Source organism: Geomonas limicola (assembly GCF_014193675.1).
Lineage (GTDB): Bacteria > Desulfobacterota > Desulfuromonadia > Geobacterales > Geobacteraceae > Geomonas > Geomonas limicola.
Genome location: NZ_BLXZ01000009.1, coordinates 1 through 57,671 on the forward strand (window position 1 = coordinate 1; position 57,671 = coordinate 57,671).

The following is a 57,671-nucleotide window of genomic DNA, read 5'->3' on the forward strand; positions in this document are numbered from 1 at the left end:
GGGCGGTCACGCCGCTGGCATCCACGGTCACCGTGGTGGCTGCGTCGATGGTGTTGAGATCCCCCGCGTCGGCCGAACCGGTCACCGTCACGGTGTAAGCGTTGCCGGTGCCGTTGAGCCCCGCGAGGGTTCCCGCAGCGTGGTCGCTCAGGGTCGCGGTGATGACACCGTCGGTGGCAGCCTGGATCCCGTTCGCCTGGGCCACGGTCACTGCGTCGGAGACAGTGACCGCCTCGTGGGTCGACAGGGTAATCCCGCCGGCGGCGATTGCCGTGGCGATGTCTGNCACCGTCACGGTGTAAGCGTTGCCGGTGCCGTTGAGCCCCGCGAGGGTAGCTGCGGAGGTGTCGCTCAGGGTCGCGGTGATGACACCGTCGGTGGCAGCCTGGATCCCGTTCGCCTGGGCCACGGTCACTGCGTCGGAGACAGTGACCGCCTCGTGGGTCGACAGGGTAATTCCGCCGGCGGCGATTGCCGTGGCGATGTCTGACTCGAGGCCGGTAAGCGTGGTGACGCCGCTGGCGTCCACGGTTACCGTGGTGGCGCCGTCGATGGTGTTCAGGTCGGCGGCGTTGGCAGAGCCGGTCACCGTCACGGTGTAGGCATTGCCGGTGCCGGTAAGGCCGGCTAGGGTGCCCGCCGAGTGGTCGCTCAGGGTGGCGGTGATCAGCCCGTCCGTGGCAGCCTGGAAGCTGTTCGCCTGTGCCACGGTCACCGCGTCGGATACGGTGATCGCCTCATGAGTCGAAAGGGTGATGCCGCTTGCGGCGATGGCCGTGGCAATCTCGACCTCGAGACCGGTAAGGGTCGTGACGGCCGAGGCCCCCACGGTCACCGTGGTGGCAGCATCGATGGCGTTCAGGTCGGCGGCGGCTGCGGAGCCCGCTGCCACGGTAACGGTGTAGGCATTGCCGGTGCCGGTGAGCCCGGCCAGGGTGGCGGCCGAGGTGTCGCTCAGGGTGGCGGTGACGACGCCGTCGGTCACGGCATCGATGGCATTCGCCTGGGCCACAGTTACCGCGTCAGAAACCGTCACGGTTTCGTGACCCCACAGGGTGATGCCGCCAGCGCCAATGGCGGTGGCGATGTCCGACTCTAGGCCGGTCAGCGCCGTTACACCGCTGGCATTGACGGTTACCGTGGTAGCGCCGTCGATAGTGTTCAGGTCCGCCGCGGCGGCCGAGCCGGTAACAGAGATGGTGTAGGCGTTTCCGGTGCCGGTAAGGCCGGCCAGGGTGGCCGCCGAGTGGTCGCTCAGGGTGGCGGTAATGATACCGTCGGTGACCGCCTGAATACCGTTGGCCTGGGCGACCGTGATGGCATCGGTAACGGTGACGGCTTCGTGGGTCGACAGGGTGATGCCGCCAGCAGCCAGGGCTTGGGCGATGTCGGCTTCCAGGCCGGTTAGGGTGCCGACGGCCGAGGCGTTGACGGTGACGGTGGTGGCGTTATCGATGGTGTTGAGATCGGCCGCGTTGACCGAGGCGTCGGTGACCGTAACGGTGTAGGCATTCGTCGTGCCGGTCAAGCCGATGAGATGCGCCGCATCGTGCTCGGTGATGGTAGCGGTCACCAAGCCGGCAGTTTCACTGCTGATCTGGTTAGCCTCCGCAACGGAAGCCGTACCGCTGTTCACGGTGGCGTCGACACTCGGGTCGAGCAGGATGCCGGCAGAGGTCAGGGCAGTGATGATGGCCGCGGAAGTCCCGGTGACCTGGGTTACGGTGGTGCCGTCCACGCCAAGCGTGGTAGCAGCATCAATCGTGTTCAGGTCGGCGGCGCTCACCACGAAGTCCGTGACGGTTACGGTGTAGGAGTTGTTGCCGGCGGTGAGCCCGGCCAGGGTGGCCGCGGCGCCGGTCACCGTGGCGGTGATCACCCCGGTGGTGTCGGCGTTGATGGTATTCAGGTTGCCCACGCTGGCAGCGCCGGTCACGGTGGCGTTGTAGCTCGTCGAGGTAGTGATCCCGGCGGAGTTGATGGCGGTGACTATGTTGGCCGCGGTGCCGGAAATCGCCGTGATGGCGGTGGCATCGATCACTGCCGTAGTGTTGGTGTCGATGGTGTTCAGGTTGATGGCGGTGGCGGTGCCGGCATCCAGGGTGACCCCGACGTTGGCGGCCGTGTCGATGGTCGCCGCGCTGATCACGGTGGCGACCTGGGTGGCACTGCCGGTCAGGGTGGTTACCGCGTTGGCGTTCACCACGGCAGTGGTGTTGGCGTCGATGGTGCCCAGGGTAGCGGCGGTCGCACTGCCGGCATCCACGGTGACCCCGACGTTGCCGGCGGTATCGATGGTGGCGGCGCTGATGGCGGTGGCGATAGCGGCTGCGCTGCCGGTCAGGGTGGTGACGCCGGTGGCACCGACGTTGACGGTGGTGGCTGCATCGATGGTGTTGAGCAGCGCAGCGTCGGCGGTCACATCGGTCACGGTCACGGTGTAGGCGTGGCTGCCGGTCAGGGTGGCAAGGGTTGCCGCCGAACCGTCCGAGATGGTGGCGGTGATGGCACCGGTGCCGTTGTGGGCGTCGATGTTGTTCGCCTGGGCGACGCTGGTGGACCCGGTGGGCGCCGCATCGAAGCTGCCGGCTGTGATGGTGCCGGCGCCGATGGCGCTGGCCACGGCGTCGATCTCAGCGGCCGTGCCGGTGATGGCGGTCACCGCGGTGGCTGTTACGGCAACCGTGGTGGCAGTATCGATCAGGGTAAGGTCGCTGGCTGCGGCCGTGGTGTCGGTCACGGTGACGGTGTAGGCGTGGCTGCCGGTCAGGGTGGCGAGTGTTGCCGCCGAACCATTCGAGATGGTAGCGGTGATGGCGCCGCTGCCGTTGTGGGCGTCGATGTTGTTCGCTTGGGCCACGCTGGTGGTGCCGGTCGGTGCGGCGTCGAAGTTGTTGGCCGTGATGGTGCCGGCCCCGATGGCGCTCGCGATGGCGTCGATCTGGGCTGCCGTGCCGGTTACGGTGGTGACGGCGCTCGCGTTCACGGCCACCGTGGTGGCGGCGTCGATGAGCGTCAGGTCGCTGGCGGCGACGGTGGTGTCGGTCACGCTAATCGTGTAGGCGTGGCTGCCGGTCAGGGTGGTGAGTGCGGCGGCGGTGCCGTCCGAGATGGTGGCGGTGATGGTACCGGTGCCGTTATGGGCGTCGATGTTGTTGGCCTGGAGGACGCTGGTGGACCCGGTGGGCGCCGCATCGAAGCTGCCGGCCGTGACGGTGCCGGCACCGATGGCGCTGGCCACGGCATCGATCTCGGCGGCGCTGCCGGTGACGGCGGTCACCGCAGTGGCTGTCACGGCAACCGTGGTGGCCGCATCGATCAGGGTCAGGTCGCTGGCGGCTGCCGTGGTGTCGGTCACGGTGACGGTGTAGGCGTGGCTGCCGGTCAGGGTGGCAAGGGTTGCCGCCGAGCCGTCCGAGATGGTGGCGGTGATGGCACCGCTGCCGTTATGGGCGTCGATGTTGTTCGCCTGGGCCACGCTGGTGGTGCCGGTCGGGGCGGCGTCGAAGTTGCCTGCCGTGATGGTGCCGGCACCGATGGCGCTCGCGATGGCGTCGATCTCGGCTGCAGTGCCGGTGACAGTGGTGACGGCGCTGGCGTTAACTGCCAACGTGGTGGCGGCATCGATGAGCGTCAGGTCGCTGGCGGCCACGGTGGTGTCGGTCACGGCAATCGTGTAGGCGTGGTTGCCGGTCAGGGTGGTGAGTGCGGCGGCGGTGCCGTCCGAAATGGTGGCGGTGATGGTTCCGGTGCCGTTATGGGTGTCGATGTTGTTCGCCTGGAGGACGCTGGTAGCCCCGGTGGGCGCCGCATCGAAACTGCCGGCCGTGATGGTACCGGCGCCGATGGCACTGGCGATGGCGTCGATCTGGGCGGCGCTGCCGGTGACGGTGGTCACGGCAGTGGCGTCCACAGTCACGGTGGTTGCCGCGTCGATGAGGGCGAGGTTCGCGGCCGATGCGGTGCTGTCGCTGACGATGATGCTGTAGGCGTGGCTGCCGGTAAGGGTGGCAAGCGTTGCGGCCGAGCCGTCCGAGATGGTGGCGGTGATGGCGCCGGTGCCGTTATGGGCGTCGATGTTGTTCGCCTGTGCGACCGTGGTGCTACCGGTCGGGGCCGCATCGAAGTTGCCGGCCGTAATGGTACCGGCCCCGATGGCGGTCGCCACCGCGTCGATCTCGGCGGCGCTGCCGGTGATGCTGGTGGCTGCGCTGGCATTGACCGTTCCGGTGGTGAGCGCATCGATGGCGGTCAGGTCGCTGGCGGCAGGTGCATTGTCGGTAACGGTGACGGGGTGGCTGCCGGTAAGGTAGCCGCCGGCGTTGGCAGCAAGTTCGGCGGCCAGGCCGGTGATGGTGCCGTAGGTCAGCGTGCCGGTGGTGAAGGCGTCGATGGTGGCGAGCTCGGTAAGCGTCGCGGCATCGGTTACGGTGACGGCATGTGCGCCGGTGATATAGCCGTCCGCGTTGGCCGCCAGTTCCGCTGCCAGGCCGGTGATGCCGGCGTAACTCAGCGTGCCGGTGGTAAGGGCATCGATACTGGCCAACTGGGTAAGCGTCGCGGTGTCGGTCACGGTGACGTCGTGCGCGCCGGTGAGGTAACCGCCCGCGTTGGCTACCAGTTCTGCGGCCAATCCAGTGATGCCGGCGTAGCTCAGCGTACCGGTGGTAAGGGCATCGATGCTGGCCAACTGGGTCAGGGTCGCGGTGTCGGTAACGGTAACGTCGTGCGCACCGGTGATATAGCCGCCGGCGTTGGCGGTGAGCTCCGCGGCCAGACCGGTAATCGCCCCGTAGGTCAGCGTGCCGGTGGTGAAGCCGTCGATGGTGGCCAACTGGGTCAGGGTCGCGGTATCGGTTACGGTCACCGGGTGGCTACCGGAAATGTAGCCGCCAGCGTTGGCGGTGAGTTCCGCGGCAAGCCCGGTAATCCCGGCGTAGCTCAGGGTGCCGGTGGTAAGGGCGTCGATGCTGGCCAACTGGGTAAGCGTCGCGGTGTCGGTAACGGTAACCGGGTGGCTGCCGGTAATGTAGCCGCCGACGTTGGCAGTGAGTTCTGCGGCAAGGCCGGTAATCCCCGCGTAGCTCAGGGTGCCGGTGGTGAGCGCATCGATGCTGGCCAACTGGGTCAGCGTGGCTGCGTCGGTCACGGTAACGTCGTGCGCGCCGGTGAGGTAACCGCCCGCGTTGGCCGCCAGTTCCGCAGCCAGGCCGGTGATGCCGGCGTAGCTCAGCGTGCCGGTAGTGAGGGCATCGATGCTGGCCAACTGGGTCAGAGTCGCGGTGTCGGTCACGGTGACGTCGTGTGCACCGGTGATATAGCCGCCAGCGTTGGCGGCCAGTTCAGCGGCCAGGCCGGTAATACCGGCGTAGCTCAGGGAACCGGTAGTGAACCCGTCGATGGTGGCAAGTTGGGTCAGCGTCGCGGTATCGGTCACCGTCACCGGATGGCTGCCGGTAAGGTAGCCGCCAGCGTTGGCGGTGAGTTCCGCCGCAAGGCCGGTAATTCCCGCGTAGCTCAGGGTACCGGTGGTAAGGGCGTCGATGCTGGCCAACTGGGTAAGCGTTGCAGTGTCGGTCACGGTAACCGGGTGGCTGCCGGTAAGGTAGCCGCCGGCGTTGGCAACCAGTTCCGCGGCAAGGCCGGTGATCCCCGCGTAGCTCAGGGTGCCGGTGGTGAGCGCGTCGATGCTGGCCAGTTGGGTAAGCGTGGCTGCGTCGGTCACGGTAACCGGGTGGCTCCCCGAGATGTAGCCGCCGGCGTTGGCCGCCAGTTCCGAGGCCAGCCCGGTAATCGCGCCGTAGGTCAGCGTGCCGGTAGTGAGTGCATCGATGCTGGCGAGTTGGGTCAGTGTCGCGGCGTCGGTTACGGTAACGTCGTGCGCGCCGGTGATGTAACCGCCCGCGTTGGTCGCCAGTTCTGCTGCGGTCCCGGAGATCCCGGCGTAGATCAGCGCGCCGGTGGTGAAGCCGTCGATGGTCGCCAGTTGGGTCAGCGTCGCGGTGTCGGTCACGGTCACCGGGTGGTTGCCGGTGATATAGCTACCAGCGTTGGCGGCGAGTTCTGCAGCAAGGCCGGTGATCCCGGCGTAGTTCAGCGCGCCGGTGGTGAAGCCGTCGATGGTGGCAAGCTGGGTAAGCGTTGCGGTATCGGTCACGGTCACCGGATGGCTACCGGTGATGTAGCCGCCGGCGTTCGCGGTGAGTTCCGCGGCAAGACCGGTAATCCCCGCGTAGCTCAGGGTGCCGGTGGTAAGGGTGTCGATGCTGGCCAACTGGGTAAGCGTTGCGGTGTCAGTCACGGTAACCGGATGGCTGCCCGAGATGTAGCCGCCGGCATTGGCGACCAGTTCCGCCGCGAGGCCGGTGATCCCCGCGTAGCTCAGGGTGCCGGTGGTGAGCGCGTCGATAGCCGCCAGTTGGGTCAGCGTCGCTGCGTCGGTCACGGTAACCGGGTGGCTCCCCGAGATGTAGCCGCCGGCGTTGGCCGCCAGTTCCGCGGCCAGGCCGGTAATCGCGCCGTAGGTCAGCGTGCCGGTAGTGAGCGCATCGATGCTGGCGAGCTGGGTCAGCGTCGCTGCATCGGTCACGGTGACCGCGTGGCTGCCGGTTACATAGCCGCCTGCGTTGCCTGCCAGGGCGGCCGCCGTGTCGGCAATGCCGGCATAGCTGATGGCGCCGGTGGTGAAACCGTCGATGGTGGTCAACTGCGCGATGCTGGCGTCATCAGTGACGGTCACCGCATGGTTACCGGTAATATAGCCGGCAGCGTTGGCTGCGAGTGCAGCGGCAAGTCCGGTGATCCCGGCGTAGTTCAGCGCGCCGGTGGTGAGGGCGTCGATGGTGGCGAGCTGGGTCAGCGTCGCTGCATCGGTCACGGTGACCGCGTGGCTGCCGGTAATATAGCCGCCGGCGTTGGCGGCGAGTTCCGCGGCCAGGCCGGTGATGCCGGCGTAGGTAAGCGTACCCGTGGTGAGCGCATCGATGCTGGCAAGCTGGGTGAGCGTTGCGGTGTCGGTCACCGTGACGGCATGGCTGCCGGTGATGTAACCGCCCGCGTTGGCGGTGAGCTCCGCCGCCAGACCGGTGATGCCGGCGTAGGTCAGGGTCCCGGTGGTGAGCGCGTCGATGGCGGCGAGCTGGGTAAGCGTCGCCGTGTCGGTCACGGTGACCGGGTGGCTGCCCGTGATATAGCTCCCCGCGTTGGCGGCAAGTTCGGCCGCAGTACCGATGATCCCGGCGTAGCTGAGGGAACCGGTACTGAGGGCATCGATGGTTGCCAGCTGGGTCAGGGTCGCCGCGTCGGTAACCTGGACCGCGACGCTGCCGGAGAGGTAATTGCCGGCGTTTGCGGCGAGGTTGGCTGCGGTATCGCTCACCTGCGTGGCGGTGACGGTACCGGCGTAGAAGTCAATAGCGGCAAGTTCCGCGATGCTGGCCGCATCGGTGACGGTTACGTTGTGGCCGGTGCTGTAGCCGGCGCCCGAGTGGTCCGCCTGGATGTGGGCCAGGGTGTCGCTGATCGAGGTGACGGTAACCGTGGCGGCGAAGCCGTCGATAGTGGCGATATCGGCGATGCTGGCGGCGTCGGTGATGGTGACGTTGTGGCCGGTGGTATAGCCGGCGCCCGTGGTATCGGCAAGCAGGTGCGCGGCGGTGTCGCTCACCGAGGAGACGAAAACGGTCCCTGAATAGGCGTCGATCGCGGTAACCTCGGCGATGCTCGGGCTGCCGGTCAGGTAGACGTCGTGGCCGGTACTGTAGCCGGCAGCTGCGTGGTCGGCTGCGATATTTGCCGCGCTGTCGGTGATGCTGTCGTAGTGGATGGTGCCGGTGGTGTTGGCCGCGATCTGGGCGAGTTGCTGGATGCTGGGGCTGTCGCTCACTACCACGTTCTTGCCGTTGATGTAGTCGCCCGCGTTGGCTGCCAGGTTGGCGGCGGTATCGACGACCGAGCTCTGGACGTTGCTGATGGAACCGGCGCCCGAGGATGCCAGGGTCGTTGCCGAGTCGATAGCGGTGGCAACAGCGGCGATCGAACCGGTTACGGCCCCGAAGGAGCTGCCGGCGGCGCTGTCACCCAGGGCGACGATCTGGTTCTGGATCGCGGTGAGATCGGTGCTGTTTGCGAGGTCGAGCTGGTGGTTTGCGTCGAAGGTGGTACCGAGCAGGCTGACGATGGAGTTAAGGACCGTGCTCCCCAGGCCGGTAGCGTGGGACTCTGCCTGGCTCATGGTTGCGGCGAGTTGCGCAGCGGCCTTCTGGATTGCCAGTGCCGTCGGGTCGGTCGGGTTCGCCGCCAGCGGATCGTAGCTGGTCAGGTTCTGGTTCAGGCCGGTGAGGCCCAGGGCCGCTTCAACGACTGCCTCCGCCTGTGCCGTCGAGACGTTGTTGGCCTGGGCATAGCTCTGAATCAGGGTGGTGATCGGGTTGACCACCACTGCGCTCCCCTGCTCTGCACTCAGTACCAGGTTATTGGTGAGCCCGGTGTCGACGTTCTGGCCCCCCTTGATCATGATGTTGCCGGACTTGGTGGTGGTTCCGGAGAAGTGACCGGCGCCGTCGGTGGTGATCCCGGTGAACTCGCTCTCCTGGATAATGCCGTCGTGGTTCTCGTCGATGTAGACCCGGGCGCCGGAGATGTAGCCGTCGGCCACCACGCCGCTGATGGCAGTGCCGCTGGAGCCGTGGCTGCTGGAGCCGCCCATGCCAATCGCCGCGCCTACGCCACCACCGACTGCGGCTACGCCGCCGGCGATCCAGGGAAGGAAGCTGCTCCCTTCAGCATGGGCAGCCGGCGCAGCGGCAGGGGCAGCGGCAGGGGCGGCCGACAGGTCGCCGCCGGCAAGTGCGCACTCACCCGGCCCGGCAACTGAACCCGCCTCGGCCACCTGGGTGTAGCCCGAAGCATCCGCCATCAATACCGGTGCCGCATCGGAAACCGCCACCTGAGTCGCGGCGTCAGTCGCGGTGCTCAGCTCCTGATCCGGAGCAGCGTGCTTTCCCTCGACTTGGCCCAGGGCAGATTTGGCAGGGGACACCAACTCGTGGCCGGCGGTGTGACGAGCTCCGTCTACCTGCTGACCTGCGGGGACTTTTTTCCCCACCAAACCGGCGGCTATCTTCCCACTGTTGAGTTCGTTGCGAGATTCCTTGGACATTTCAGTTTCTCCCTTCTGGATGTTGAATATGAATCGGATGTGAGTGGTGTATTCCGTTTATGATCACGCGCACGCGTTGTTTTCGATGTCTTCTGCCCTACCGCCTCTGTCCACCGTGACAGGTGGCGAATTTAAAACACCATGATGAAACTGATAATCGGTCAATTCCCTCAAATCTGTAGGGTCGGGAAATTATAATTTCCAAATTTTGCACATCATGTCAGTTTCTGAGCAAATGGTTAACCGACAAGGTAAGTTGTTATCTTACAGAAGGTTTGCCAGTTGCTGAGATGACCTGTCATAAGGATGTTGGCAGAGAGTAAGCCATTTAACGAAGCCCTAAAAAGGGTCTCTATGAGTAGCGGTAATGAAAGATATTTTCATTTTTCAGTGAGTGCCTTTTTCTCACCCTCTTGTCTTCAACCAATGTGAGGAATTCCTGTGACTGAAACGTCAGGACCTCTTGTTTACACTTTGTGTGCCTAGGTAAAGATTAATGAGGCAGGCGTTGTCCAAGTTGCAACAGACCGTTCAGATTGGAGTATCTGGAATTTTAGCCGGTGTGGCGCTGTCGGAACCTGTCAAGGGCTTGACTGTGGAACCCGATTCGCTGACGCAATGCCTGCCAAGGTTGCGGCGCCGCCAGCAAGATGTTGACGCGTTTGACGGGAGCGGGTACTTTGCGGGGCATACCAACGGCTGCCGGGGTAGGAATTGCGGTGGCTCACCTTGAGGACAACGGAGGAAAGCGGTGTTTGTCGTGGGTTCGCTACTCTTTTTTTTGCTGCTGGGCTTCCTGTACTGGCAAGGGGTGCTCCCTGTGGGAGTGCTGGTACTGTACGGGTCGGTCGGATGCGGTACCTGGCTCGCCTACTTTTTCGACAAGCAGGCGGCGCGCTCCGACTCCCGGCGCATCCCCGAGAGGACGTTGCACCTGCTGGCGCTGGCCGGCGGGTGGCCTGCGGCGCTACTCGCCCAGCAGCTATTGCGCCACAAGACCCGCAAGGTTTCCTTCCAGCTTGTTTTCTGGGTCACGGTCGTCCTGAACTGCGCGTTTCTGGCCTGGCTTTGCTCGGCAACCGGCGCGCAGGTCCTGCGACTGCTCCCCTAACCTCTCGCCTGCCAGCCGGCCGGGCTCACGGCACGATGTTCACCAGAGTGCCGACCTTTATCTTAGCCGCCAACTCGAGCCCTTCGCTGTTTCCCATCACGAAGCAGCCGCCGGTCACCCGGCGCCCTACCCTGCGCGGGTCGTTGTTGCCGTGGATGCGGTAGATGGCACCTTTCCAGGTTTTATGCGACAGGGAGATCTTGAAGGCCCCCATGTAGTTGAGCGGGTCGCCCGGCGGCACTGCCTTGGGAAGTTCGATGCCGTGCCCGCGGAACACCTGGCGCGAATACTCGGTGGGGTACCACCAGGGGTTCAAAGAGATGGCGGTAACCTTCCCCTGGCCGAGGGGAAAGGTCTTCAGGCCGCGCACCACGGTGCCAACCGGATATTCGGCCACGGCGACCGGCTCGGCGCCCGGGTTCTGCGCGAAGAGGGTGAGCAGGTTTCGGCTGATGCTGATTTCGATGGAATAGCTGAGCGGGGTGCGGCCAGGATCGGTGGAGGCGGTTTGTGGTGCGGACTGGGCAAAGGCGGGCTGTGTCGAAAGGATGAGGGTGAGGAGAAGCAGCAATCGGGTCAACATGGCTTCCGTCCCTGCGACAGACGGGAAAGGCGGAGGTCGCACTCGGCAACGCGGCAGATGAGCCGTCGTTTCCCTTCCTGTCACCATGATAGCATGTCCACCCGGGTCAGCTGAAGCTGCGCAGCACCTCGCGGGCGATGATCAGCCGCTGGATCTCGTTGGTCCCCTCGTAGATGGAGGTGATGCGGGCGTCGCGGGCAAAGCGCTCCACCGGATAGCTCGCGGTGTAGCCGTATCCTCCCAGCATCTGCACCGCCTTGTAGCAGGCGCGGTTGGCGGCGTCGCTGGCAAACAGCTTGGCCATCGAGGCTTCCTTGGCGAAGCTCTTGCCGGTCTCCTTGCGGAAGGCGGCGTTCATCAAAAGGAGCCGGGCGGCCTCCAGTTCGGTATAGGAATCGGCGATCATCCACTGCAGCGCCTCGAACTCGACCAGTTTGCGTTCGAACTGCACCCGCTGCGAGGCGTAAGAGGTGGCGAAGTCCATCGCCGCCAGCCCCACGCCAAGGGCCAGGGAACCGATGCCGATGCGGCCACCGGCAAGTTCGCTCATGGCGATCCGGTAGCCGTCGTTGAGCCGCCCCAAGAGGGCTTCGGCGGGGACCCGGCAGTTCTCCAACAGCACCTCGTTGGTGGCGGAGGCGCGCTGTCCCGTCTTCAGTTCTTCACGCCCGACGACAAGTCCCGGTGTACCGGCTTCGACAAGGAAGCAGCTGATGCCGCCTCCCTTGGCAGCTGCCGGGTCGGTGACCGCCCAGACCACGAAGACGCCGGCGTAGGGGGCACTCGTTATGAAGACCTTGGTGCCGGAAAGCCGCCAGCCAGCGCCATCCGGCTCCGCACGGGTGGCCAGCGCGGCGGCGTCGGAGCCGGCACCCGGTTCGGTGAGGGCAAAACTTGCCGCCGGGTAACTGCCGGAGCAGATCCTGGGGAGGTAGCGTTGTTTCTGCTCCTCCGAGCCCACCGACTGGATCAGCTCGCAGACCATGTTGTTGACTGAGACCGTCACCGCGGTCGAGGCACAGGCCCGGGCGAGTTCGGTGATGGCGAGGCTGAAGGCAACCGAGCCGGTTTCCGAGCCGCCGTAGGTCTGGGAGACGTTGAGCCCCATGAAGCCAAGACAGGCCAGCTCCTTCAGGTTGGCAAGGAAGCTCTCCCGGTCCCCTTCCAGGTCCAGCCGGGCCGCAATCGGCGCCAGCCGCTCGGCGGCAAACTGCCGCGCGGTTTCCTGGATCAGCTTCTGTTCTTCGGTGAGCTCGAGGTTCATGCGTGGTTCCCCGGAAACGATGAGACGGCACGAGCGGCCCGACTCAACCACTCAACGACTCGACACCTTCTCCCGCCCTGACTCGACTCATCCGGGATTTCAGGGAAAGGCGTCCCATGAGGTCCCCTCTCCCCTTGCGGGAGAGGGTCAGGGTGAGGGGGAAGGCGCCACTTCATTGCCTATGGCAGCTTCACCCACCTTGGCCCCCCGCCCTTCATTTGCCGAGTTTGGCGGTCAAGGCCGGTACGAACTGCATCACGTCGGCGACGACCAGAACGTCGGCCACCTCGCCGATGGGGGCGTCCTTGTCCTTGTTGATCGCGACGATGAACCCCGATTTCTTCATCCCGGCCAGGTGCTGGATGGCACCACTGATGCCGCAGGCGATGTAGAGCTTCGGGCTCACGGTCTGGCCGGTGGTGCCGACCTGGTGGGCGTGATCGACCCAGCCGCCGTCGACCACGGGCCGGCTGGCCCCCAATTCACCCCCCAACGCCTTGGCAAGCGCGGCAATGGCAGGGACGTTCTCCGGTTTACCGATGCCGCGTCCGGCACTGACGATGATCTCCGCCTTGCTGAGATTCACATCCTTGGCGACCGCCGGTTCGTATCCCAGGAAATTGACGCCAGGCTCGCCCGCCGTCTCCAGCGGTACGACCTGCGGAGTGCCCCCCGGCTTCAGCACCGGAAACGCGCCTCCCTGCAGGGTAAGGAGCACCGGTGTCCCCTGGGGCTTGACCGTGCGGCGCATCTTCATGTTGCAGCTGGGGAGCTCGAAGCCACCGTCTGCCACCCCCACCACCTCGGAAAGCTGCGGTGCCTTCAAAGCGGCCGCCACACGCGGTGCCAGGTCCCAGCCGTACGAGGTGTGTCCGAAGACGATGTAGTCCGGTTTCTCCTGGTCGACCGTAGCCAGGATGAGCTTTTTGTGCAGGTCCGGGTTGTACTCGCCGAACTTGGCCGCATCAGCCAGGTAGAGTTTCCCGGCAAAGGCAGGGAGATCATCCTGGCGGCCCACCAGCACCATGGCGCTCGTGGCGCCGAGCTTGTCGGCAAAGCCGAACAGTTCGTAGTTGGTATCGAGAAACTTGCCTTCCCTGCATTCGGCAATGAGCAGTGTTTTCATGGCATCCCCCTTAGCGCAGCACGGTGGTCTTGTCGCGGAGTATGTCGAGCAGTTGGTCGACCTGCACGGCGACATCACCCTCCAGCACGATCCCGCCGGACTTCTTCGGAGGTGCGTAGAAGCTCGCAGTGACCGAGCGGGCCTCCTCGTGCAAGAGCTCGCCCACCGGGAGGGTCAGGATCTCCTTCTTCTTCGCCTTCATGATGTTGGGGAGGGTCGGGTAGCGCGGCACGTTGAGACCGAGCTGGCAGGTGACCAGGGCCGGCGTCTTCAGCTGTACCCGCGCCTTGAGCCCGCCTTCCAGCTCGCGGCGCACCGTGACGCTGCCGTCGGCGTACTCGAAGCCGACGATGGTGGTGACGCTGGCAATGCCCAGGATCTCGGCAAGGGTCACCCCCACCTGTGCCGAGCCGCGGTCCTGCGACTGCAGCCCCGTGAAGATGAGGTTGAAGTTCTCCCCCTTGGCGTAGGCGGCGATGGCGGAGGCGATCTGCCAGGGATCCTTCAGGTGAGCCGCAGGATCCTGTACCTGCACCGCGCGGTCGCACCCCATGGCGAGCGCCTTCTTGAGCGCCTCAACCACCCGGTCCGGCCCCACCGAGAGCACCACTACTTCCGGTTCGCCACCTAATTGTTCTTTGAGCTGGACCGCCTGTTCGACCGCATACTCATCGTACTCGTTCATCCGGAAGGCGAGATCGGTATCTGAGTACCAGACACCGGCACTGTCCGGCTTGAAGCGCGATTCCATATCGGGAACCTGTTTGATGCACACAAGGATCTTCATAATTACCTCCTGATTCCCCGGCGGAAGATAGTGAGACCGACGTTTCAGATAATAGCAGCAGGGGTACGACTGAGAGAAACGACCTTGCAGGATTCAGCTTAGCAGAGGGCCCAGAGATAAAGCAACAGCCCATTTTTCGGAAAAGCACCTGTATCTCTAAGTAGTTGAAAGTTCGTCGGGCGTCGCGAACGCGTCACCATCACCCGTGGGACCGTCCTGTCAGGGGAGTCCCGTCTAGTGGTCGGCCAGCAGCAGTTTCGAGATCACCACCCGCTGCACCTCGTTGGTCCCTTCGTAGATTTCGGTGATCTTGGCATCCCGGTACATGCGTTCCACCTCGTAATCGCAGATAAAGCCGTAGCCGCCGTGGATCTGGATCGCCTCCTTGGTGACGTAGGTCGCCGCCTCGGAAGCGAGCATCTTGCAGAGCGCCGAATCGAGCGTGTAGTTCTTGCCCGACTCCTTGAGCCAGGCGGCGCGGTAGGTGACCAGTCGGGCCGCCTCGATGCGCGCGTGCATGTCGGCCAGTTTGAACTGGATGGCCTGGTTGTCGCAGATGGGGACGCCGAACTGTTTGCGCTCTTTCGAGTAGCCCAGCGCTCGCTCGAAAGCCCCCTCCGCGATCCCCAGCGCCTGTGCGGCGATGCCGATGCGGCCTCCGTTCAGGGTGTCCATGGCGATCCTGAACCCCTCCCCTTCCCGCCCCAGGAGGTTCGCCGCCGGGACCCGCACCTGGTCGAGCGCGAAGGCCGTGGTGTAGCTCCCCCGGATCCCCATTTTCTCCTCGTTACGCAGCACCGTCACTCCCGGGGCTGCCAGGTCCACGATGAACGCCGAAATCCCCTTGTGCTTCAGGGTTTTGTCCGAGGTGGCGAAGACGATGCCGGTACCGCGGTAGCCGCCGTTGGTGATGAAGATCTTGGAACCGGTGATGACGAACTCGTCCCCCTCGCGGCGGTACGAGGTCTTGATCGATCCGGCGTCGCTGCCGGCGTCCGGCTCGGTAAGCAGGAAGCAGCCGATCGACCTGCCGCTGACCAGGTCCGGGAGCCAGCGTTCCTGTTGCTCCTGGGTCCCGAAGCTGAGGATCGGGCCGCAGCAGAGCGAGGTGTGTGCGGAGATGAGGACGCCGGACGAGGCGCAGGCCTTGGAGACCTCCTCGACCACCAGGATGTAGGAGAGAAAGTCCATCCCCGCGCCGCCGAACGCATCGGGGAGGTAGCTCCCCAGGAGCCCCAGGTCGGCCATCTTGGCGACCAGCGCATCGGGGATCTGGTGTTCCTCGTCGATGCGCCGGGCGATCGGCTTTACCTCGTGCTCGACGAACTCCCGTAAGGTGTCAAGCAGCAGCTTGTGATCCTGGCTCAGCTCGAAATCCATGTTTCCCCCTGCCGTGCTGCCACGAGCTCTCAGACCTGCGATCCTTCGTTGTCAATTGTCCATCGTCAATTGTCAATTGCTTCCGAACGTCAATTGCTTCTGAAATTTGCCTTTCGTTTCTCGACGAAGGCCGCCATCCCCTCCTTCTGGTCAGCGGTCCCAAAGAGCACGCCGAAGAGCGCCGCCTCGTAGCGGAAGCCGTCCTCCTTGGCCATGTCGAGACCATGGGCGATAGCGTCCTTGGCGTAGCCGATCCCGATGGTCCCTTGCGACGCAATGGCGCGTGCGCATTCCAGCGTCTTGGCAAGGAGCTCCTGCGCCGGGAAGACCTCGTTCACCACGCCCCACCCTTCCGCCTTTTGGGCCGGGATCATCTTGCCCGAGAAGATGAGCTCGTTGGCCCTTTTGGGACCGATCAGCCGGGCCAGGTTCTGGGTCCCGCCGAAGCCGGGCATGATCCCGAGAGTGACTTCCGGGAAGCCGAGCTTGGCGCTCTCACTGGCGTAGAGGAAATCGCAGGCAAGGGCGAGTTCCAGGCCGCCCCCCAGCGCGTAGCCGTTCACCGCGGCGATGACCGGTTTCTTCATCTTCTCCAGGGCGAGCAGCACCCGCTGTCCCTTCAGGGCGAACCGGTGCGCGTCAGGCGGGGTCATGGTGGCCATCTCCTTGATATCCGCACCCGCCACGAAAGCCTTCTCCCCCGCGCCGGTCACAACCAGCACCTTCACCTCCGGGTCCAGTTCCAGCTGGTAGAAGGCGCACTCAAGTTCGTTGAGAAGCTCGCTGTTCAAGGCGTTCAGGCTCTGCGGGCGGTTCACGGTGAGCACGGCGACCGATTCGGAGATTTCCAGCAGCAGATTCTTGAATTCCATTTCTCCCCTCCTAAAAACAAAGACCGGTTTGCCACGGGGCAACCAAGTGCACGGAGAAAATCAGGGTATCGTACCGAGCCTGGCATCGGCCACCGGGAGACTGGTTTTAAGGTGTTACCCCCTGAACCTTACCCTTGGCTTCATCCGTGAAAAGATTCAGTTAACCGCCTTTTCTCCGTGGTCTTGGTGGCTCCGTGGCACCCCCCGCCGTTAATAGCTGAAAAAGCCCCTGCCGGACTTTCTCCCCAGGTACCCCGCGTTCACCATCTTCACCAGCAGCGGACAGGGGCGGTACTTCGGGTCCTTGAAGCCGTCGTAGAGCACGTTCGCGATGGCAAGCACGGTGTCGAGCCCGATGAAGTCGGCCAGGGTGAGCGGCCCCATCGGCTGGTTGGTGCCCAGCTTCATGCCGCGGTCAATGTCCTCGGCACTGGCCACCCCCTCGTAGAGCGCAAAGATCGCCTCGTTGAGCATCGGGATGAGCACCCGGTTCACGATGAAACCGGGATAGTCCTGGGAGAGCGCCAGCTCCTTGTCGAGCTTGGCCACCAGCTCACGGGTCACGGCAAAGGTGGCGTCGCTGGTCGCATGCCCCCGGATCACCTCGACCAGGGTCATCACCGGGACGGGGTTCATGAAGTGCATGCCGATGACCTGTTCCAGGCGACCGGTGGCCGAGGCTATCTTGGTGATGGGGATGGATGAGGTGTTGCTGGCAAGGATGGCGTCGGGCTGAACCACGCTGTCGAGCCGAGAGAAGATCTCCAGCTTGAGCGCCTCGTTCTCGGTGACCGCCTCGACGCAGAAATCGCTATCGGCAAGGGCGGGAAAATCCCGGGTGGTCGAGATGCGCTGCAGGGTCTCCGCTACCTGGCCCTGGGAGATGGCCCCCTTCTTCGCCTGGCGCTCCAGGTTTTGCCCGATGGATCCCAGGGCCTTCTCCAGTTGCGGCGCTGCGATGTCGTAGAGGGTAACCTCGAACCCTTTCAGTGCGAAGACGTGGGCGATGCCGCTTCCCATCTGCCCCGCCCCAAGTACGCCGATCTTCTGGACCACGGCTTCCTCCTTTTGGCCGGCTCCAGGGGCCGGCAGTACGAACACGTTCCGGCTAGACCCGCTCGAAGAGCGCCGCGACCGCCTCGCCGCCGCCGATGCACAGGGTTGCGAGGCCGTAACGTGCCTGCCGTCTTCTCAGTTCACGGACCACGGTGGCCGCCAGCCGAGCGCCGCTCGCCCCGATGGGGTGGCCGAGCGCACAGGCGCCGCCGTTCACGTTCACCCGTTCCAGCGGCAGCTTGAGCTGCTTCTGGGCCAGGAGCACCACCGAAGCAAAGGCTTCGTTGATTTCAAAGAGATCCACCTGGTCGACCGTGAGTCCCGCCTTCTCGAGTACCTTCTGGATGGCCGCTACCGGCGCCTCCGGAAAGAAGTCCGGGTGCATGCTGGCGGTCGCCTGTGCCATCAGGCGCGCCTTGGGGGCCAACCGGTGCCGCTTCAGCCCGTCGGCACTGCAGAGCAGGCAGAGCGCCGCCCCGTCGTTGATGGTGGAGGCGTTGCCGGCGGTGATGGTCCCCTCCTGGTGAAAGGCCGGACGCAACGTGGCCAGGCGCGCCAGGTCGCTCTTGAAGGGCTCCTCGTCGCGCTCCACGGTCTGGCTCCCGTCACGCCCCTTCTTGACCACCGGGACGATCTCCTCGGCCAGGATCCCCTTCTCCACCGCCTCGCGGGCCAGCTGGTAGGAGCGCAGCGCGAAGGTGTCTTGCTCCTCGCGGGTCAAAAGAGCCCGGCGCGCACTGTCTTCGCCGATCTCCCCCATGTGACGTCCGGTGTAGGGATCGAGCAACCCGTCGGCAAGCAAGAGATCCAGCAGCTCACCGTGCCCCAGCCGGTAGCCGCTGCGGGCCTTCTTGAGCAAGTAGGGAGCCTGCGACATGCTCTCCATGCCGCCGGCGATCACCACTTCCGCCTCCCCCAGCCGGATGCTGTCCGCGCCGAGCATGATCGCCTTCAAGCCGCTGCCGCAGACCTTGTTGACGGTAAGGGCGTGCACCTGGTCCGGAATCCCGGCGGCGCGCATCGCCTGGCGCGCCGGCGCCTGTCCGCAGCCGCCCGAGAGCACCTGGCCGACGATCACCTCGTCGAGGGCCTCGCCGGGAAGCGAACTGTACTGCAACAAGGCGCGCATCACCACCGCCGCCAGTTGGTGCGCCGGCTGATCGGCAAGCGCCCCCATGAAAGAGCCGAAAGGGGTTCTCAGGGCTTCTACGACATAGACATCGTTCATGACTCAACCTCCGCGTCAGCGGGACTCGCGACAACACACTATACGCCAGCTTACCTTCAAGTCAAACTCACTGTAAACATTTGTGTAATGGGGAACACTACGGTGCCTGAGAGTGCAGCGGGGATTTAAGAGAATGTCAAAAGGGATGAGCTAGGACGAATGAGAATTGGCATGACAAAGCGGGGAGAATCGGGCACGACGAGGCGCACCTCTGCCACGAGTGGTCAATCGGGATCCAGCTCCTCTTCGGGATACCCCTGCCAGATGAAATCGTGCTGCTTGATGCGCGTTTCCAGTTCGGAAAGTTGCTCGGTCAGCTGCCTGAACAGGCGATTTTTCTCGGCGATGTCGTGGGTGGTATCGAGCTTGGCGAGTGCCGCCAGGTAGTCGGCGTATGCCTCATCAAAGGCCTTGGTCATCGTATCCTCCGGCGCTTGTGCTGCGGCGTAGAGGAATACGTGTACACACATCCTGAACGTTTTTCAACTAAAAAAACCTAATAGTGGGGAATTCCTACACGGGGGTTTCGGCCATCACCTCGACCCGGTTGCGGCCGTTTTGTTTGGCGCGGTAGAGGGCCTCGTCCGCGCGCCTGAACAGCGAGTCGACGCTGTCCACGTTGGGCGCGGGATAGGTGGCAACCCCGAGGCTGATGGTGACGGTGAGGTCTTCCATGGGGGATGGGAAGGTGTGCTCCAAAACGGCCTGGCGCAGGCGCTCGGCAGCCATTACGGCGCCGGCCAGCCCGGTGCCGGGGATGACCAGCACGAACTCCTCGCCGCCGTAGCGAGCGGCGCTGTCGTAGGCGCGCAGCTGGCGCTGGGCGAGCTGGGCCACCGCCGAGAGGACCACGTCGCCGTTTTGGTGGCCGAAGGTATCGTTCACCTTTTTGAAGTAGTCTATGTCGAAGATGATGAGGGAGAGTTCTTCCTTGTTGCGCCTTGCGCGGAAGAATTCGCCGTCCAGGATCTCGGCCAGGTAGCGCCGGTTGAAGAGGTTGGTGAGGTGGTCGATGTTGGTGAGGCGTTTGAGCAGTTCGTTGGCTTTTTTCAGCTCGTCCTGCAGGGATTTGATCTTGAGCTGCACCTTGACCCGGGCCACCAGCTCGCCCACGTCAAAGGGTTTGGTGAGGTAGTCGCTGGCCCCCTGCTCGAGCCCCCTGATCTTGGAGTCGAAGTCCATCATGCCAGTGAGCATGATGATCGGTACCCCCAGAAGCTCGGGACGGGATTCCACCAGCTGCAGAAACTTGAAACCGTCCATGCGGGGCATGTCGACGTCGCAGATGACCAGGTCGGCCTTCGCATCGATCAGGGTCTTGAACCCCTCGAGACCGTCACGGGCCTCCAGGTAGTTTTCGAAGAGCCCCACTTCCTTCAAAGTACGGATGACTTGATCCCGGATGGTGGCCGAATCGTCAATAACCAGAACCGAGGTTGACATGGAGGCAACTCCCTTCACCTTCCGAAGAGGATCTGTCGCGCAGAGCCGACAGTCATAGCATTGCATGATCCGGCGACGCGGAAACTTCCGCAGGCGCTGCGGCCCGTCCCGGCGTTAGTCCCGGGAAGGCTTGACGAAGAGGTAGATGATCAACAAAAAGGGAAACGACGAGAAGGCCGCCTCCAGATTGCCCAGGAACAGCTGCCAGGTCCCGAAACTGATGACTGAGAGGGCAAAAAGGAAGGTAAAAACGGCAACCGGCTTTTTCATACCGGGATAGTAACCAAAGCTTGCCAAATTTGTCCAGAACTTTAATTAAGCGTTCGGCTTCTGCGGCTGGTTATCCGTTCACTCGGTGTTCCAGTCCCAGCAAAAGCGCAGTTCTATGTTGGCGACGATAAGCTCACAGCAGGTCTTCTTGAAGGCAGCCTCGTTGGCGGCGCTGTCCACCTCCTCCTGTGCCACCGTCTCGATCTGGCTGTCGGGAAGGTCGAGCGTCTTTTCAAAAGCCCCCTCGATGATCCCAGGCTGCCACCCTCCATTCTTGAGCGCCTCCTTGAACCGTGCGATGTGCAGCGAGTTGTTCACCCCGTAGTCCACGAGTAAAAGCACACTCCTTGCCATGAGAAACCTCCTGAAGCATCGATCCGGAGCCCGGCCGCCCCGGCAATGGCTTGTAGCTTATCACAAAAGCTCGCGATCCGACTGGAACTTGCGAGGCACACCGCTTACCGGATCGACGAATTCAAGTCGCCTGGCCAGCAGTTTGAGCGGCCTGTCGAAATCGTCGGGCGCCTGATCCTTGAGCCGGGGATAGAGCCGGTCGTTCATGATGGGGAACCCCAGGTCGCTTAGGTGCACTCTCAGCTGGTGCGTCTTGCCGGTCAGGGGAGCGAGCCGGAAGCGGCCCACGCCGTCCACCAGTTCCGAAAGCTCGATGGTGGAGCGGGCGTTCACCTCGCCCGGCACCACCTGCATCCTGAACCAGGGCTCGCCCGGCACCAGCCGGTTTTCCACCCGCCAGTGCCGCTGCGCCGGAACCTCGGCGACCGGCGCCAGCGCCAGGTATTCCTTGCACACCTCCCCCCTCTTGAAGAGCTCGTAGTAGCGCGACCGGGTCTCCGGGTTCACCGAGAAGAGCACCAGTCCCGCGGTCTCCCGGTCGATGCGGTGCAAGGGGACCAGGTCGTGGATCCCGGTCGAGCGGCGCAGGCGGTACAGCAGCGACTGTTCCACGAAGCGCCCCACCGGCGTTACCGGCAGGAAGTGGGGCTTGCAGCAGACCAGGATCTGGTCGTCCTGGTAAAGGATGCGCTCCTGGAAAGGGATCGCCTCTTCGGCCTCGACCTCCCGGAAGTAGAAGACGCGGGTTCCCGGCCGGTACGGCACATCAAGGGCAAGCGGCACCCCCTCCTTGTCCAGGAGCTTCCCCTGGGCCAGGCGGCGTTGCCAGATCGAGGCGGAGATCCGGGGGAACCTGGTACTCAAGAATTCGACGAGGGTCGGATAGGGTTGCGCGGCTTCGGGCAAAAGGACCGAGGCGGGATACGGGGAGATGCCCATCTGGGCTCCTTGGAAAGAGATCTGCCGGCTTGGGGGAGTCGCGGCGCCTGCAGGATACCAGCTTTGCCGCGCGAGGCAAACCTGTTATCGTGCGGACGAAAAAATAGGGGTAACCCGTCGGTTACCCCACCAAGAATGGCCGGCAGAAGGGGCCGATTGCAGCGAGGGCCCGAGTCTTCGCGCTAGCGGCGCTGCGGCCCGCGAGCGTTTCAGACAAACACTATGTCATCCGGAATATCGGTTATCTTTTCGCCGCCCGCCTCACTCACTGCAAAGGTGTTCTCAATGCCGATGACCCCCTGCCCGGGGAACACGAACTTCGGCTCGATCGCGATGGTCTGTCCCGCCTTGAGGGGAACCTTGAACCCCTGGGCAAGCACCGGGAACTCGTCGAGTTCGAGTCCCACCCCGTGTCCCACGAAGCGGGCATTCTCCCCCGGAGGTCCCATGAAGCAGTTGCCGAGCCCCGCCTCCTCGGCCAGCCGTGCCGCCGCCAGAAAGAGCTCCTCGCAGATCGCTCCGGGCTTGAGCCGCTCCACCAGGTAGTTCTGGATTAAGAGCGAGACCTCGAAGGCCTTCATCAGCTGGTCGGGGAGCTTCCCGATGGAGAAGACCCGGGTCATGTCCACGATGTAGCCGTCAAAAACCCCGGTATAGTCCATGAAAACCGGCGACCCGGCGACCAGCGAGGCCTGCGAAGCGCCATGCGGCGAGGCTGCCGAGAGTCCCCGCCCGGTGACCGCGCCGTCGAAGAAACCGGGCATGACCGCACTTGCCCCGGAGAGCGCGAGCCCCATGAAGAGCTCCTGGTTGAAGGCACGCATCCGCACGTACCCCTCCCCTCCCGCTTTCCTCAGGCGGTACTCGAATTCGGCTGCCAGGTCCACCTCGCGCAGACCCGCCTTCAGAAAGTCCGGCACCTGCAGGAAGACCTCCCCCAGGCGCCGGCCGCTTTCGCGCATCCGCTCCAGCTCCCAAGCCGATTTCACCGAACGGACCTCGCGGTTAATCGCCGAGGCATCGACAAATTCGCACCCGGCGAAGAGCTTCTGGTAGAACTGGTACTGCTGTACCGGGACGACGTCGAAGGTGAAGCCGATCTTGCCGAAGTTCGCGGGGAGCGCCGCGGCGAATTCCTTACTGGAGGGGAAGGGACGGATGTCGTCGATGGTCGCCTCCAGGCGGGCCCGGGAGAGACTCTTGCGCACCAAAAGCAGCGGCTCCCCCTGCGCCGGAACCAAGAGCAGCGAGTTTTGCCGTGTGCCGGCGTAGTAGTAGACGTCAATAGGATAGATAAATACAGCGGCATCGAGTCCCTGGGCCCGCAACTCTCCCTTGAGCCTCTCGATGCGCCTGAGTGATTCGGCCTTCTCTAGCATGAATTCCCCCAATCGTCACAATAGGCGATCTCGCCCAGTTCCTTACGCGGCCTTGGTTTGGGCTCCTGGTCCGGGTAACCAAGCGGTGTGACCCCGACCACCCGGATCCCCTGCGGGATATTCAGCGCCGAACGCAGCGCCGCCTCGTCGAACATCCCCATCCAGCAGGTCCCCAGACCGAGGTCGGTGGCTGTCAGGCAGAGGTGTTCGAAGGCGATGGCGGTATCGGCAACGAAATACTCGATACCGTTCTCCACCCCGCTCTCCGTCGGGTCGGCACAGACCACGATGACGCAGGGCGCCATGACCAGCGCCTTCTTCCCCGGGTTCTCGTCCGGAAAAGCAGCCAGAAGGTTCACCTTCTTCCCGGGATCGGTTACCACCAGGAAGCGCCAGCACTGCAGGTTTTTCCAGGACGGCGCCAGCCGGGCCGCTTCCAGGACCTGTTCTATTTTCTCCCACTCGACGGGACGATCCTGATACTTCCGGATGCTGCGCCGGTCGCGAATCACCTGGGAAATGTCCACAGCCGCCTCCCCGGGCCGGTTGCCCTGAGCTAGTCATACACCAAAAACGTTGTTTTGTAAATCATCCATTTCTTGTTTTAGCCCGCACTAACCGGTGCCGGGCATGGTCGACATCCCGGCAGGTAACACACTAAAGAAACGAAAGGTTTTACTCGCTGATTACGACTTGCATCGCACTAAAAGTGTTTTGAAAAACATTGACAGACTCCCTGTCTTTGATCTAGATTGTCCGCACTCTGACTCAAGGAAGATGCATGGACCACTTACAGGATTGCGAAGAGATAACCCCCATCGGCGACCTCGCCAACTCGCTCGGCCTCACCACCAGGACCATCCGCTACTGGGAAGAAGTAGGACTCATCGATTCAGTTCAGCGCAGCGACGGGGCCACCCGCGGCTTCACGGCGTACTACGTGCGGCGCCTCAAGTTCATCATCAAACTGAAAGAACTGGGACTCACCATCAAGGAGATGCAGGATCTCTACGCGGCCTACGGCGAAGCCAAGCAGACCGAACGAATGGTGCCACGCCTGGTTGAGATACTCGACGAGCACCTCGACAAAATTGACGAGAAGATCGCCAAACTCGCCTCGCTGAAGAGCGACATCGTGAGCTATCGGGAAAAGCTTGGAGATAAGTTCGAGCTGGCCTCGCGTGGCTGACCTGCCCCAGCGCTGCCGCACGGTCCGCACTTGCCAACCGTGAGGTCTTTCGCGCAACCTCGCGTCCACGACCGGACACGACGCGAGCCTGACGGCCAGCGCCTGCCGCACCGCGGTGCGCTCCCCATCGGTTCCGGGCCCCGTCCCACCCCGCCTGAACTGCCTGGCGCAACTCGGCGTCAGCTTGCCGGGTGCCTGCCGGCCGTGCTATACCTTCCTGATGGAATTCATCGCCGACCTGCATATCCACTCCCGCTACTCGCTCGCCACCAGTAGCGACCTCACCCCCGAGAACCTCTGGCGCTGGGGACAGCTCAAGGGAATACGGCTCGTCGGCACCGGTGACTGCACCCATCCGAAATGGCTCGACGAGCTCGAAACGAAGCTCGCCCCGGCGGAAGACGGGCTTTACGCCCTGCGTGAGGCGCCGATCGGCACCCCGGTTCCGGAAAGTTGCCGAGCCGACGTCTCCTTCCTGCTCTCGGGCGAAATAAGCTGCATCTACAAAAAAGACGGGCGCACCCGCAAGGTGCACTGCCTGGTGTACCTGCCGGATTTCGCTTCCGCCAGACGCTTAAGCCTCGCCCTCTCCCGCATCGGCAGCGTGAGCTCCGACGGCCGGCCCATCCTGAAACTCGACGCGCGCGACCTCCTCGAGATGGCGCTCGACGCCTCACCCCGGGCACTGCTGATTCCGGCACACGCCTGGACTCCGCACTTCTCCATCTTCGGAGTGACCACCGGGTTTTGCTCCCTTGCCGAGTGTTTCGAGGACCTGGCCCCCCAGGTGTATGCCATCGAGACCGGGCTCTCCTCCGACCCCGCCATGAACTGGCGCATCTCCGCCCTGGACGGGATCACGCTCGTCTCCAACTCGGACGCCCACTCCCCCGCGCGCCTGGGACGCGAGGCTACCGTCTTTTCCTGCGCATTATCTTATGACGGAATCCACCGCGGCCTGGCCGAAGGGGGTGCCGTAGCCGCCACCATCGAGTTCTTTCCCGAACAGGGGAAGTACCACGCCGACGGGCATCGTGGCTGCGGCGTGAGGCTCTCGCCGCAGGAGACCGTGGCCGGAAACTACCGCTGCCCGGCCTGTGGCGGTAAAGTAACCGTCGGTGTCTTGCACCGGCTCGAACTTCTGGCGGACCGCCCCGAAGGAACCCGCCCGGCAGGCGCCCCCCCCTTTCACTCCGTAATTCCCCTCAGCGATCTCATCGCCGGCGCACTCGGCGTCGGCTGCACCACCAAGCGTGCCGTCGCCCTCTACTTCAGGGTGCTGGAAGAACTCGGTAGCGAGTTCTACGTACTCCTGAAGGCGCCGCTAGCCGAGATCGAGCGGGTCTCCCCCCAACTGGCCCGGGCCATAGCAGCGGCTCGTTCCGGCCAGGTCCTTATCGATCCCGGTTACGACGGTCGCTTCGGAACCGTCTCAGTCCCCAGTGCCCCCACCTGCGACTGACGGTTTCCCCCTGCTCTGCCCAGCTCAACCCGCTCTACCCGCTCTCCCCCGCGCCCCCACCAGTCCCCAGTCCCCAGTCCCCAGTCCCCAGTCCCCAGTCCCCAGTCCCCAGCCCCTAGCCCTTAGCCCTTAGCCCTTAAACGCCGCCCTCCTTTCTCTTACGCTTTAGTCCGGGGAGGCATCTGCGTTTCATTGACAAGCCATTCACTCATGGCAGAATTAGCCTGGTTAAATTTCTCCAATTTTACTTAGCAAGGAGCCCACCATGAGAAAAAATCGGATCACAGCAGCTCTGGCAGCAGTCCTGGTCCCTGCGGCCGTCATGGTCGCTTCCCAGGGCTGGACCGAACAGCAAAAACAGCCCCCGCCCAAAACGTCCAACGACGCCGTGCAGGATTTCCAAACCCCGCGCCAGGTTCCCATTACCCGCCCGGAGCAGCACAAGACCAACGAGGACCGTCCCGAGAAATTCGCCCCCACCAACGTACAGCCCGCCTCCTCCGCCTTCGCCAACCAGCCCGATCAGGGGAAGATCCTCGGTTTCGACTTCTACCGTGATCCCCTGAACGCCAAGCACCCCATGATGACCTTCGAGGAGGTCTACAAGCAGGACACGGCCCAGCGTCCCCAGGTGAACGTCCAGCAGCGCAAACTCCTCGAGATGCGCTACGTCCTTACTCCGAAGCTCTCCCCTGATGTGAAGATGTCCCGCGGCAAACCGATCGCCGTCGGTCCGACCGCGCGCCTTGCGCAGGGGAGCAGTTGGGACCAGCTCGCCACAATGACCCCGGAAGATATCCGCAGCGGCAACCTCTTCCCCTACCCGCCCCTGCCCCACCCCAAGCAGAGCACCGGCGGGCAGGTGTTCCCGCAGATCCAGATCGACATGTTCCCGCGCCTGCAGCGCTTTGATGTCGATTTCGACATCCCCGATGCCTTCCTCCCGGAATTCCCGCCGGCCATCTTCCTGCAGAGCAGACCCGAACTGGGTGACGTCTCGCGCGGCGAGGTCGTTTCCATCAATAACTTTGAGCGCCTCTTCAAGGACCTGATCACCCCGGTGCAGTTGGACGGCCTGCGCATGCTGCTCACCCCGCTGCCGCAGGAGGAATTCAACGCGACCGACGACCGCAAGTCGGCACAACCAAGCATGGGGGTCGCCTGCCTTGACTGCCACGTAAACGGTCACACCACCGGCCAGTTCCACCTGAGCCCGGACATCCGTCCCCAGGAGCGCCGTTTCCGTCTGGACACCACGAGTCTGCGCGGCCTCTACAATCAGCAGGTCCATGCCTCCAAACGCAGCCTGCGTTCCGTGGAGGACTTCAGCGAGTTCGAGCAGCGCACCGCCTACTTCAACGGCGACCAGGTGCACGCCTTCAAGAAAGGGCCGGTCATCCTGGACCGGATACGGGTCTCGCACATGGCCCAGATGCAGAACATGTTCGACGTCCCGCCGGCACCCAAGCTCGATCCGATCGGCTTCCTGATTCCCGAGAAGGCGACCCCGGCGGAAATGGCCGGCCAGAAGGTCTTCTTCGGCAAGGGAAGATGCAGCAGCTGCCACCAGCCTCCCTGGTTCATGGACCAGCAACTGCACGACCTGAAGATGGAGCGCTTCACCCGCGAACCGGGCGACGGGCCGATCAAGACCTTCACCCTGCGCGGCATCAAGGAGAGCCCCCCCTACCTGCACGACGGCCGCTGCTTCACCCTCGAGGACACCGTCGAGTTCTTCAACCTGGTGCTGTCCCTGAAGCTCACCCAGGAGGAGAAAACCAACCTGGTCGCCTTCCTGCGGGTCCTCTAACCGCAGAACCTGGGCAACGGACACAAAAAAGGGGGAAAGCTCGTAAGAGCTCCCCCCTTTTTCTTTTGGCGCTAAGCGCAAACCATCTGGTGCAGGGCTAAACCATGAGATGAAGGGCCTGGTCTAAGCTTCCCCTGCCTCACTTGGACAGCAAGTAACTGATCCGTTTACCGGCCCGACACCCGGTGGCCTTTCTCAAGGCTTTCTGGACCTTGTCCCCCTCTTGACGGGCGCATTAACCTCGGAAGAGAGAATCAGGTTCGGCGGCAGTTCCTTCGCACCCAGAATCCTCACCAACTCGTCCAACCCATCGGATATCTTCAGCAGCGTCCGGTCGGGAAGCGGCTCCAACCCCTTCACGAGCATCCCCTGTGCGACTTCAGGCGCGCTCGCCACCAAAGCTTTCCCCTGCTCGGTCAATTCCACCTCCACGATCCTCCGGTCCACCGTGGAACGGTTTTTCACCACCAGACCGCGCGCCTCGAGCCGATCAAGGATCCCTACGACCGTCGTGGGGTGCAGGTACATTCTCCGGGCAAGTTCCGCCCCTTTGATCGGGGCGAATTCGGCAATGGTCTTTATTGCCCAAAGCTGCGGCCCGGTAATCCCGGTCTCCTTTTCCGCCCTCTTCGAATGCTCGTTCACCACTTGGAAAACCCGGCGTATGTTATCGATTATTTCTGCTACACGCCTGCTTTTGGTGTCCACAGCCATTCCGCACCTTCCCCTTTGCGAATTTTGGCGCCACTTTGGCACATGTTGGGCGTTTTGGCAACCTGGCTGAGTGGCGAACCTCCAGGAGCGGTTTCCTTCGGCATTTGAAAAAATTGTTGACAATTTTAAAATGTACACCGATAGTAGGTATACCTATCTTTTATTCCAACCACTCACTCGCCGGGTTGCCATACCGGCGGAGCGAATTTCAGTTCCAACAACGGAGGGATGATCATGAACGGGAAAGCAGTTGGGGCGGTGTTGCTGGCAAGCGGCTGGCTCTTGATGGCAGGCGGTTGCGCCAAGAACCAGACCGTGAAAAAGGATGAGGGAATTGCTCCGGCGACGACTGCCGCGGCTCCAGCGCCCACGGTGGCGACCGCGCAGCCACAACCGGTGTCCAAAGTCCAGAACCAGCCGGTTCAACAACCCGTGGTAGCGCAGGAACAACCGGTAGCCAAACAGGTGCAACCTGATCAGGCTACGACCTTGGAAAAGGGGCTCAACAGGATCTATTTCAACTTTGATTCCTCCAACCTCTCCGACCAGGCGCGCACTACTCTGGTGGGCAACGCCGAGGTCCTGAAAAAGATCGGTTCCGGCAAGATCAGGGTGGAGGGGAACTGTGACGAACGCGGCTCCGACGACTACAACCTTGCTCTCGGCGAAAAGCGGGCCAAGGAAGCCGTCCAGTACCTCTCCAGTCTGGGCATACCTGCCGAGCGGCTCTCCACCATCAGCTACGGCAAGGAAAAGCCGGTGGCCCAGGGGCACGACGAGGCCAGCTGGTCCAAGAACAGGCGCGATGACTTCGTAGTCGTTCCTTGACGCTTGCGAAGCATCACTGGCTCCGCCGGTCCTCCTCCCGGCGGAGCCTTTTTCACCTCTACCCGTAAAACCGGAACGACCTGGATGCAGCAACACCTCACCGAGCAGATCACCCTCTTCGCCAGCGTCCTCAAATGGACCGTGTACGCCTCTCTGGTCGGCCTGCTGGTCGGCCTCGGCACCACCGGTTTTCTCAGGTCGCTCGCCTGGACCTCCGCCCAGTATGCTTCCCATCACAACTACTTCCTTTTTCTTCCGGCGACACTTTTGGTGAGCACGACGCTCGTCCGCTGGCTCGCTCCCGACGCCGCCGGCCACGGCACCGAAAAGGTGATCGAGGCGGTGCACAAGCGTATGGGGAAGATACCGCTCGCCGTGGTGCCGGTGAAACTGGTCGCCACCGTGCTGACCCTTGCCGGCGGCGGCTCGGCCGGCAAGGAGGGCCCCTGCGCCCAGATCGGCGCCGGTCTCGCCTCGGGACTGGCAGATATCTTGCGGGTTGCAGACCGGGACCGGCGCAAACTGGTCATTTGCGGGATCAGCGCGGGGTTCGCCACGGTGTTCGGCACCCCCATCGCCGGCGCACTCTTCGGCGTCGAGGTCCTCGTTCTCGGCCAGGTGTTCTATGACGTGCTGTTCCCCTCGTTCGTGGCCGGCATCGTCGGGTACCACGTGGCGACCTCGCTCGGGGTGAGCTATCCGCACCCCCCTTCCTGTCTGCTGCCCCAGCTCAGCAGCTTCACGTTTCTGGAGATCATCCTCTTGGGTGCGGTCTGTGGCCTGGTCTCGCTGTTGCTTATCGAACTGATGAAATTCGGACACCGGATCTTCGAGCGGCTCCCCTGGCACTGGTCGCTCAACCCGCTGCTTGGTGGCGGGCTTTTGATCCTGGTCGGCACGCAGGTTTCCACAAATTACCTTGGGCTTGGGCTCGACACCATCGAGTCGGGACTCAACGGAGCTGTCCTGCCGGCGGGCGCGGCTTTCTGGAAGAGCGTCACCACCTCGATCACCCTGGGATGCGGCGGCAGCGGCGGGATCCTTACCCCGATCTTCTTCATCGGAACCGCAACCGGAAACCTGTACGCGCAACTGGTGAACCCCTCCTACCTGGCCGCTTTTTCCTGCATCGGCATGGTCGCCCTGTTGGCAGGCTCCGCCAATACCCCCATTGCCGCCTCGGTGATGGCGATGGAGCTTTTCGGGCCCCAGATCGCGCCTTTCGCCGCCATTGCCTGCATGGTGAGCTTCCTCATCGTCGGCTACCGCAGCATCTATCCGAGCCAGTTACTCGGCATCCAGAAGAGTGCCTCCCTCAGCATCGCGACCGGCCGTCCCGTCGGGTGTTCCGGCCATCCCGTCTATCAGCCGCGGGACAAGACACTCGTCAAGATGCTGCTTACCTCCCTTGGGGCCTACCGCAACAGGTGGCGCAAATGAGATATGCACCGCACCAGCCCACGACAACGGCTTGAGAAGAACCTGACGTATGAAGGGTGTTGGAAGAACCTGAGGTAGACGAGGTTTGTGAGGGAGAGGGTACTGGGCGCCTGTTTGGCCGCTTACCAGGAGTGGTCATGCTTTCGTACAAGTCGCGCCGGCGAACGGACCTGCGGCCGCAGGCTAAAGCGCCTTCCTGCCCGTAGCCCGGCCAGGAAGGCGGTGAGATGGAGCAGCGCCGCCTTGAGCGCTGCCCTGAAGAGTTCTAGTGCACCTCCGAATACCTGCCGAATGTCCCGCCTCCGTCACGAAACCCGACCGGCACAACGCCCTATTTCCCGCAATTCCCCCGACGAAACTTTCGCCAGGTTTTCCAGAACCGGCAGTTCCCGCACCGGTCCAGTCCAGTTCCCGCTTACGGCGCCAATGCCCGGGTCCTCAGCACCACCTGGTCGCCCGGTTCCGAAACGTTCGGGCTGTCCTCAGCAGAAATCACCAACTGGAACACCTCGTACGGGGTCACCGCCATCAGCGTCCCTTCCAGGTCCTTATTCACCTTGAGCTGCCCCAGGTTGTACAGGTCGTGGTTCGGGGTCTCCAGCCAGACCACGTACACGGACTTGGGCGGGGTGAGGCGCTGGGGCGGTGCGAAATGCTTCACCTTGAGCTGCACCACGTTGTTGCCGTTGGCATCCCGGGTGAGCTTCGCCTCCCCTTCGGCGGCCGGCATCTCCTGCGAGGGGGGCAAGGTTATCGTCTTCGTCGCGCAACCAGCCAGTGCCGCCCCGAACCACAATGCCGCAAGTACCATTACGAGTCTCATCGTCTGCCTCCTTTTGGTTGCGGAGCGCATCGAAAAAACGCCCCATGAACGTAGGCAGGGCGCCTCGTTGGACGCCCTGCGGTGGACCGTACTAAAGAAACTGCTACCTGCCTGAAGGACCCTCTTCCTGGCCCGAAGCCCCCTGGACCGCCCCGGCGCCGGCTTCGTTGCTTCAAGGCTGCACAAATGGTATATTAGCACCCTGTAATGTCAACCGTCGGTCTGTCAAGCACACGACCCGCGAGGTGCTCATGCAGACCTTCCACCTGATCGGAATTCTCACCACGCTCGCCGCCGGCTTCGGCCTCATCAACTACCACCTGTTACGCCTCCCCACCACAATCGGTCTCATGCTGCAGAGCCTCGTTTGCTCGGTACTTCTGCTGGTCCTGCAGGCCGCAGGCATTCCGATCGCGGAGCCGGTGCGCCAGGCGCTGGCCCAGATCGATTTCGATCAGCTGCTCCTGGAAGGCCTCTTGAGCTTTCTGCTCTTCGCCGGCGCGCTCTTCGTGAAGAACGAGGAGCTCCTCGAGGTGAAGTGGGATATCGCGGTCTTTGCCACGGTGGGGGTCCTGATCTCCACCGGACTCATCGGAGGGATGCTCTGGTGGGCCTGCCGCCTCTTCGAGCTCCCCATCAGGCCGCTGTACTGTTTCCTGTTCGGCGCGCTCATCTCCCCCACCGATCCGGTCGCGGTGCTCCCCATCCTGCGGGCCCAGGGCATCTCCCGCCAGCTCGACGCCCAGATCGCCGGCGAGGCGCTCTTCAACGACGGGATCGGGATCGTGCTATTTTTGACCCTGCTCACCCTTTCGGGCGGCGCAGCAGTACACGGCAGCGACGTGGTGTGGCTGCTTGTCAAGGAGGCCGCTGGTGGACTCGGCTTCGGCGCGCTCCTGGGCTGGATCGGTTATCGGCTTATGAAGAGCGTGGATAATTACCAACTGGAGATCCTGATCACCCTCGCCCTGGTGAGCGGCGGCTATGCGCTGGCTCTTTTGGCGGGGGTTTCCGGTGCGCTTGCGATGGTGGTGGCGGGGTTGCTCGTGGGGGGACCGGGGCGCCGGCTCGCCATGTCGAAGCGCACCCGCGACAACCTGGACCGGTTCTGGGAACTGGTGGAGGAACTGCTTAACTCGGTGCTCTTTACCCTGATCGGGCTGGAGATGCTGGCGATCGTCACCAGGATCGACGCAACCCACATCCTGGCAGCCCTGCTCTCGATTCCCCTGGTGCTCCTGGCGCGCATGCTTTCGGTGGGTTCGATCCGGATCCTCTTGCGCTGCTTCGGCTCTTTGATACCGCACTCCTGGCCGATCATGACCTGGAGCGGGCTGCGTGGCGGCATCTCCATTGCGCTGGCGCTCTCCCTACCCCGGTCCGGTGAGCGGAGCGTGGTCTTGGTGGCGACCTACGCCGTCGTCGCTTTTTCCATCCTGGTGCAAGGGAGCACCCTCAAGTACCTGGTGGCCTGGCGCACCGGGCGAAACGGCTAGATCCTTTCCCTCCTTCCCCGTCCCCTTCGGAATCCTCGAAAACGGAAAAAGAAAAGCCCCGCCTGGTGAGGAAGCGGGGCTTTTCTGCGACAGGGGCTTGGCGTCACTTCTTACGGTGACTCCCTCCCGGGCTACTTGAGCAGTTCGTCGAGACGCTTGGTATCGGCTCCAACCACCTGCTGGCCGTTCACGTAGAAGGTCGGGGTTCCCTGGATCCCCACCTTGCGGGCCAGGTTCAGGTGCTCCTGGGCCAGGGTTTTCACCGCCTCGGTAACCGGCTTCGCATTGGCCGGGATATCCTGCCCCAGCATCATGGCGTCAAACGCCTGGGTCTTGTTGTCTGCCCCGAGGATGTAGTGGATCTTGGTGATGGCAGCCGGGTGGGCCAGCGGCGCAAAGAAGACGTACTGGGTCACGTCGCTGCGCTTGGAGAAGTACTCGAAGGCCTTGCGGCAGTACGGGCAGTCCGGGTCGGTAAACTCGATCACCGAGATTTTGCCGTCGCCGATCTTCACTGCCTTTTCCAAGGGGAGTGTCGCCACCACTTTGGCAGCCAGGGCGCCGCGGCGCTCGGCAGTGCGGCTCTTGAGATCCTTGCCGATGATCTCCCCGGTGACGATCAGCTCTTTATCGGGGTAGAAGTAGAAGATGCTCTGTCCCGAGACGACCTCGTAGAGTCCTGGAATCTCCGAAGGGGTGACACTGTCGAAGGGCACCTGCGGGAACGCGGCACGCAGGGCGGCATCAGGCTTTACCGCTTCGGGAGCGGCATTCGCCACAGCGACGCTGCCGAGCCAGAAGGCTCCCAACAACAGACTTGCGAACAATCCCCTTTTCAAAAACATACACGCCTCCATAGAGATAATCCCGCCTGGTTGCGGGTCGATCTGTACCGTATCACACTTTGAATCAATTTCGAAGCCGCTAATACCGTCGAGGGGCGAGCCGAGCTATCTCGAACCAGCGACGACAGCACCTGCCGTTGCAGCCGCACCCAAAACACCCGCATCGTCTCCCAGCATGCCCCTGAGAACCTGAACCCGCTGGGCCGGGATCGGAAAGGCGCGCTCCCTGATCTCCTTGAGAAGCGTGTCGCCAAAAAGAACGAAGCTCTCGGCCACGCCGCCCCCCAGAACAACGGCTTCCAGATTGAGCAGGTTGACAACCGAAGCGAGCGCGATCCCCAGGTAGCTTCCCGCACGAACATACACCGCCTGCGCCTTCGGGCACCCCTCCCGGGCTCGGGCGGCCACGGCGGCCGCATCGAGTCGCCCGGCCAAAGGCGCCACCCCAGCTTCGGCAGCCAGCGCGGCAATTGCCGAAGCCGAGGCGTACTGTTCCAGGCAGCCCCGGTTACCGCAACCGCAACGCCGCCCTTCGGGCTCCACGGTAAGGTGCCCGAACTCCGCGGCGACGCCGTCGATACCGGTCCAGAGCCTGCCGTCCAGGATGAGACCCGCCCCCACTCCGGTTCCCAGCGTCACCATGAGCGAAGAAGCGAAGGGGCGGCCGGCACCGTAGCGTTGCTCGCCGACTGCACTGGCATTGGCATCGTTCAGCGCGACCGTGGGAACCCCGACCCGCTGCGCCACCAGGTGGGCCAGGTTCACACCTTCCAGGGAAACCAGGTTCACACTCGAGCGCAGTATGCCGTCGTTGGAGAAGAGTCCCGGGACTCCGAGCCCCGCTGCGGCTACCCGTTTCCCCCGCGCCTCCGCCCCCTGTTTTAAATCCTGAAGGTGCTGCACCAACCGGTCCAGGAAAAGTTCCCTGCCGGAGCGTATGTCCGTCGGCAGGCAGTGCCGCTCCAGGATCGTGCCGCTTTCGGTCACCAGCGCGCAGCGCAGGTTGGTGCCACCGACATCTACCCCCAGACAGAGTGTCTCAAGTTCGCGGGCCGGCATCAGGACACCTGGGGCGCGGCCTGAAAAAAGGGCAGCAGCCTGTCGTAGCACGCTTCCAGGGCCTCGGGGATCACCCTCAGGTCGGCGACCACGCTCATGAAGTTATTGTCCCCGCTCCAGCGCGGCACCACGTGGATGTGCAGGTGCTCTTCGACACCGGCGCCGGCCGCCTTCCCCAGGTTGATCCCGATGTTGAAACCGTCGGGACCGGCACTCTGGATGAGGGCCTGCTGGCACAGCGCCACGGCACTCCACAACTCCAGGACCTCCTCTTGGGAAAGGGAGGCGAGATCTGCGGTGTGACGGCGCGGCGCGACCATGAGATGCCCGTTTACGTAGGGATAGCGGTTCAGCATGATCAGGGTGTGCGGTGTTGTTTTAAAAATCAGCCGTTCCCGCTCGTTTCCTGCGCCGCAAAAAATGCACCCGGCAGGTTTCTCCTGAACCAGGTACTCCAATCTCCAGGGAGCCCAAAGCCTGTCCATATCAATAACCTCCGCAGCTGGTCGGTTCCTCCCGAACGGCCGGAACGAAAACGCATTATTAACCAAAACGGTCCCATTTACAACAAGAGCCCCGCGACAACTTTAAAACAGCTGTTTTATTCGGGAGGAAATGTCTTGACAGCCGTATACGATGGGTTTATTTAATCCGTGTGCACTCATCCTAGAGCCCACCTCTCTTTTCGCTCCATGTAGCTGATTTGTAAACTGTTTGTTCTTGTTGAACTTTTTATTCCCTACAATGAACAGTCCAACGAGAATCACCCGTTTCCTGCCTATGGCAGAACTACGGTATTAGTATAAAAATTTTCAGGAGGTAGCAATGGCAAAGAAAATGGACGCTCTTGAGTATCACTCGACGGGTCGCAGGGGCAAGATCGAGGTCGTCTCGACGAAACCGTGTCTCACTTCCCGCGATCTCTCTCTTGCCTACTCGCCGGGCGTCGCAGAACCTTGCCTTGAGATAGAAAAAAATCCCGAAGACGCCTACAAGTACACCGCCAAGGGAAACCTGGTTGCGGTTGTTTCCAACGGCACCGCCGTTTTGGGTCTGGGGAACATCGGCGCACTTGCCGGGAAACCGGTCATGGAGGGGAAAGGGATCCTCTTCAAGCGCTTCGCCGACGTTGACGTCTTCGACCTCGAGGTGAACTCGGAGAACCCGGACGACGTGATCAAGGTGGTGCAGCTTCTCGAGCCGACCTTCGGCGGCATCAACCTCGAGGACATCAAGGCCCCGGAGTGCTTCTACATCGAAGAGGAGCTCAAGAAGACCATGAACATCCCGGTCTTCCACGACGACCAACACGGCACCGCCATCATCTCCGCCGCGGGCCTCGTCAACGCCCTCGAGCTGGTGGGGAAAAAGATCGACGAGGTTCGCCTGGTCATCAACGGTGCCGGCGCCGCTTCCATCTCCTGCGCCAACCTCGCCATCTCGCTGGGCCTTAAGCGCGAGAACCTGATCATGTGCGACACCAAGGGGGTCATCTACAAAGGTCGCGTCGAGGGGATGAACAAGTACAAGGAGCTCTTCGCCCAGGACACCCCGCTGAGGACCCTGGAGGAAGCAGTCGAAGGTGCCGACGTCCTCTACGGCCTCTCCGTCAAGGGGGCCTTCACCCCCGAAATGGTGCGCAAGATGGCGGTCAACCCGATCATCTTCGCCATGGCGAACCCGGATCCCGAGATCACCCCGGAACAGGCCCACGCGGTGCGCGGCGACGTCCTCATGGCGACCGGCCGCTCCGACTATCCGAACCAGGTGAACAACGTGCTCGGCTTCCCCTTCATCTTCCGCGGGGCACTCGACGTGCGTGCCACCGGCATCAACGAGGAGATGAAGCTTGCCGCGACCCGGGCGCTTGCCGAACTGGCCCGCGAGGAGTGCCCGGATTCGGTGTGCCGCGCCTACGGCAACGTGAAGTTCAGCTTCGGCCGCGACTACATCATCCCGAAACCGTTTGACCCGCGTGCCCTTTTGCGCGTCGCCCCGGCAGTCGCCAAAGCAGCCATGGAGAGCGGCGTGGCACGCCAGCAGATCGACCTCGACAAGTACGTCGAGCAGCTCGAGGCGCTCCAGGGGAAATCCAAGGAGACCATGCGTCTCATCATCAACAAGGCGAAGAGCGATCCCAAGAAGATCGTCTTCCCCGAAGGCGATAACGAGAAGATCCTCAAGGCCGCCTACACCCTCATCGAAGAAGAGATCGCCCAGCCGATTCTGGTCGGCAGCCGCAGGAAGGTGGAAGGGAAGATCGCCGAACTCGGGCTCGACCTGAACGTCCCCATCATCGATCCGGAAGAGTCGGAACTCACCGAAGGCTACGCCCAGGAACTCTACCGGCTGCGCCAGAGAAAAGGGGTTACCCTCTCCGAGGCGCGCCGCATCGTGCGCCGCAAGTCGCGTAACCACTTCGCCTCGATGATGGTGCACATGGGCGACGCCGACACCTGCCTCTCGGGTATCGACTCGCACTACCCCGAAACCATCCGCCCGGCGCTCGAGGTGATCGGCAAGCAGTCGCAACTGGCCGGCGTGCACGGCATGTACATGATGGTCTTCAAGAAGGGTATCGTCTTTTTGGCCGACACCACCGTCGAGATCGATCCGACCGCCGAGGAGCTAGCCGAGACCGCGCTGCTGGCAGCAGAAAAGGTGCGCCTGCTGGACATCGAGCCGCGCATCGCCATGCTCTCCTTCTCCAACTTCGGCTCGGTCAACAACCCGCTCGCCATCAAGGTGAAAAAAGCGGTGGAGATCGTGAAGCAGAAAGCCCCCGAGCTGGAAATCGACGGCGAGATGCAGGCCGACACCGCGGTCACCCCGGAGCTCTTGGCCAACTACCCGTTTGCCACCCTGAGCGGGCCGGCCAACGTCCTCATCTTCCCCGACCTCAACTCCGGCAATATCTGCTACAAGCTGTTGCACCGTCTGGGAGGCGGCGAGGCGATCGGTCCGATCCTCATGGGGATGAAGAAACCCTTCCACGTGCTGCAGCGCGGCGACGACGTATCCAACATCGTCAACATGGCCGCCATCGCCGTGGTGGACGCCCAGAGCGCGTAACGCTTCCAAGCAAAAAAGGCACAGAAAAGGGACTCCGAACCGGGGTCCCTTTTTTATTTCCCCGCGCTGCGGGAAACAAAAGCACCGGCAGGCGTCGCAGCGCCACCCAGTCGTTGCTTTTCGTTAGCTTGATGAGGCAGAATTTGTTATAAGAAGGCCGGTGTTTTTAACGAGAAGCGGGAGGAAAGCTGGGGGCATGGCAGAAGCGCTGCAAGAGACTGAATCGATATCGCACCTTACGGTGAACCGCAAACTGGTACTGGGACTGGCCGCGTCGTTCCTTTTGCACCTTTTTGCCGCCTTTGTCCTGATCTCCTTTTCCGGGAGCCAACCGGCGCCCGTTCCCGCCGTTACCTACGTGGACCTCAAATCGGTGCAGTCCCCGGCACCGCAGACGCTTCCCCCGAAGCAGGAAACGGTCACCCCGCCCGCGGAACCCGAAATGCCGGACCAGACCACTCCTCCCGAACCCGTCCAGGAGCAGCGCGTCGAAACCCCGCCGGTTCAGCCTGCCACCCCACCGCAAGCGAAAACCGACGAAGACCGCTCCCACACCTTCCTGGGGCTCGGCCTTACCAGGGGGTATTTCAAGAGCCTGGGCGAAGGTGAGACCTTGCGGGACGACATCAAGACCTACTACCTTGACATGCTGCAGGTGATCAACGAGAAGTGGTGGATGAACGAGCAGATAGACAAGCGGCGAGTCGCCCCGGTGGTGGTGCTGCTTGCGGTGGCGCGCAACGGCTCGATCCTGGAGGCGAGAATCTCGGAGAGTTCCGGCAACCGCCAGTACGACAAGGCGGTGCTGGATTCGATAGCGAAGGCGGGACCGCTTCCCCCGCTCCCCGCCAGCTATGATATGCAGGTTTTCCTGGCACCGATCCGCCTGGTGCCCCCGCTTAACTTGATGGGCTTGGCCCCTTAGGGTACCAGTTCCTCTTCTTCCTCGGGCTCGAGCTCGATGATATCGAGTCCCTCCTCGCCGGCCAACGCCCCGATCCGCTCTGCCACCTCGTGGAATGCGGGATTGGCCTGTAACACCTGGCGGTAGAGCTCAAGCGCCTCCTCCAATTTCCCGGTACTCTCCAAAAGAAACGCAAGCTCGTAGCGCAGGCTGGTGCGCTCGGTGTCGCCCAGTTCCAGGGCGAGTCCGCGCTGCAAAAGCTCGCGTGCCTGGTCGAGGTTCCCCATTTCGCGGTAGCAGATCGACTGGAGGATCAGGCAGTCCAGCCGCCGACGTTCGTTTCCGGCGGCGAGAGCGAACTCCTTGATCGCGCCGGCAAGCTTACCCATCTCCTTGTAGGCGATCCCCAGGTCGTAGTGCGATTCCAGTTCGTCGAGATCGAGCGAGGCGCCGGGGGCCAGGGCCTCGGGGAAGATCTCCTGCCAACCGCTGCTGATGCGCGCCTCGGCAGCACGCGCCTCTTCCGCAACCCTGGCGGCCTCGGCAGCACGAGCGATTTCAGCGAGCCGAGTTTCTTCCGCCAGCCGGGCAGCCTCGGCTGCCTTGGCTTCCTCGGCCAACCGTTTCTCTTCGGCGGCCTTCGCTTCCTCAGCCAGCCGGGCAGCCTCCGCCTCCTCGGCGGCAGCGGCACGGGCCTGCTCGGCCGCCTTGGCAGCACGGCTTGCTTCAGCCGCAGCGGCCAGTTCAGCAGTGCGGGCCGCGTCGGCGTCGTTCCCGACTTCCAACTCCAGCGAAAGATCGATCTCCTCCGGCCAGTCGAGTTCCAGCATCTCGGGTTCTTCCCCAGTCCCGTGGGCAGCGGGAGCCTCGGGAAGCGTACCAAAGCTGGGAAGGTCGTCGAAGGACGGCAGTTCGGCAGTGGCAGGTTCCGTGGGGGCCTGGGCGGCAAAAGGATTGTGCTCGTCGGATTCCAGGGAGAGCGAGAAGTCGAGCGGCAGGTCGATTTCGGGAACCGGAGGGGGAGCCGCCTCGAGCGGATCGCTCATATCGAGCTCCAGCTCGCCGTGGGACTCCCAGGGGAGCGGTTCCTGCGCCGAGGAGGCCGGCGCCGCGGGCTCCAACTCCGGCGTCTCCCAGGGGGCCGGGGTGTCGCCCGGCACTCCGGGAAACTCCGCGACCGCTTCAAAAGGGGTCGAGGGCAGGTCGAGCCCCGTCGCCGCCTCGCGCACCGGGGCGTCGGCGGGCGGCGTCCCAACTGGAGCCGGGGAAGCCTGGCGCTCGGGAAACAGCTCCGCGATCCGCTCGGTCACCCTGGCTAGGGCGGCCCGGTCAGCACCTTTGGTGAGCTGTGCCGCATAGCTTTCGAATTCCTGGTACGCGCGCTCCCGGTCTCCCGTGCTGTACAGGAGCTCGGCAAGTTTCAAGCGGGTCGCGGGGGTAACACCGTCCACCAGGAGCATCCGGTCCAGGACCTTCACGGCCCCCTTCAGATCCCCTTCCTTCTCGAACTGGGTCGCAACCTGGCCGAACTCGGCAAGGGCGTTGCCGGTGAGTCCCTGCTTCGCGTTCAGCTCAGCCAGGTGCAGTGCCACGTCCGTACTCTCCGGAACCAGGCGCTGAATCTGTTTGTAGACCGCGATCGCCTTCAGGTAGTAGGAGTTTTCTGCGTAGTGCCTGGCGATGTCCTCGTACTGTACGATCGCCTCATCTTTCCGGTTGTCGCGCACCAACAGTTCCGCCAGGCGCTGGCGATGCCTGATCTCCTTCGGGTCGAGCACCACCACTTGCTGGTAGTCCTTGATCGCCTTGTCGATCTGGCCTTTGAGTACAAAACGTTGCGCACTTTCCAGTATTTTGTCTTTTTTCGAAGCCAAGGGGCCGCCTCATATCTCGCAGAAATAAGCCGCTGCTAAAACTAAAACAATCGGGCGCGGGTGTCAAGGACGATGCTGATTGATAACCCGCACAAGTTGCTTAAGATTATCCAATTCCCCAGGTTCCAGGCGACGGTCTTGGTAGATCGCAGAGCCGTAGATCGCGGCGAACTCGGCAACCTGCGGATCTCCGGTACGTTGCGCCAGATCGAACAGGCCGTTGTGTTCCGCGGCGACCGTCGGGTAGCGCCGTGCCACCGCCCGCAGAAAGCGCCGCAGCACCCTCTCTTCCCAGCTCACGGAACCGACCAGGTACCAAAGGAGTGCGCCACCCAAAGGCACGAGCCAGGCGATCCAGACCAGCGCTCCCTTGACGGAAAAACTGGGCAGGTGCAGTTGGCGGACCGCGCCTCCGGCCTTGCGCATAAGAGAGATCTGTTTGTCCAGATCGTAGGTGATAACCGCCTTGTTCCAGTAAAAACCGAGCGTATCGACGTACATCCTCAAGGTGTCCCCCAAGGCGGCCCGGCGCCCGAATCCGATGGACCAGGCGGTGGGATCCAGCGTCACCCATCCCCTGCCGTCCAGGTAAGCCTCGACCCAGACATGAGCCATGTCCTCAGTCACCTGGTAGTACCCACCCATCTCGTTGTAGTTCCCCCCCCGGTAGCCACCCACCAGGCGCGCCGGTATGCCGGCAAGCCGCAGTAAAAGTGCGGAGCTCGAGGCGAAGAATTCGCAATTTCCCCGTTTCCTGGCAAACAGGAAGTCGTCCAGGGCCTGGTTGCCTACCGGTAATCCGCTCGTGGCGTAAGAGATGCGCTGGCTGCGCATGAAGCGCTCCAGCAGGCGAAGTTTCTCGACATCGGTGGCCCCCGGGCGGGAAATTTCGCGGGCCGCTCCCTGCAACCGGGGTGACACCACCGCGGGTACCTGCAGGTAGAAGTCCCGGTCAATGCCGCCCTTTACCCGGACCAGGTCTGAGAGTGACGAGACCGCCTCGTATTTGACCCGTTTTTCCAGCGGGGCGCGCACCTTGAACACCACACCGGCTTCGTTTGCGGTGCGCAGGCCAGTTATCTGGCGCGGGATATTCAGCGCCACCAGATAGGGGCTATTCGTGGGTTCCGGGTAGATCTCCTGGTGGATCAGCTCGCCGCTGGTCGGAACCAGGCTGTGCTCTTCCGGTCCCGGAACCCGAACCCAGGCGTTTCCTTGCAGCGCGTTCAAGACGATCCCGCGCCAGTAGAGCCGGTTCTCGGGGATTTTCGGGCTGGTGACCCGTAGCACAACCGCCTTCACCTCGCTGACACTGGCGGTAGCTCCCGGCTTGACCGTGTCGCTGAACCCGGTGCGGTTGCCGCCACCGCGGTTCAGGAAGTCCCAGAGTGGAAACTGGGTCCGCGGCAGGATCACGAAGAGTACCAGCAGAAGGGGAAGCGCCGCCACCGGCATCAGTCCCGCAACCCCCAGCACTTTTTTCAGTTGCCGGTGTTCCAGCACCAGCTTGGCATCGTGGGCATGGAAGGTGAGCACCACCAGGGAGACCGCCAGCAACAGGAGCAGCGCCAGCAGGTAGACAAGAAAAAGGGCCGAGAGGTTGTACAGCGAGGAAGCCGCCAGGCAAAAGAGCGCAAGCGCGAAGATCTGCAGGTAGTTGCGCCCGCTCTTCTCTCCCACCAGCCGGATGCTGAGAAACATGACCAAGAGGTTCGCGGTAACCGAAAGCAGGTTGTCCCGGTTCATTCCCGATGCGTAGTAGAGAAAGAGCAGGATCGACGCGGGGGTCAGCAGGCGTCCGGAGAGCGAGCGGTCGGTGCGCTGCTGAAACCAGGCAAAGAGCAGGGCCACGGGGAACGCCCAGGTCGCCAGCGGATCCAGATAGGGAGCAAGCGGCAGATAGCCGATCAGGGCGACGCACAACGTCAGAATACTGAGGATGGTTTTAACTCTGACCATATACGGCAAGCTCTCCGAGCAGTTTCAGGCGATGGCTGCGGCTGGCGGCCGGAGTAATGACCCGCTGGGCCAGCTTAAGACCCACGGCACTTCCGCCGCGTACCAGGCGGTTCACCAGGAAGGTGCCGTAGCCCAGCCGCTCCTCGAGGTCACGCCCCGGCAGGGTGTCTATTTCGATGAGCACCGGTTCCGTGGCGTTGGAGGTCAGGTGTTTTACCTTGTAGTCCTCGTGCTTGGCGGAAAGGCGCCAGTGGATCAGCTTGAGCGATTCGCCCCCCTGGTAATCGGAAATTTTGGCAAGTTCCCCTTCATGCCCCGGCGCCGCAAGGCTCCGGGCATTGCCGTTCTCCGGCTTGCCCGCACCCGCCGGCAGGGCAAGGGAGCGCGGCGCAGGAAACACCAGGAGGCTCCCCGTCACCGGGACCCTTATATTGCGCACGAAGAAGTTAACCGGAAAGGCAGAGCTGATCAGGGCCACCGGAAGGGCGATCCTGCCGCGCTGCGGAAAGGCGACCAACAGCGAGCCCGTCTGCGCCTTTCGCGGATCGAGCAGGAGAAAACTGGCGGGATGTCCCAGGAGAGTCGCGGTGATCAGAAAGGAAGGGAGCAGTCGTTTGCGGTTCTCGACCCGCACGGTGAGCTGGGTGGAGATACCGGCGTAGACCTCGTCGGGCAGGCGCACCGACACCGCGAGCCCGCGGATGTTCAGCCAGCCCAGCAGGCCCGAGACCGCCATGAAGCCGAGCATGGCGGAGACCACCAGGAAGAGCAGGTTGTTCCCGGTATTGACGGCGGCCACCCCCAAGAGCAGTGTGGCCGCCACGTAAAGCCCCCCTCCCTTGGTCAGCTTTATGTGAGAGGGAGCGGAATCTCTTGCAGCAGTGCGGTTAATAATTGCTCCTTGTCCACCCCTTCCTGTTCGGGGCGGAAGATCAGCCGGTGTGCGCAGACCACGGGGGCCACCTCACGGACGTCCTCGGGGGCGACAAAGGGTCGGCCGGCCAGGTAAGCCGCGGCCTTGGCGGCTTCCACCAGGCCGATGCCGCCGCGGGTGGAAATGCCGGTCTGGATGAGCGGGTGGTTCCGGGTGGCGGCAATGATGGCGTAGACGTAATCGGTTACCTTTTCGCCGAGATACACCTGGCTTCTGACCGCGCCGATCGCCTCAACCAGGTCCTGGTGGGTGACCAGCGCCGGGATGTGCAGGATCTCGTCCCGGATCGAGCCGTGCATCAGGATCTCCTTCTCGATCTCCTCGGGAGGGTAGCCGATCCCGGTGCGCATGACGAAACGGTCCATCTGGCTTTCGGGGAGCGGAAACGTTCCGACCTGCTCCGCCGGGTTCTGGGTGGCCAGCACGAGAAAGGGATCCGGCAACTGGTAGGTGACACCTTCGACGGTGACCCTGCGCTCCTCCATCGCCTCCAAAAGCGCGCTCTGGGTCTTGGGCATTGCCCGGTTGATCTCATCGATCAGTACGATGTTGTTGAAGATGGGGCCCTTGACGAAGCTGAAGCGCCCCTCGTTGCGGTCGTAGATGGAAAGGCCGGTGATGTCGGAGGGGAGCAGGTCGCTCGTGCACTGTACCCGTCCGAAGGAGAGCCCGAGCGCACTGGCGAAGGCGAGTGCCATGGTGGTCTTCCCAAGGCCGGGGATATCTTCCAGGAGGATGTGGCCGCCGGTCAAAAGCGCCATCAAGCAGAGGCGCAGCGCCCTCCCCTTCCCTTTCAGGTGCTTGCCGGAAAGAGTCTCCAGAACCGCGACCATCTCCTCTCGTTTTGCCAAGCTGTGCAAGATAACCCCCATTGAGAACCAAACCGCCTCATTGTAGCAGAAAGCCCAGGGAAGAGAAAAGGGGCCGCTTTGGGCCCCTTGTTGTATCATCCAGTAAATTCAGAGTAGTTTCCCCCCTCCCTTGACGGGAGGGGGTCAGGGGGTGGGTGAAGCTGCCATCTTCAATGACGTGGCGCCTTCCCCCTATCCCTCTCCCGCAGGGGGAGAGGGGACTCTCTTGCAACAGGCCAGCTGTTTGTGCGAAGGTGTTCTTCGGAATTACGCGGGTAACGCGTATCAATCTTCTACAAAACTCCCAAAAACTTATGCGTCTGCGGAATCACCCGCACCTCGACAAGCAGCACACCGGCCACTTCCTGGAGTTCCAGGGCACGCCGCGAAGAGATGGCGAGTCTGCCATCCGGCAGGGTCATGGGCTGCAGGATGAGCGGAATCTTCCGGTCAACCTCCGCAATCATGCGACAGCTCTGTTCAACTTCTTCGTTCGTTGTCGTCGCCCCGACCACCAGCTTTACGTACACACTCTTCTGGGCGGCAAGTTCCAGGAACTGCTGATGTTCTTCCCAAAGCGGTGCACAACCGGTGGCGGAAGGGATTTTGAAATCCATCCCGATATAGTCCAGGTGCGGCAAAAGCGGGGCGAGCGCCTTCGGTAGGGTCCCGTTAGTCTCCAGGTAGATCGGAAGAAGCTTCCTCAGCTCCGGGAGCCACTGTTCCAGGATGCGCCCGTGCAAAAGCGGCTCTCCGCCGGTAACGCTGATGGAATGATGCAGTCCCGGCCACTTCCGGGTCCACCCCTCGATCAGCTCCACGATCCGCTCGCAGCTCACCGGGTTTGCCACCCGTACCAGGTCTTCCCGGCCCGGCGTCTGCTCCAGAAGACATTCGGCGGGAGCGTCGGCCATGCCCGGGGTATCGCAGAAAGAACAGCTCAGGTTGCAGCCGGCAAAGCGCAGGAACACCTGGCGCAGCCCTACCTGCATCCCCTCCCCCTGAATCGAGGAGAAGCACTCGACCAAGGTGGCCGACTCTCTACTCATAGTAGCTCGCTGCGGCGTAGTCGGACTCCCAAACGGTCACCATTTCCACCTTTACCTTATCGGATCCGAAGATCTTGGTAAGTTCGACGTAGAGGTAGCGGGCGATGTTCTCCGACGAAGGGGAGAGACTTTTGAAGGGTTCCAGTTCGTTCAGGTATTTGTGGTCCAGGGTCTTCAAAAGCGTGTTGGTTTCACGCTTGAGGATCTTGAAGTCGATCCCCAGGCCGGCCTTGTCGAGTTCGGCGGTGGTGATGGAGACTTCAACCTTCCAGTTGTGTCCGTGAAGGTTCTCGCAGTCGCCCTGGTAGTGAATAAGGTTGTGAGCCGCCGCGAAGGCTGTGTGTATGGTAAGACGGTACATGGTTCCCTCCATTCTCATTGGTATGACCGTGCCAATATAGCACGCCGCTATTTCCAAGACCAGAAAAACACCGGCCACTATCCGCGCACGAAACGAAGCCATCTCGCGTGAAACGTTTCCATCTCCCCGCTAAGCGAAACAATCCCGCGCGAAACAAAACCATCTCGCGCGAAACGATTTCATCTCCCCACTTAGCAAAACCAACCCGCGCCAAACGTTTTCATCTCGACGCGAAACAAATCCATCTCGGACGAAACGATTTCATCTCCCCGCTTAGCAAAACCAACTCGCGCCAAACGTTTTCATCTCGCGCGAAACGAAACCATCTCGGACGAAATGATTTCATCTCCCCGCTTAGCAAAACCAACTCGCGCCAAACGTTTTCATCTCGCGCGAAACAAAACCATCTCGCGCGAAACGATTTCATCTCCCCACTTAGCAAAACCAACTCGCGCCAAACGTTTTCATCTCGCGCGAAACGAAACCATCTCGGACGAAACGATTTCATCTCCCCACTTTGCAAAACCAACTCGCGCCAAACGTTTTCATCTCGCGCGAAACGAAACCATCTCGGACGAAACGATTTCATCTCCCCGCTTAGCAAAACCAACTCGCACCAAACGTTTTCATCTCGCGCGAAACGAAACCATCTCGGACGAAACGATTTCATCTCCCCGCTTAGCAAAACCAACTCGCGCCAAACGTTATCATCTCGCGGGAAACAAAATCATCTCGCACGAAAACGGTTTCATCTCCCCGCTTAGCAAAACCAACTCGCGCCAAACGTTATCATCTCGCGGGAAACAAAATCATCTCGCACGAAAACGGTTTCCATTTACACCTCAACGGGTCATGAACGAAAGGCCTTGGGCAGGAACAGGTTCTGGGCAGGATGTTCGGGGGGTGTCTAGCTAGATATTGATGCTTTCACCGCGTTGCAAAGCCGGAGCCTCAGCAGGCGTGGTAAAGGAGCTGTAGGCGAGCGCGAAGAAAAGTACCACCATGGAGAGGAGCATGACCACGGTCGGCACCAGGCGCACCTCGCGCTCGTTGCCGCCAGCCTGCACCAGGCCTGCAGCGGCAACCAGCACGCCGCAGCCGCCGCATACTCCACCGAGGAAAAACCCAAGGAAAGTGAGTCGGACTTCGCCACCGATCCCCAGCATCAGGAAATCGGCAGCCTGGGCCGGGAAAAAGGTAGCGATGATCACGCAGATCACGCCGGCCAGCATGAACTTGAGGCCGCTACGGACCGTTCTCTTACGCATGGTGCCCCTCCGGGCGGTTCGTCATTCGCACCAGCTTACATCCCCCACACCTTTGCGGAGCACGGTCGGCACGTCGCCGATCAGGCTCACCACCGAACTCACATCCGCGGTGAGCTCGCCGCCATCCACAACCACATCCAGCAACTTGCCGAGATCCAGGTCTACCTGCCAGGGATGACCTATCGGCTCCTCACCCGAGAGGTTGGCGCTGGTGGTAACGATGGGATGCCCCAGTGCATTCACGATCTCGAGGCAGATCTTGTTGTCCGGCATACGGATACCCACCGTCTTCTGCTTGGTCAGCAAAAGGTCCGGGACTACCGAGGCGGCGTCCAGCACGAAGGTATAGGGGCCGGGTAGCAGGCGGCGCATCTGCTTAAAGGCGTAGTTACTGACCTTGGCGTAGCGGGCAATTTCAGAGAGATCCGAACAGATGAAGGAAAAGGGCTTCTTGCGGTCGCGCTGCTTGATCTGGTAGATGCGCTCGACACCTTTTTTCGAGAAGATGCTGCAACCGATACCGTAGGTGGTATCGGTCGGATACGCCACGACACCACCGGCCTTGAGGATATCCACCACTTTGGCAATCAGTCGAGCTTGGGGATTGTCGGGGTTAATCTCGAGAAGCATGCATTACTCGCTTGGGTTGAGACCCAAAAGCGGCTCGTGGACAAAACGGCCGTCCTTCTGGATCAGGATGTCGTCGAACCAAAGCTCGCCGTCGCCGGCCAGGATTTTTACCATGTCCCAATGTACCGCAGAACGGTTGCCGTTGTCACACTCGTCGTAAGCCTGACCCGGGGTGAAGTGGATGGATCCGAAGATCTTCTCATCGAAGAGGATGTTGCGCATCGGCACACGGATACGCGGGTTGACGCCGATGGCGAACTCCCCGATGTAGCGTGCGCCCTCGTCGGTGTCGAGAATCCGGTTCAGTTCCTCGTCCATCCCCGGAGAACTGGCGCGCACGATACGGCCGCGCTCGAACTCGAGACGGATGTTGTTGAACTCTTTCCCCTGGTACACGGTCGGGCAGTTGTAAGTTATGTACCCTTCCACCGAATCGCGTACCGGCGCGGAGAAGACTTCACCGTCGGGAATGTTGAGCCTGCCATCGCACTTGATGCCGGGAAGCCCCTTCAGACTGAACCTGAGATCGGTGTCGCTCGCCACGATACGTACCTGGTCGGCCGCGTCGACGCAGGCCTTCAGGGCGTCCTGTTTTTTCGATTCCGCTTCCCAGTCCATGCAGCAGGCGGCGAAGAGGTAGTCTTCGTACTCGTCGAGACTCATGCGCGCTTCCTGGGCGGCGCCGTGGGTCGGGTAGCGGGTGATCACCCAGCGGGTGTGCTTTACGCGCTGGTCCTGGATCGGGCGTACCACCTTGGACCAAGCGATCATGTTGGACTGGTTGGCCCGGGCCATCACCATCGAGTTGTCCGAGGCGGTAAGGCCGATGAAGACGTCCACCTTCTTCATGAACTCGAGCTTGTGCTCCGGGAAGTAGGAGATCTGCTCGGCACTCGCGCCGTTGTAGAAGTAGCGGGTGATGTCGGGGAGGGTGAATTCGTACTCGACGTACTTCGCCCCCTTCTCAAGACACAGGGCGTAGATCGCCTTTACCAGGGGAGCGGCCTCGAACCCGGCTGCAGAGATGAGCACCACGTCGCCGGCCTTGACCCTGGCAGAGTAATTCACCAGAACGTCAGCAAGTTGTTGTACACGAGGGTCGCGCATAGGTACCTCGAAAAAATCTTTTTTCACCGCAAAGACGCAAAGGACGTCAAGAACACTTAAAACAACCTGAAGCGGGTTCGGCCTGGTGCGTCAACGAACAGTCTTGAAAGGTTTACCGTGATTTCTTGTGACGGTTGGTGCCTTTGGTGGCTATAGGTTTTCTTTGCGTTCTTTGCGTCTTTGCGGTGAACGGTTTTGGGGGTTCAGCGCCCGGTGTGGCCGAAGCCGCCGGCGCCGCGCTCCGTGTCGCCCAACTCCTCGACCTCGACGAACTGAGCCCGCTCGTAACGGGCAAAGACCAACTGGGCGATCCGCTCGCCATTTTCGATGACGAAGGTCTCCTTGCCGTGATTGATCAGGATCACGCCGATCTCGCCGCGGTAATCGGCATCGATGGTTCCGGGCGAGTTCACCAGGGAAATCCCGTGCCGCAGAGCGAGCCCGCTCCTGGGGCGCACCTGCGCCTCATAGCCGGGAGGGATCTCCAGGGCAATGCCGGTCGGCACCAAGGCGCGCTCACCGGGATGCAGGACGCACGGTCCTCCCTCGAGTGCGGCGTGCAGGTCGACACCGGCCGCCTGCTCCGTCATGTAACACGGGAGATTAGTGGGCCGCAACCTTTTTATTTTTACAGCAATATTGGGCATGTCAGACGATGATATCCGCGGGATGGAACTGTGATGCGCCGACCCTCCCCAGCATCACCAGGGTGAGGGTGGAGTTGTCGAGGATTTCATTGGCAAGCTTCTGGATACTCTCCGAACTCACCTGGTCGAAACCGGCCATGATCTCGGAAAGCGGCAGAGGATTACCAAAGTAGATTTCGTTTTTGGCCAGCCGTGACATCCGGTTGTCGCTCGACTCCAGCGACAACAGGAGGTTTCCCTTAAGCTGCTCGCGGGCGCCGTCCAGTTGGGCCTCGGGAACCGGCTCCGTCTTGAAGCGGGAGAGTTCCTTCAGCATGATCTCCAGAAGGTTGCCACTGTTCTCGGGTGCGGCGCCGGCATAGACCACCAGTGAACCGGCATCGGCGTGCGAGGCGATATAGGAGTAGACCGAATAGGCTAGGCCGCTCTTCTCACGGACTTCCTGGAACAGGCGCGAACTCATCGAGCCTCCCAGGATCGCGTTCATGATGAAGGCGTCGTAGCGGTGGGGATGGTCCTGTTGCACACCCCGCATCCCAAGGCAGACGTGAACCTGCTCGAGGTCTTTCTCCACCAGTTCGATGCGGCGCACGTAGCTGGGACGCTCGGACGGAGTCCGGCCGTGCCCGTCGGGAACCGACTTCAGGTGATCCTCAAGGAGGCGCACGAGATCATCGTGTTCCAGGTTGCCGGCAGCGCTCACGATGATGTCCTCGCCGCGGTACATCTGGTCCTTATAGCCGATGATGGCGTCGCGCGAGAGTCCCGAGACGCTGGCAACATCGCCCAGGATGGACATCCCAAGGGGATGCCCCTGCCAGAAATGCTGGTGGAAGAGGTCGTGAATCAGGTCGTCGGGGGTGTCCTCCATCATGCTGATTTCCTGGAGCACCACGCGGCGTTCTTTTTCTATCTCGTCGGGATCGAAGGTGGAGTGCAGAAACAGGTCGGTCAAAAGATCGACCGCACGGGGGAGGAACTTGTCCAGAACCTTTGCGTAGTAGCAGACGTACTCACGGCTGGTGAAGGCGTTCAACACGCCGCCGACCGAGTCGATCTCCCTGGCGATGTCCAGGGAGGAACGACGGTCGGTCCCCTTGAAGAGGAGGTGTTCAATAAAATGGGCGACGCCGTTCGACTCCCGCTGTTCGTGGCGGGAGCCGTTGGCGACCCAGATACCGATGGAAACGGAGCTGGCGTACGGTATCCGCTCGGAAATGACGCGGATACCGTTATCGAGGACGGATTTTTTTATCATGGCTCAAACTATAACCGTTAACCCGAAAATTGCCAGACTCCCTTTCATTATTCCTCCAGCGAAAGCCCCAAAGCTTCTTTCCTGGAGAGCTTGATTTTGCCCTGTTTATCGATACCTATGCACTTCACCAGGACCTTGTCGCCCTCATTGAGAATGTCGGTGACGTTCTTAACGCGCTCTTTGTCCAGTTCGGAGACGTGTACCAGGCCGTCGGTGCCCGGGAAGATTTCCACGAAGGCGCCGAACTCCATCACCTTCTTGACGGTGCCCATGTAGAGTTTCCCTTCCTCGGCCTCGGCGGTCAGGTTGCGGATCATCTTGATGGCGAGGTCGCAGGCTTCCTTGTTGGTGGAAGCGATGTTGATCTTGCCGGTGTCCTCGATGTCGATGCTGACGCCGGTCGCCTCGGTGACGGAACGGATGTTCTTGCCGCCGGAGCCGATGACGTCGCGGATCTTGTCGACCTTGACCCAGATGGTGGTGATGCGCGGAGCGAAGGCGGAGAGGTCCGCACGTGCGCTGCCGAGGGTCTTGGCCATCTCGCCAAGGATGTGGATACGCCCTTCTTTGGCCTGGGCCAGGGCGTTCTGCATGATCTCGCGGGTTACGCCGCCGATCTTGATGTCCATCTGCAGCGCGGTGACGCCCTCGGCGGTGCCGGCCACTTTGAAGTCCATGTCGCCCAGGTGGTCTTCGTCACCGAGGATGTCGGAGAGGATGGCGTAGCCCTCGCCTTCCTTGATGAGGCCCATGGCAATGCCGGCTACCGGCGCCTTGATGGGTACACCGGCGTCCATCATGGACATGGAACCGCCGCACACGGTCGCCATCGAGGAGGAGCCGTTGCTCTCGGTGATGTCGGAGACGATGCGGATGGTGTAGGGGAAGTCATCGTGCTTCGGAAGTACCTGCTGCAGGGCGCGTTCGGCCAGGTTGCCGTGGCCGATTTCGCGGCGGCCCGGAGCCAGACGGAAGCTGGTTTCGCCGACGGAGTACGGCGGGAAGTTGTAGTGCAGCATGAACTTCTTGCGGGAATCGCCGTAGAGCGAATCGATGCGCTGCTCGTCGACCGAGGTGCCCAGGGTGGCGGCCACGATGGCCTGGGTCTCGCCGCGGGTGAACAGGGCGGAGCCGTGGGCGCGGGGCAGGAAGCCGGCCTCGGTGCTGATGGCGCGGATGGTCTTGGTGTCGCGGCCGTCGATGCGGCTGCCGTCCTTGATGATGTGCTCGCGGACCAGGTTGTACTCGAGGTCTTCGATGAAGGCCTTCACCTCTTTCTCGGAACCTTCGAACTCCTCGGCGAGGGCGGCAACGGTGGCGGCGGTGATCTCGTCGATCACGTCGTGACGCTCACCTTTCGACTTGATGCGCACGGCAGCCTTCATCTTCTCGAAAGCAAGCTCGTTGACGCGGGCCTTGAGCGCTTCGTTGACGACCGGCGGTTCGATGACGCGTTTGGCGACGGCGGCCTTGGCAGCCAACTCTTCCTGGGCCTTCAGGACGTCCTGTACGGCGGCCTGACCGAAGAAGATAGCTTCCAGCAGGTCGTTCTCCTGGACTTCCTTGGCCTCACCCTCGACCATCAGGATGGCATCCTTGCTGGCTGCCACGACGATTTCGAGGTCGCTCAGCTCCAGCTCCTCAGCGGTCGGGTTGGCGACGAACTTGCCGTCCACGCGCCCCACCTTGACGCCCGCGATCGGGCCGGCGAAGGGGACGTCGGAAACCATGAGAGCTGCCGAGGCGCCGATCATGGAGAGGATCCCCGGATCGTGATCCTTGTCGGCCGAGATGACGGTCGCCATGATCTGGGTGTCGTTTAAGAAGTTCTCCGGGAACAGCGGACGGATCGGGCGGTCGATGAGGCGGCAGGTCAGGGTCTCGTTATCGGAGGGACGACCTTCGCGCTTGAAGAAGGAACCCGGGATCCTGCCGCCGGCGTACGCCTTCTCCTGGTAGTTGACGGTAAGCGGGAAGAAGCCCTGCCCTTCCTTGGCGGTTTTCAGTGCCACCGCGGTGACGAGCACCATGGTGTCGCCGCTTTTGATCATGACGGCGCCGCTTGCCTGTTTGGCCACTTTACCGGTTTCGATGGTGATGGTTTTGCCGCAGCATTGCGTTTCTACAGTGTGAATCATAATTGGCCTCCAATTGCCAGCTAGGTTGGTGTTGGGGCCGCCGAGAAAAGAGCCTTGGGCCAACTGCCCAGAGCTTTTTTATCCACGCCCCCAACAAGAAAAGGGCACAAGGCCCTTGGTTAAATGGAAAGGCAATATACCCCGGGAGAGGCATATTGCCTTTTTTTCCTACTACCTTCTGATGCCGAGTTTCTCGATGATCGCTTTGTAGCGATTCACATCCTTGCGCTTGAGGTAATCAAGCAGCCCCCTTCTCTGACCAACGATCTTCAGCAGACCGCGACGGCTGTGATGATCTTTCTTGTGGGTTTTGAAGTGCTCGGTGAGGTAGGTGATACGCTCCGAGAGGATGGCGATCTGCACTTCCGGAGAACCCGTGTCCGAGTCGTGCAGCTTGTGAGCAGAAATGATTTCCTGCTTCTTTTCGGTTACCAGCATGAATTTTCCCCCTTAGTTTTGGTTGCTTGTTAAGTACTGCACGCGGCGAGGTATGTCCGCGGCAGGGTCAACATCCCACCTTTCTACCACAAAAGGTAGAGTGTGTAAAGATTGAATACTAGTTAAAGCCTCGTGCCAGCCTGAGTCCTCTGACCTTGTCGCAGCGCGCTACTGCAGCAAGACGCCCCGCCACATAGAGTCTCACTTCCTCGTCCTGCTTGAGTTCGTCCAGCGCTCCGGGCGGCAGATCCTGTACCTGGGGCGCAATGCCGTTGGCAATGCGCCTGCCGGCCTCCTCGCAGAGTTCGAACGACTTCAGGTGATCGAGCGCCCGATCGAGCGGCATGAGGAGTTCGCTCTTGTCCGCCGCTTCCTGCAACGTCTCCAGGGTGATGGCCTCGGCCTCCAGGAACAGGCCGCTTTTAAGGCGCCTTAATTCCAGAAGGTGGGCGCCGCACCCCAGCGCCTCGCCGATGTCGCAGGCAAGCGTGCGCACGTAGGTGCCGCGCGAACAGCGCACGGTGAAGGCCGCCTCGGGGAGTCGGATCCAGTCGAAGGTAAGCGAGTAGATCTCCACCTCGCGCGGCTCACGCTCCACCTCTTTCCCCTGGCGCGCCAGCTTGTAGAGCGGCACACCACCCTGCTTCAACGCGGAGAACATGGGGGGGAGTTGGGAGAGCTTTCCGGTGAAGCGGGGCACCAGCGCCTCGAGGTCTGCCGGGGTGACCCCGGTCCAGTCCCGCTCGGAAACGACCTGTCCGGTCAGATCCTGGGTATCGGTGGCGATCCCCAGCCGCAAGACGGCGCGGTACTCCTTTTCGGACTCGTCGAGAAACTGGATCGCCTTGGTCCCCTCCCCTACCGCCACCGGTAAGACGCCGGTCGCGAAAGGATCGAGGGTACCGGTGTGCCCCACCTTCTTCTGGCCGATGGCGCGCCTCACCCTCGAAACGATGTCGTGGGAGGTGACACCGACCGGCTTGTCAATCACATAAAAACCGTCGAGCATCAGCGGGATTTTTCCAGTCGGTCGAATACCAGGGCTTTCACTTCGGCGAGGGAACCTTTGACGACGCAGCCGGCGGCGTTGCGGTGCCCACCGCCTCCGAAAGCCGCGGAGATGGCGGAGACATCCACCTTCCCCTTACTCCGGAAGCCCACCTTGAACTCCCCTTCCCGAAGCTCGCGGAAGATGAGTGCTACCTCGACGCCACGGATGCGGCGCGCGAAGTTGATGAAGCCGTCGGTGAGCTCTGCGTTGCCGCCGGTCTGGCGGTACATCTCCTGGGTAACGGTGAGCGAGGCGTACTCGCCCGAGGGAGAGATGGTGAGATCGGAAAGTGCCTGGGCCAGGAGGGTGATCTTCTCGCGGGGATCGCTCTCGTAGAGCGCCTCGGAGACGTCCCAGGGTTTGACCCCCAGGGCGATCATCTCACCCGCGATGGCGAAGGCCTCGGGGTTGGAGTTGGAGTAGTGGAAACTGCCGGTGTCGCTCAAGATGGCAGTGTAGATGCAAAGGGCGGTGGGGTAGCCGATGACGTCGCCACGCGCCTTGATGATCCGGTAGATGAGCGCGGCCGTGGCGCAGGCGGTAGAGTCGATGAGGTTGTGCACCCCGAAGTCCTCGCAGCCCAGGTGGTGGTCCACGTTGACGAAGCGGGCGATGCGGCTCGAACCGGTGATCGCCTTGCCGGCGCGCCGGAACTCGCCGATGTCCAGAACGAAGCAGACCTCGAAATCACGATCCGGCAGCTCGTGGCAGACTTGGTCCGCCATGGGCAGGAAGCTGCAGTTCTCCGGGACCGGATCACACAGGTAAACGGTGACGTCCTTGCCCAACGCTGCCAGATGATTGGCGAGCGCGAGGGTGGAACCGACGGCATCCGGGTCCGGTCCCTCGTGGCTGGTGATCAGGAACGTGGAGTGGCCGTCGATCTCGGCCGCGATATCAGCTATTACCGCCTGCATCCTTTCCGTCATCCGTGGCACCTATCTCCTTCAAGAGCGATTCGATGTGTTGGCCGTATTCGACCGAGGTGTCGTACTTGAAAAGGACCTCCGGGGTCACCCGCAGCTTGAGGGCCTGCCCGATTTCCTTCCTGATGAAGCCGCGGGCGGAGTTGAGTCCCGCCTCGGTGTTCTTCTTCTCCTGCTCGGAGCCGATCACCGTGAAGTACACGGTGGCATAGTGCAGGTCGGTGCTCACCTTGACGCCAGTGATGGTGACAAAACCGACGCGGGGATCTTTGATCCCTTTGATGAGCAGTTCTGAGACGACTTTGTGGATTGCTTCGGAGACTTTATCGGAACGTTTTACCATAACTTGAAATACTCACTTTTGCTTGGGTACCGCAGGGGGCAGTTCATGCTGCTGCGGCAAATCGGTAGGGGCGGAACCGGGGTTCGCCTGGTAGACCTTCCTCTCCCCAGGCGGGAGAGGATCGGGGTGCGGGGGAAACCGGCGATCGTGACGTTAGCTCACTTCGTGGCAGCTGCACCCACCCCCTGCCCCCTCCCGTCAAGGGAGGGGGTGGAGTGAACTAGATATTAATTACAGCTTGCCGGCCACCTTCTCCATCTCGAAGCACTCGAAGATGTCGCCGATTTTCAGGTCGTTGTAGTTTTCCAGCGACATGCCGCACTCGTAGTTGCTGGCGACTTCCTTCACGTCGTCTTTGAAGCGGCGTAGGCTGGAGAGCTTGCCTTCGTAAACCACCACGTTGTCGCGCAACAGGCGGACCTGGGCGTTCCTGACGATCTTGCCGTCCGTGACATAGGAGCCGGCCACGTTGCCGACCTTGGGTACCGAGAAGACCTCGCGGATCTCGGCACGGCCCAGATATTTCTCCTTGAAGGTCGGCTCGAGGAGGCCTTCCATCGCCTTCTTGATGTCGTCCACCGCGTCGTAGATGATGTTGTAGAGGCGAACGTCCACCCCTTCCTTCTCGGCGAGTGCCGCCGCCTTGACTTCGGGACGCACGTTGAAGCCGAGGATGATAGCGTTGGAGGCGCTGGCCAGGTTGACGTCGGTTTCGGTGATGGCGCCGACCGAGGCATGCAGCACGTTGAGACGGATGGCCGCGGTGGTGAGTTTCCTGAGCGATTCGGCAACCGCCTCCACCGATCCCTGCACGTCCCCTTTGACGATCGTGTTGAGGTCCTTGACCTCGCCCTTCTGGATCTTCTCGTAGAGCTGCTCCAGGGAGAGCTTGCTGTGCTTGGCCAGTTCGGATTCGCGCAACTTCATCTGGCGATGGTTGGCGATCTCTTTGGCCTGCTTCTCGTCACCCATGGCCACGAAGATGTCGCCCGCATCGGGGACCCCGGTGAAGCCGATGACCTCGACCGGCATGGCCGGACCGGCAGCCGGTACCTTCTCTCCGCGGTCGTTCTGCATGGCGCGTACGCGGCCGTAGTGAACGCCGGCCACGAAGTAGTCGCCGACCTTCATGGTACCTTCCTGAACGAGTACGGTGGCCACCGGGCCACGACCCTTGTCGAGTTTCGCCTCGACGATGGTACCGCGGGCCGCCTTGTCCGGGTTGGCCTTCAGTTCCAGGACGTCGGCCTGCAGAAGGACCATCTCCAGGAGCGCTTCGAGGTTGATGCGTTTTTTCGCTGAGACCTCGACGAAGATGGTGTCGCCGCCCCACTCTTCCGCTACCAGCCCGAACTCCATGAGTTCCTGCTTGACGCGGGTCGGGTTCGCCTCGGGCTTGTCGATCTTGTTGATCGCGATGATGATCGGTACGCCGGCGGCCTTCGAGTGGTTCACCGCCTCGCGGGTCTGCGGCATGACGCCGTCGTCCGCCGCCACCACCAGGATGACGATGTCGGTGACCTTGGCGCCCCTGGCGCGCATCGCGGTAAAGGCCTCATGGCCCGGGGTATCGAGGAAGGTGATCTTGCGGCCGTTCAGCTCGACGTCGTAGGCGCCGATGTGCTGGGTGATGCCGCCCGCCTCGCCTGCGATGACGTTGGTCTCGCGGATGGCGTCGAGCAGCGAGGTCTTGCCGTGGTCGACGTGACCCATGATGGTGACGACCGGCGGACGCTTCTGCAGGCTCTCCGGTGCATCCGGCTCGGCCTCCAGCATCTCCTCCACGTCCAGCGCCACGTTCTCGATCTCGTAGCCGAAGTCGGTGGCGAGGATGGTCGCGGTGTCGAAGTCGAGCGGGTGGTTGATGGTGGCCATGACCCCCATCTTCATCAGGGCGCGGATCAGGTCGGTCGCCTTGATACCCATGCGCTTGGCAAGTTCGCCTACGGTGATAGATTCGCTGATTTTGATGATCCTCTTAATGGCCTTAGGTACCGTGATCTCGGTCTTCTTGCCGATCTGGACCTTCTCAACGCCGCGCTTTTTCCCTTTGGAACGCGGTCCGGGCTCGAAGACGCGCTCGCGCTTGTCCATGAGGTCCGGCTTTTTGAAGGCCTCTTTCTTCCCTTTAGTGGCCGGAGCACCTTTCTTGCCGTTTTTGGCGTAGTCGGTGCCGCCTGCGGGTGCCGGCTTGCGGGCACCTTTGCGACGGTCGTCGCCACCCAGCGGCAGTTCTACCGGAG

General features: G+C 62.3%; 47 protein-coding genes (1 of these 47 running past the window's edge). 10 read left to right on the forward strand and 37 right to left on the reverse strand.

From position 1 onward, the window contains the following. The first annotated feature begins 9,980 nt into the window (after positions 1–9,980). Positions 9,981–10,271: a DUF1294 domain-containing protein gene (locus H7688_RS18955; protein WP_246329889.1), complete on the forward strand. Its 291-nt coding sequence runs from the start codon at positions 9,981–9,983 to the stop codon at positions 10,269–10,271. Between the two features lie 25 nt (positions 10,272–10,296). Here the strand turns inward: H7688_RS18955 and H7688_RS18960 are convergent, their stop codons facing one another. From H7688_RS18960 to H7688_RS19030, 15 genes are all read right to left on the reverse strand, one after another. Beyond that, the gene (locus H7688_RS18960; RefSeq protein WP_183362822.1) at positions 10,297–10,854 is read right to left on the reverse strand and encodes a L,D-transpeptidase; all 558 of its coding nucleotides are present in this window, start codon (positions 10,852–10,854) and stop codon (positions 10,297–10,299) included. A 106-nt stretch (positions 10,855–10,960) separates the two neighbouring features. Next, the gene (locus H7688_RS18965) at positions 10,961–12,118 is read right to left on the reverse strand and encodes an acyl-CoA dehydrogenase family protein (RefSeq protein ID WP_183362824.1); all 1,158 of its coding nucleotides are present in this window, start codon (positions 12,116–12,118) and stop codon (positions 10,961–10,963) included. A gap of 214 nt (positions 12,119–12,332) precedes the next feature. Continuing rightward, on the reverse strand, positions 12,333–13,244 hold the full coding sequence (locus H7688_RS18970; RefSeq protein ID WP_183362826.1) for an electron transfer flavoprotein subunit alpha/FixB family protein: 912 nt from the start codon (positions 13,242–13,244) through the stop codon (positions 12,333–12,335). 10 nt (positions 13,245–13,254) lie between these two features. Next, on the reverse strand, positions 13,255–14,031 hold the full coding sequence (locus H7688_RS18975; RefSeq protein ID WP_183362829.1) for an electron transfer flavoprotein subunit beta/FixA family protein: 777 nt from the start codon (positions 14,029–14,031) through the stop codon (positions 13,255–13,257). 234 nt (positions 14,032–14,265) lie between these two features. Then, the gene (locus H7688_RS18980; protein ID WP_183362832.1) at positions 14,266–15,411 is read right to left on the reverse strand and encodes an acyl-CoA dehydrogenase; all 1,146 of its coding nucleotides are present in this window, start codon (positions 15,409–15,411) and stop codon (positions 14,266–14,268) included. 89 nt (positions 15,412–15,500) lie between these two features. Next, the gene (locus H7688_RS18985) at positions 15,501–16,283 is read right to left on the reverse strand and encodes an enoyl-CoA hydratase/isomerase family protein (protein WP_183362833.1); all 783 of its coding nucleotides are present in this window, start codon (positions 16,281–16,283) and stop codon (positions 15,501–15,503) included. Between the two features lie 210 nt (positions 16,284–16,493). Beyond that, entirely contained in the window at positions 16,494–17,339 is an 846-nt protein-coding gene (locus tag H7688_RS18990) for a 3-hydroxybutyryl-CoA dehydrogenase (RefSeq protein WP_183362834.1), read from the reverse strand. Between the two features lie 52 nt (positions 17,340–17,391). After that, positions 17,392–18,567: a thiolase family protein gene (locus tag H7688_RS18995; protein ID WP_183362835.1), complete on the reverse strand. Its 1,176-nt coding sequence runs from the start codon at positions 18,565–18,567 to the stop codon at positions 17,392–17,394. A gap of 224 nt (positions 18,568–18,791) precedes the next feature. Then, a complete protein-coding gene (locus tag H7688_RS19000) occupies positions 18,792–18,986 on the reverse strand; it encodes a hypothetical protein (protein WP_183362836.1) in 195 nt (64 codons plus the stop codon). A 94-nt stretch (positions 18,987–19,080) separates the two neighbouring features. After that, entirely contained in the window at positions 19,081–20,010 is a 930-nt protein-coding gene (locus tag H7688_RS19005; protein ID WP_183362837.1) for a diguanylate cyclase, read from the reverse strand. A 114-nt stretch (positions 20,011–20,124) separates the two neighbouring features. After that, positions 20,125–20,280 carry a hypothetical protein gene (locus tag H7688_RS19010; protein WP_183362838.1) on the reverse strand — a complete coding sequence of 52 codons (156 nt, stop codon included), beginning with the start codon at positions 20,278–20,280 and terminating at the stop codon, positions 20,125–20,127. 78 nt (positions 20,281–20,358) lie between these two features. Beyond that, positions 20,359–20,634 (reverse strand): hypothetical protein, encoded by a 276-nt coding sequence (locus tag H7688_RS19015; protein ID WP_183362839.1) that lies wholly within the window; start codon positions 20,632–20,634, stop codon positions 20,359–20,361. A gap of 60 nt (positions 20,635–20,694) precedes the next feature. Next, positions 20,695–21,573: a pseudouridine synthase gene (locus H7688_RS19020; protein ID WP_183362840.1), complete on the reverse strand. Its 879-nt coding sequence runs from the start codon at positions 21,571–21,573 to the stop codon at positions 20,695–20,697. Positions 21,574–21,782: 209 nt separating this feature from the next. Continuing rightward, complete coding sequence (locus tag H7688_RS19025; protein WP_183362841.1) at positions 21,783–22,952, reverse strand: M24 family metallopeptidase; 1,170 nt, start codon at positions 22,950–22,952, stop codon at positions 21,783–21,785. Further along, complete coding sequence (locus H7688_RS19030; RefSeq protein WP_183362842.1) at positions 22,946–23,479, reverse strand: nitroreductase family protein; 534 nt, start codon at positions 23,477–23,479, stop codon at positions 22,946–22,948. The genes H7688_RS19025 and H7688_RS19030 overlap by 7 nt, the downstream gene beginning before the upstream one ends. A gap of 254 nt (positions 23,480–23,733) precedes the next feature. Between H7688_RS19030 and H7688_RS19035 the strand changes: the two genes are divergently transcribed. From H7688_RS19035 to H7688_RS19045, 3 genes are all read left to right on the forward strand, one after another. Beyond that, on the forward strand, positions 23,734–24,141 hold the full coding sequence (locus H7688_RS19035) for a MerR family transcriptional regulator (RefSeq protein ID WP_183362843.1): 408 nt from the start codon (positions 23,734–23,736) through the stop codon (positions 24,139–24,141). A gap of 220 nt (positions 24,142–24,361) precedes the next feature. Further along, positions 24,362–25,603 carry an endonuclease Q family protein gene (locus H7688_RS19040; protein ID WP_183362844.1) on the forward strand — a complete coding sequence of 414 codons (1,242 nt, stop codon included), beginning with the start codon at positions 24,362–24,364 and terminating at the stop codon, positions 25,601–25,603. 265 nt (positions 25,604–25,868) lie between these two features. Continuing rightward, positions 25,869–27,413 carry a cytochrome B6 gene (locus tag H7688_RS19045; protein ID WP_183362845.1) on the forward strand — a complete coding sequence of 515 codons (1,545 nt, stop codon included), beginning with the start codon at positions 25,869–25,871 and terminating at the stop codon, positions 27,411–27,413. 195 nt (positions 27,414–27,608) lie between these two features. Here the strand turns inward: H7688_RS19045 and H7688_RS19050 are convergent, their stop codons facing one another. Then, the gene (locus tag H7688_RS19050; protein WP_183362846.1) at positions 27,609–28,127 is read right to left on the reverse strand and encodes a MarR family winged helix-turn-helix transcriptional regulator; all 519 of its coding nucleotides are present in this window, start codon (positions 28,125–28,127) and stop codon (positions 27,609–27,611) included. A gap of 234 nt (positions 28,128–28,361) precedes the next feature. Between H7688_RS19050 and pal the strand changes: the two genes are divergently transcribed. Both pal and H7688_RS19060 read left to right on the forward strand, forming a co-directional pair. Next, a complete protein-coding gene (gene pal, locus H7688_RS19055) occupies positions 28,362–28,955 on the forward strand; it encodes a peptidoglycan-associated lipoprotein Pal (protein WP_183362847.1) in 594 nt (197 codons plus the stop codon). Between the two features lie 84 nt (positions 28,956–29,039). Next, entirely contained in the window at positions 29,040–30,395 is a 1,356-nt protein-coding gene (locus H7688_RS19060; protein WP_183362848.1) for a chloride channel protein, read from the forward strand. Between the two features lie 415 nt (positions 30,396–30,810). Here H7688_RS19060 and H7688_RS19065 read toward each other — a convergent pair whose 3' ends face one another. Then, positions 30,811–31,218: a hypothetical protein gene (locus tag H7688_RS19065; protein WP_183362849.1), complete on the reverse strand. Its 408-nt coding sequence runs from the start codon at positions 31,216–31,218 to the stop codon at positions 30,811–30,813. A 251-nt stretch (positions 31,219–31,469) separates the two neighbouring features. Between H7688_RS19065 and H7688_RS19070 the strand changes: the two genes are divergently transcribed. Then, complete coding sequence (locus H7688_RS19070; protein WP_183362850.1) at positions 31,470–32,714, forward strand: cation:proton antiporter; 1,245 nt, start codon at positions 31,470–31,472, stop codon at positions 32,712–32,714. A gap of 131 nt (positions 32,715–32,845) precedes the next feature. Here the strand turns inward: H7688_RS19070 and H7688_RS19075 are convergent, their stop codons facing one another. The 3 genes from H7688_RS19075 to H7688_RS19085 all read right to left on the reverse strand — a co-directional run bounded on the left by H7688_RS19075 (position 32,846) and on the right by H7688_RS19085 (position 35,103). Beyond that, the gene (locus tag H7688_RS19075; protein ID WP_183362851.1) at positions 32,846–33,559 is read right to left on the reverse strand and encodes a DsbC family protein; all 714 of its coding nucleotides are present in this window, start codon (positions 33,557–33,559) and stop codon (positions 32,846–32,848) included. Positions 33,560–33,664: 105 nt separating this feature from the next. Further along, a complete protein-coding gene (locus H7688_RS19080) occupies positions 33,665–34,618 on the reverse strand; it encodes an ROK family protein (RefSeq protein WP_183362852.1) in 954 nt (317 codons plus the stop codon). Then, positions 34,618–35,103, reverse strand: coding sequence for an HIT family protein (locus H7688_RS19085; RefSeq protein ID WP_183362853.1), 486 nt, complete (start codon positions 35,101–35,103; stop codon positions 34,618–34,620). The genes H7688_RS19080 and H7688_RS19085 overlap by 1 nt, the downstream gene beginning before the upstream one ends. A 340-nt stretch (positions 35,104–35,443) precedes the next feature. Between H7688_RS19085 and H7688_RS19090 the strand changes: the two genes are divergently transcribed. Together H7688_RS19090 and H7688_RS19095 are read left to right on the forward strand one after the other, a co-directional pair. Continuing rightward, the gene (locus tag H7688_RS19090; RefSeq protein ID WP_183362854.1) at positions 35,444–37,690 is read left to right on the forward strand and encodes an NADP-dependent malic enzyme; all 2,247 of its coding nucleotides are present in this window, start codon (positions 35,444–35,446) and stop codon (positions 37,688–37,690) included. A 196-nt stretch (positions 37,691–37,886) separates the two neighbouring features. Further along, positions 37,887–38,615, forward strand: coding sequence for a TonB family protein (locus H7688_RS19095; RefSeq protein ID WP_183362855.1), 729 nt, complete (start codon positions 37,887–37,889; stop codon positions 38,613–38,615). On the opposite strand, the gene H7688_RS19100 is transcribed toward H7688_RS19095, so the two are convergent. The 6 genes from H7688_RS19100 to queD form a co-directional block, all read right to left on the reverse strand. Continuing rightward, complete coding sequence (locus H7688_RS19100; protein WP_183362856.1) at positions 38,612–40,468, reverse strand: tetratricopeptide repeat protein; 1,857 nt, start codon at positions 40,466–40,468, stop codon at positions 38,612–38,614. The genes H7688_RS19095 and H7688_RS19100 overlap by 4 nt on opposite strands. Positions 40,469–40,531: 63 nt before the next feature. After that, positions 40,532–42,427, reverse strand: coding sequence for a transglutaminase TgpA family protein (locus H7688_RS19105; protein ID WP_183362857.1), 1,896 nt, complete (start codon positions 42,425–42,427; stop codon positions 40,532–40,534). Further along, complete coding sequence (locus tag H7688_RS19110) at positions 42,414–43,250, reverse strand: DUF58 domain-containing protein (protein WP_308470313.1); 837 nt, start codon at positions 43,248–43,250, stop codon at positions 42,414–42,416. Before H7688_RS19110 ends, H7688_RS19105 begins: the two co-directional genes overlap by 14 nt. Before the next feature lie 26 nt (positions 43,251–43,276). Then, positions 43,277–44,194: an AAA family ATPase gene (locus H7688_RS19115; protein ID WP_183363011.1), complete on the reverse strand. Its 918-nt coding sequence runs from the start codon at positions 44,192–44,194 to the stop codon at positions 43,277–43,279. A 311-nt stretch (positions 44,195–44,505) separates the two neighbouring features. Continuing rightward, positions 44,506–45,261: a 7-carboxy-7-deazaguanine synthase QueE gene (locus H7688_RS19120; RefSeq protein ID WP_183362858.1), complete on the reverse strand. Its 756-nt coding sequence runs from the start codon at positions 45,259–45,261 to the stop codon at positions 44,506–44,508. Continuing rightward, the gene (gene queD / locus H7688_RS19125; RefSeq protein ID WP_183362859.1) at positions 45,254–45,622 is read right to left on the reverse strand and encodes a 6-carboxytetrahydropterin synthase QueD; all 369 of its coding nucleotides are present in this window, start codon (positions 45,620–45,622) and stop codon (positions 45,254–45,256) included. Before queD ends, H7688_RS19120 begins: the two co-directional genes overlap by 8 nt. 336 nt (positions 45,623–45,958) lie before the next feature. Between queD and H7688_RS19130 the strand changes: the two genes are divergently transcribed. Then, entirely contained in the window at positions 45,959–46,537 is a 579-nt protein-coding gene (locus tag H7688_RS19130) for a hypothetical protein (protein WP_183362860.1), read from the forward strand. Here the strand turns inward: H7688_RS19130 and H7688_RS19135 are convergent. The 11 genes from H7688_RS19135 to infB all read right to left on the reverse strand — a co-directional run. Continuing rightward, the gene (locus H7688_RS19135) at positions 46,534–46,890 is read right to left on the reverse strand and encodes a hypothetical protein (RefSeq protein WP_183362861.1); all 357 of its coding nucleotides are present in this window, start codon (positions 46,888–46,890) and stop codon (positions 46,534–46,536) included. The two genes, H7688_RS19130 and H7688_RS19135, sit on opposite strands and share 4 nt — an antisense overlap. A 21-nt stretch (positions 46,891–46,911) precedes the next feature. Beyond that, positions 46,912–47,520 carry an L-threonylcarbamoyladenylate synthase gene (locus H7688_RS19140; RefSeq protein ID WP_183362862.1) on the reverse strand — a complete coding sequence of 203 codons (609 nt, stop codon included), beginning with the start codon at positions 47,518–47,520 and terminating at the stop codon, positions 46,912–46,914. A 3-nt stretch (positions 47,521–47,523) separates the two neighbouring features. After that, positions 47,524–48,627, reverse strand: a complete 1,104-nt coding sequence (locus H7688_RS19145) for an aminopeptidase (protein ID WP_183362863.1) — start codon at positions 48,625–48,627, stop codon at positions 47,524–47,526. Positions 48,628–48,830: 203 nt separating this feature from the next. Next, a complete protein-coding gene (dut, locus tag H7688_RS19150) occupies positions 48,831–49,274 on the reverse strand; it encodes a dUTP diphosphatase (protein ID WP_183362864.1) in 444 nt (147 codons plus the stop codon). Between the two features lies 1 nt (position 49,275). Next, on the reverse strand, positions 49,276–50,532 hold the full coding sequence (locus H7688_RS19155) for a M16 family metallopeptidase (protein WP_183362865.1): 1,257 nt from the start codon (positions 50,530–50,532) through the stop codon (positions 49,276–49,278). Positions 50,533–50,579: 47 nt separating this feature from the next. Then, positions 50,580–52,670: a polyribonucleotide nucleotidyltransferase gene (gene pnp, locus H7688_RS19160; RefSeq protein WP_183362866.1), complete on the reverse strand. Its 2,091-nt coding sequence runs from the start codon at positions 52,668–52,670 to the stop codon at positions 50,580–50,582. Between the two features lie 171 nt (positions 52,671–52,841). Further along, a complete protein-coding gene (gene rpsO / locus H7688_RS19165) occupies positions 52,842–53,108 on the reverse strand; it encodes a 30S ribosomal protein S15 (RefSeq protein ID WP_183354280.1) in 267 nt (88 codons plus the stop codon). A 118-nt stretch (positions 53,109–53,226) separates the two neighbouring features. After that, complete coding sequence (gene truB / locus H7688_RS19170; protein ID WP_183362867.1) at positions 53,227–54,117, reverse strand: tRNA pseudouridine(55) synthase TruB; 891 nt, start codon at positions 54,115–54,117, stop codon at positions 53,227–53,229. Then, positions 54,117–55,088 (reverse strand): DHH family phosphoesterase, encoded by a 972-nt coding sequence (locus H7688_RS19175; RefSeq protein WP_371873207.1) that lies wholly within the window; start codon positions 55,086–55,088, stop codon positions 54,117–54,119. The genes truB and H7688_RS19175 overlap by 1 nt, the downstream gene beginning before the upstream one ends. Next, positions 55,057–55,428: a ribosome-binding factor A gene (locus H7688_RS19180; RefSeq protein ID WP_183362868.1), complete on the reverse strand. Its 372-nt coding sequence runs from the start codon at positions 55,426–55,428 to the stop codon at positions 55,057–55,059. The genes H7688_RS19175 and H7688_RS19180 overlap by 32 nt, the downstream gene beginning before the upstream one ends. 231 nt (positions 55,429–55,659) lie before the next feature. Beyond that, a protein-coding gene (gene infB / locus H7688_RS19185; protein WP_183362869.1) for a translation initiation factor IF-2 crosses the window boundary here: on the reverse strand, positions 55,660–57,671 show its 3' portion. 859 nt of this gene lie beyond the right edge of the window; 2,012 of the gene's 2,871 nt are visible here — the last part of the coding sequence; the start codon falls outside the window, past its right edge — the gene reads right to left on this strand; the stop codon is at positions 55,660–55,662.

Excerpts from the sequence above, each read along its gene's own strand:
- H7688_RS19010 (WP_183362838.1), bottom strand. The coding sequence starts at position 20,280 with ATGAAAAAGCCGGTTGCCGTTTTTACCTTCCTTTTTGCCCTCTCAGTC.
- H7688_RS19175 (WP_371873207.1), bottom strand. The coding sequence starts at position 55,088 with ATGACGGAAAGGATGCAGGCGGTAATAGCTGATATCGCGGCCGAGATC.
- H7688_RS19040 (WP_183362844.1), top strand. The coding sequence starts at position 24,362 with ATGGAATTCATCGCCGACCTGCATATCCACTCCCGCTACTCGCTCGCC.
- H7688_RS19115 (WP_183363011.1), bottom strand. The coding sequence starts at position 44,194 with ATGGTCGCGGTTCTGGAGACTCTTTCCGGCAAGCACCTGAAAGGGAAG.
- pal (WP_183362847.1), top strand. The coding sequence starts at position 28,362 with ATGAACGGGAAAGCAGTTGGGGCGGTGTTGCTGGCAAGCGGCTGGCTC.
- H7688_RS18965 (WP_183362824.1), bottom strand. The coding sequence starts at position 12,118 with ATGAACCTCGAGCTCACCGAAGAACAGAAGCTGATCCAGGAAACCGCG.
- H7688_RS19025 (WP_183362841.1), bottom strand. The coding sequence starts at position 22,952 with ATGCTAGAGAAGGCCGAATCACTCAGGCGCATCGAGAGGCTCAAGGGA.
- dut (WP_183362864.1), bottom strand. The coding sequence starts at position 49,274 with ATGCCCAATATTGCTGTAAAAATAAAAAGGTTGCGGCCCACTAATCTC.
- H7688_RS19080 (WP_183362852.1), bottom strand. The coding sequence starts at position 34,618 with ATGCCGGCCCGCGAACTTGAGACACTCTGTCTGGGGGTAGATGTCGGT.
- H7688_RS19180 (WP_183362868.1), bottom strand. The coding sequence starts at position 55,428 with ATGGTAAAACGTTCCGATAAAGTCTCCGAAGCAATCCACAAAGTCGTC.
- H7688_RS19035 (WP_183362843.1), top strand. The coding sequence starts at position 23,734 with ATGGACCACTTACAGGATTGCGAAGAGATAACCCCCATCGGCGACCTC.
- H7688_RS19045 (WP_183362845.1), top strand. The coding sequence starts at position 25,869 with ATGAGAAAAAATCGGATCACAGCAGCTCTGGCAGCAGTCCTGGTCCCT.
- H7688_RS19020 (WP_183362840.1), bottom strand. The coding sequence starts at position 21,573 with ATGGGCATCTCCCCGTATCCCGCCTCGGTCCTTTTGCCCGAAGCCGCG.
- H7688_RS19130 (WP_183362860.1), top strand. The coding sequence starts at position 45,959 with ATGATTTCATCTCCCCGCTTAGCAAAACCAACTCGCGCCAAACGTTTT.
- H7688_RS19095 (WP_183362855.1), top strand. The coding sequence starts at position 37,887 with ATGGCAGAAGCGCTGCAAGAGACTGAATCGATATCGCACCTTACGGTG.
- H7688_RS19005 (WP_183362837.1), bottom strand. The coding sequence starts at position 20,010 with ATGTCAACCTCGGTTCTGGTTATTGACGATTCGGCCACCATCCGGGAT.
- H7688_RS18985 (WP_183362833.1), bottom strand. The coding sequence starts at position 16,283 with ATGGAATTCAAGAATCTGCTGCTGGAAATCTCCGAATCGGTCGCCGTG.
- H7688_RS19070 (WP_183362850.1), top strand. The coding sequence starts at position 31,470 with ATGCAGACCTTCCACCTGATCGGAATTCTCACCACGCTCGCCGCCGGC.
- H7688_RS19000 (WP_183362836.1), bottom strand. The coding sequence starts at position 18,986 with ATGACCAAGGCCTTTGATGAGGCATACGCCGACTACCTGGCGGCACTC.
- H7688_RS19050 (WP_183362846.1), bottom strand. The coding sequence starts at position 28,127 with ATGGCTGTGGACACCAAAAGCAGGCGTGTAGCAGAAATAATCGATAAC.
- H7688_RS19090 (WP_183362854.1), top strand. The coding sequence starts at position 35,444 with ATGGCAAAGAAAATGGACGCTCTTGAGTATCACTCGACGGGTCGCAGG.
- H7688_RS18980 (WP_183362832.1), bottom strand. The coding sequence starts at position 15,411 with ATGGATTTCGAGCTGAGCCAGGATCACAAGCTGCTGCTTGACACCTTA.
- truB (WP_183362867.1), bottom strand. The coding sequence starts at position 54,117 with ATGCTCGACGGTTTTTATGTGATTGACAAGCCGGTCGGTGTCACCTCC.
- H7688_RS19085 (WP_183362853.1), bottom strand. The coding sequence starts at position 35,103 with ATGGACAGGCTTTGGGCTCCCTGGAGATTGGAGTACCTGGTTCAGGAG.
- H7688_RS19075 (WP_183362851.1), bottom strand. The coding sequence starts at position 33,559 with ATGTTTTTGAAAAGGGGATTGTTCGCAAGTCTGTTGTTGGGAGCCTTC.
- H7688_RS18970 (WP_183362826.1), bottom strand. The coding sequence starts at position 13,244 with ATGAAAACACTGCTCATTGCCGAATGCAGGGAAGGCAAGTTTCTCGAT.
- H7688_RS18995 (WP_183362835.1), bottom strand. The coding sequence starts at position 18,567 with ATGAACGATGTCTATGTCGTAGAAGCCCTGAGAACCCCTTTCGGCTCT.
- rpsO (WP_183354280.1), bottom strand. The coding sequence starts at position 53,108 with ATGCTGGTAACCGAAAAGAAGCAGGAAATCATTTCTGCTCACAAGCTG.
- H7688_RS18975 (WP_183362829.1), bottom strand. The coding sequence starts at position 14,031 with ATGAAGATCCTTGTGTGCATCAAACAGGTTCCCGATATGGAATCGCGC.
- H7688_RS19135 (WP_183362861.1), bottom strand. The coding sequence starts at position 46,890 with ATGCGTAAGAGAACGGTCCGTAGCGGCCTCAAGTTCATGCTGGCCGGC.
- H7688_RS19105 (WP_183362857.1), bottom strand. The coding sequence starts at position 42,427 with ATGGTCAGAGTTAAAACCATCCTCAGTATTCTGACGTTGTGCGTCGCC.
- H7688_RS19140 (WP_183362862.1), bottom strand. The coding sequence starts at position 47,520 with ATGCTTCTCGAGATTAACCCCGACAATCCCCAAGCTCGACTGATTGCC.
- queD (WP_183362859.1), bottom strand. The coding sequence starts at position 45,622 with ATGTACCGTCTTACCATACACACAGCCTTCGCGGCGGCTCACAACCTT.
- H7688_RS19060 (WP_183362848.1), top strand. The coding sequence starts at position 29,040 with ATGCAGCAACACCTCACCGAGCAGATCACCCTCTTCGCCAGCGTCCTC.
- H7688_RS19155 (WP_183362865.1), bottom strand. The coding sequence starts at position 50,532 with ATGATAAAAAAATCCGTCCTCGATAACGGTATCCGCGTCATTTCCGAG.
- pnp (WP_183362866.1), bottom strand. The coding sequence starts at position 52,670 with ATGATTCACACTGTAGAAACGCAATGCTGCGGCAAAACCATCACCATC.
- H7688_RS19015 (WP_183362839.1), bottom strand. The coding sequence starts at position 20,634 with ATGGCAAGGAGTGTGCTTTTACTCGTGGACTACGGGGTGAACAACTCG.
- H7688_RS19145 (WP_183362863.1), bottom strand. The coding sequence starts at position 48,627 with ATGCGCGACCCTCGTGTACAACAACTTGCTGACGTTCTGGTGAATTAC.
- H7688_RS19065 (WP_183362849.1), bottom strand. The coding sequence starts at position 31,218 with ATGAGACTCGTAATGGTACTTGCGGCATTGTGGTTCGGGGCGGCACTG.
- H7688_RS18960 (WP_183362822.1), bottom strand. The coding sequence starts at position 10,854 with ATGTTGACCCGATTGCTGCTTCTCCTCACCCTCATCCTTTCGACACAG.
- H7688_RS19120 (WP_183362858.1), bottom strand. The coding sequence starts at position 45,261 with ATGAGTAGAGAGTCGGCCACCTTGGTCGAGTGCTTCTCCTCGATTCAG.